Genomic DNA, 57,671 nt, shown 5'->3' on the forward strand with positions numbered 1-57,671 from the left:
CAATTTAAATCGACGAAATTACATTGATCTTCCACTCCCTAAAAATATAACCGCCGACCATGAACCGTCCTGACACTCAAGCACTAGGTGGTACTGTTAATACCCGCATCGGCAAGGTGTATATGCATTTATCTAAATCGCATAGAAAAACTGCTGATTATGTATTGTCCAATGTGTTTCGCTCGGCGACGATGTCGATTGATGAACTGGCCAACGCGGTTGGGATTTCGGTAGCAACAGCCAACCGTTTTGCACGTGCTTTAGGGTTTGATGGTTACCCGCAATTTCGCTCGGAACTGGTATACGGTTTTGAAGCCATGCTGGCACCGATTGATAATCTGCGTAACGAAGTGCAGCGCGCAGCCACCAGCACCGAAGTCATCGCCAGATCGCTAAATGAAGACATCAGTAATCTGGAAAACACGCGCCGCGCCTTGGTGCCTGAAATGTGTAATCAGGCAGTCAAAATGATTACCAATGCCGAGCGTATTTACATCGTCGGTTACGGCGCCAGCGCCTTCCTCGGCGGATTGATGGCACATGGACTGGAGCCATTTTGCAAAACGATCCAATGCACGATTGGCTCGGGCGGCCCATCCCATGTGGCACGACAACTATTTAAATATACTGAGCGCGATCTGGTGATCGGCATCACCTTCCCACGCTATGCAGAAGACGTCATTACGCTGCTACAACAAGTGCGCGAAAAAGGTGTTCCGATTTTAGGATTAACCGATGCACCGCGCTCGCCACTGGCATCTATCGCTAATCTGACATTGTTTGCGCAAACTACCCGACAACTATCACCCAACTCCGAAGGTGCCGCCCTCTGTCTGATCGAAGCAATTTGCAGCGCCGTTGCACACCAATCTAAATCCCCCGTGCATGCCGCATCGGAGATGACTAAATTTATGCTGCCGTGGATGTATCAAGAACCACAAGCATCAGTACGCAAGCCTAGTATTAGTGCGGACGAGCCAGCCAAAGATGCGACTAAACACCTGGCTTAGTTTAAGTAAATATATTGGGTTCTTGCATCAACTGAAGGATATGACTACCGGATGTTTCTGGCTCGTCGCTTTTTAATCCAGATCAATACGCCGGTGACGCTAAGCATCGCTACGACCAGCCCCATGATTGAGATAAAGATGCGTCCACTCAGGCCCAAGATGCGACCGGAATGTAATGGGAATTGCGCTTGCAGGAAGATGTCTCCTGCACTGCCGCTACCGGGGATTTTCGCTCCGGCTGAATGACCATCGCTGCCATCAAAATACAGCCATGCATTACCCAGGCCGCCATCGCCATGATCGTTTCCGGCTTCAAAAAATCCAACCCCATAAACGCCAAAAGCGGGCGAATAAAATACACCACCCGCTGGCAAAGTCCAGCCTCGCTGTTGCGCCTCGGTTTGGGCTAGTTGCATGACTTGTTCGCGGCTGAGCAAAGGCAACACGGGGCGATCTGGCGCTTGTGGTACACGCGTCGCAAAAACATCTGCACTCAGGGGTGAAAACAATTGTACAAGCGGGCGAACCACCTGGCTGTTGAGATTCATCGATACCGAGGTAATCGCGAGCACCAGTAACAGCAACCAGACCCAGACGCCGCCAGAACGGTGTAAATCAAAATTCAGTTTGTGTCCGCCTTGCCGCCAGCGAAACGCCAGTGATTTGCGCCAGCTGCGCCAGTTTGGAAAAGACAAGTACAGCGCAATAAAACAATCCAGCACCCACACCATGCCTATGATGCCCATCAGCCAGATACCTAACTCTATGCCTCCGACATTGGGAATATGCATGGTGTAGTGCAGTTTGTATAAAAATGGCAGGAGGTTTTCCCGGCTCAGCGAAATCTCTCCCCATTGACGCTTGCCTTGTATTTCGCCACTGACCGGATCAACCGCAATCTGATTAAAACCGAGTTCATACGGCTTGCCAGTGACAGGATTAATTTTGCCCTCTACCGACATCTGTACGGTATGTCCTGGCTCTGCCTCATTTAGTACATAGGTCACCCAGATTGCAGGATCGCTGGCCTCTACCCTATTTGCCAGCTCCAATCCCGACAACATCTTCGTACCGTCGTTTTTCTCCGCGCTACGGGCGTGAAATAACCGCGGATTGAGCAAGGCATCCAGCTCATGATCCCATGAGATAAAAGCACCCGTCAGGCCAGAAATAAATAAAAAAATTGCCACCGCCAGTCCAAACCAGCGGTGCAATAGTACAAACAAAGGGCGCATGAACATGGCTTATGTATGAATCAATATGAAGAATACGACTCAATATTTCCAGTTAATCGCCACACTGCCATTGCGCGGCGCTGCGTAATAGCCCTGACTCCAATACAAACTGGTCAGATATTGTTGATTGCCGATATTGTTCAAGTTGGCAGAAATACTCAGCTTAGGGTTCACGTCGTAACGTGCCATCAGATTGACGACGGCATAGCTAGCCTGACGAATCACAATGCCGGCACCTTCATCGCGGAAAGTATCTGCTTGCCAATTCATGCTGGCACCCACTTTTGCCTGCGTCAAGAAAGGTAGTTGGTAGGTGCTTGATATACGGAATAATTTTCTCGGCACATAGGTTTTGACATCCTGCCCATCGCTACCTTTGAGCGTCAACTGCGTATAGCCTGCACTGACTTGCCATCCCTTGGCAATCTCACCAGAAGCATCCAGCTCCAGCCCTTGTGACTCGGCATCAATCCCTTTGTAATAGGCTTTAGCACCGACATAGCCCGCCTGCTCCGCTGCATTGTTTTGCTGCGTCTTGAAGAGCGCGGCAGATAGATTGAGTTTGCGATCAAACAATTCGGTTTTAAATCCAAGCTCATCACTCTTGCCCTTGACTGGATCGAGGGTCTTACCATTGATATCAATTTCGCTTTGCGGATTAAAAATTTCTGTATGGCTGGCATAGATTGATGCGTTAGGCGCTATGTCGTACACCAAGCCCAAATAAGGCGTCGTGTTACGGGCAGATTTTTGACTGCTGACGCCATAAGCAAATCCCGTGCTGTCGGCTTTGGTGACATTGACACCGGCTATGAGCTTAAATTGATCCGCCAGATTGATGCGCGACGCAAGGAATACCGTTTGCTGCTTATCTTCATAAGCACTGCCCTCAATCGAGGCATTAAAAGCAGGTTCAGGATAATTGCCAGTCCAGTTGCTGATATCAGGTAAGGCCGTTCCAATCCCTACCCCATAATGCGATATATCATCCATCTTCGATTTAGACCAGTTGACACCAAAACTAAGGTCATGCTGACGTCCGGCAAAATTGAATTTGCCCGACGCTGCCACATCAAATAATGTCTGCGTATTGTCCGAGTTATACAAAGATGGGTAGCTATATAAACCCAATCCAGTGCTGCGATCCGGCGTGCCATAAACGTAAAACAGCTTAGAATCTGCGGTGGATTTATTACGGCTGAATGCCGCCTTAATTTGCCAGTCATTATTCAACTGATGACTGAGCTCCACAAAGCTGCGGTCGTCCTGTGTCACCCAACGCGACCAGTCTGCCGCGGTGCTGGTAGAAATCCGGTAATTCGTTGGGCTGCCATCGGTGTAATACAGAGGTAGTGCACCCCACATGCCGCCTTTTGCATCACTCTTTTGATGAGAATGCCCGATACTTAATACCGTCGCATCGCCCAGATTTGCCTCAACAATGCCGTAAAAAACGGTCTTCTCCGGCGAGTAACGATCCAGGTAAGAATCACCTGCCTGCTTTGCCACAACAAAGCGGCCAGCCACTGTACCAGCGGCATTCAACGCACCGGAAATATCTGCATCTACACGGCGTGTATTCCACGATCCCAGCGTTAAACCCGTCGATGCCTGGAACTGGTATGTCGGATGCTTACGAATAAAGTTGACCGTCGCAGATGGATTACCGGTTGCCGACATCAAACCATTTGCGCCACGCACTATATCGATACGATCATAGATCGCAGTATCGATATCCCCCGTCACATTGCCGGAAGTGAATGGCACGCCTATGCCGTCGTATTGAAAATTGGTGATATCAAAACCACGCGCCATGTAATAAGTGCGATCGGTTTCTACTTTTTCTACTGACACACCAGTCGTGTTGCCAAGCACATCGTTGATATTGACTTGCTTAAAGTCATCCATTTTAGCGCGTGTGACAACGGAGACGGATTGCGGAGTTTCGCGCAAAGATAAATCAAGTCTGGTCGCCGAATTACTTTTACGCGCTGTATACGCACCGGTTTTCTCTGTACTTTGCTCGTTGCCTGAGACACCTTTCACTACCACTTCTGGTAATTCAGTTGCCGGATTACCAGCATCTGCTATCTCACCGGAAAAGGCGATCGCCGGGTAAATCAGCGCTATCGCCGTCGATAGAGCAAGTGATAGTGGTTTCAAGCTAAATAAGTTTTGATGTGCAAAAGAAGACAAATAGCGAACTTTACGAGCTTTATCAAACATAAGAAATTCCCACAAAAGTAAAAAAATATGTTCCGCATTGTACGTAGATCAAATATTAATTGCAAACGATAATGAGAACGATTATTATTTAATAATGATATTAATATTACAAAACGACAAGGGAATAACATGCAACGTAGGGCATTCTTAAAAACCAGTGCAATCGTGAGTTCTTCACTCTGGTTAAGTGGTTGTGGTGGTGGCGGCAGCGGCGAAACCGTATCGGTCGCAAACTCCTATAAGCAAACTAATCTGGTTGCCAACTCGGCTAAATACGCGCCGCAAATTGTCGAGCCAGAGCTGGTTGACGCCTGGGGTCTGGCTATTCGCCCGGCGGGTGCGGGTGGCCATTTCTGGGTTACTGGCATGGGTAACTCCTTCGAATATCTAGGTGATGTAGGCGGCAAACCCCTAATGACGGATAGCTTAAAAAAAGTTGCCCTGCCCGCATCAGGCGAAAATGGTGGCGCAGGTAATGGCGTCGTCTTCAATGGTGGCAACAATTTTGTGATTACCCAAGATCATCCCAATGGCGCAATTACAGGCCCGGCCAAATTCATTTTTGTGTCCGACAACGGTGTCTTATCTGCCTGGACAGAGCGCAAATTAGCGGATGGCAGCTTTGATCGCTCAGGTGATGCACTGTCTATGGTTGACTATGGCGATCAAGGCAGTTCTTTTTTTGGTTTGGCGATCAATCCAGCAGAAGATCAATTGTTCGTCGTCGATTTTGGTGCCAATCCCACCCCGACAATCCGTATTTTCAACACCAGCTTCCAGGAAGAAGCATTGGGCGGTCGTTTTGCCAATCCGTTTATTGCAACAAGTGGTTTTAAGGTCGGCGATCTGGTGCCGTTTAATATTCAAACGGTGACATATGCAGGCAAGACCTCGGTATTCATCGCGTATGTCAACACCCAAGAAGATCACGATAATAAAGGTGCGTTATTGCCTGCTGTAGAGAGCTCGGGACGCGGACGTGGACGGCTGGTGGAGTACAGCGTCACAGGGCAACAAATTGCAGTCTGGGATGACCGCGGCGTGCTGAACGGCCCTTGGGCGGTGGTTGCAGCACCAGCAAATTTTGGTCCGTTCTCCAATCAACTCATCGTCGGTAATTTTTCCGACGGGACATTGGTTGGCTTTAATACGACGACTAAGCGCGCCACTGAATACATGCGAGATACCAAGGGCAATGTCATCAAAATACAAGGCTTGTGGAATATCTTGTTCGGTAACGGGCAAAGCTTGGGGGACAGTAATGCACTGTATTTCTCTGCGGGCCCCGCGGATGAAACCGACGGCCTATTCGGCTCCTTGCGCTTTGCTGGCTGATCCCACACTCCTTTTAAATTCCCATATGAAAAATCTCCAACATAATTTGCGATCCTCGTCATTCACACTGATGGCATTCCTCGCAGGCAGTTTTTTAGTCACTCCAGCCGTTCACGCTGGCGAAGCAATCTTCACTAATACTTATTTGGCCGAAACTTTGCCAGAGGGTGCAAAAGAAGTAGAACAATGGGTCACATTCCGCACTAAACGCTCCCAAGGTACTTACCAACTCTCCCAGACTCGTACTGAATTTGAATACGGCGTGACTGACCGCTGGACTGTGTCGTTATACGCCAATGCTTACTCAGTCAAAGCACAAAATAACAACTCGACAGCTTCACGCAATAACTATACGACAGTAGGCGATGGCGACGAGGTCTCCGGTGGTGGACCCGTAACTGCTGGCCCCTATGTACCTTTTGCCGAGATATTGCCGCTGCCCTCCTCCTTATACAAAAAATCTGATTTTGAAAGTATGTCTGTAGAGTCCATCTATCAATTTTTAAGTCCTTACAAAGACCGAATTGGATTGGCCGGCTATGTAGAAGCAACATTAGGCGAGAAGACGGAAGAGCTGGAATTAAAACTACTGCTACAAAAAAATCTGTTGGAAGACGATCTAATTCTTGCCGCCAACGTGGCCGTCGAATTAGAGCGCGAAAAATGGTCTGGGGTCAACGTAGATAAAGAAACTAAGCTCGAAATCAGTGGAGGAGCGTCGTATCGATTTGCACCTGGCTGGCGCGCGGGACTAGAGATCCGGAATGAAAGAGTATGGGAAGGTGACTATACATTCAGCAAAAGTAAACGTGATTATTCTGCCTGGTTTGCGGGCCCCAGCATTCACTACGCAGGAAAGAAATTCTTTGTCACGGCTGGCTACATGCAACAAATGCCTTGGGCAACAGCTTATTCCCTCGCCGCCAAGGACGAATTGGTTGATGGTCGCGTTTATAAATCTAGCGAACGTCATATAGTTCGCATTATGGCCGGGCTATCTTTTTAATTTTACTAATTTTTACTGACTTTTAAAGTTTACGGACTTTCAAAACGTATCTAAGCGTCAGCGTTTGTGAATCTTAGAACGCTGACGCGCGGATTAAACAATGAACACAATAGTGAAGCCAGTCCTGTCGCCCAAGCAATGGATACTGCTACCAACCCTAGTAATAACCTCGATTGCTCAACCTGCATATGCGGTGCAATATCACACTCAAGAGCAAGTACAGCATGTGTTATTTCCACTCGCCACTGAGTACAAAGAAAAAGGTTTTTTACTGACACAGGCGCAACGTAAAGCAATCGCAAACAATGCCAATGTGCGAGTGCGGGATTCACAAATACGTTTGTGGGAGGCGCATTCTGCACAAGGCTTACAAGGCTACATTCTGATTGATGAAGTCACCGGCAAGCATGATGCAATTACCTATGCAGTTGCCATTTCTACTCAAGGGAAATTACTCGGTGTCGAAATTATGGACTATCGCGAACTGTACGGCGAACACGTTCGTGATCAACGTTGGCGGGCCCAGTTTGTAGGAAAAAGCGTCGCAGACCCCATTAAATTAGACGAGGATATTAAAAATATCAGCGGGGCAACCCTATCATGCAGTCATGTGACAGATGGCGTGCGCCGCTTGGTGGCAACGTTTGAAGTGGCGATTAAAACAAATGATCACGCAGGATAGAGATGCGACAAAATTACTTTACACTCGTGTAACCATGGACTTACAGCGCAATCGACAAAATCAATTCATCCAGAACGGGACGCGCCCTGTCGGCTTTTTTATCGTTAATAATGGCAACGATAATCCACAGTTTGTCTTGTCTGTCTTTGACATAGCCAGCGATCGCTACCGCATCTTTTAAACTACCTGTTTTAATACGCGCCCTTCCGTCTAATGCGCTGTCTTTCAGACGTTTTCGCATGGTGCCGTCAACTGCGACGATGGGAAAACTGCTCGCAAATTCCGGGAACCAATTGCTGCGTGCCGCTACTTGCAATAAGCCAGCTAACTGTTTTGGACTTATTTTTTCTGCGCGGGATAAGCCAGAACCATTGTCAAGAATTAGACCCTCCGTACCAATACCCTGTCTTACAAACCACCGGCGTATATGTGCATCTGCCGCCTGCGCACTGGTTGCATAATTTTTAGCATCAGAAAACTCTACTCCCAAAGTCAGATATAGCAGACGTGCCATTAGATTATCTGATTGTTTGTTGACGATCTTGATGGTATCGGCGAGCGTTTCTGACTGCCGCTCGACCAACACATTCGCAGTAGCTGGCGTTATACCCTCTTTGGCGTGGCCAATCCAGGTGCCGTCCAGTTCTTGCCACAATTGCCGGATCAGATGTTCGATATAGCGATTGCGATCAAGCAGATTGGTGTATTTGGTCGCTTTGCAATTACGTGGAAAACTTCCAGAAAACGTGATGCTAGTCGTATAGTTACTATCGGTTTCTACCGTAGGCGGCATCCAGGTATTGTCCCAACTAGCGCATGGTTTGTTGTCCAGACGCAGCTGATTTTTAATCACTACTTGAGCCATCGGAGGTGAGCTTTGTAATTTGATGCTGTCTGTGCTGGACTCAATATCGAAGGTCGACAAATTACCGTTCACCAGCAACGCATCCGGTATCACGTTGTAATAGGTATCCGGTTTTTCATCAAATTGCACTGCATCGGTATCCATACGACTTGGCTGAAAATAATGGCGATCCAGCACAATATCACCGACGATATTGCGCACACCCTGCGACCGCAAACTACGCAACATGAATGCTAATTTATCCCAGGTAAAGTTGGGATCACCTCCGCCACGCAGATAAATATCTCCAAATAATCCGCCATTTAAATCGCCTGGCAATCCACCTTGTTTGATCGGCGTCTCACTGAGAATTTGTGTTTTCCAGCGAAACGTCGGCCCCAATTCTTCCAGTGCGACAAGTGTCGTCACCAATTTAATCGTAGAGGCCGGACTGACAGGCGTATCAGCAAATTGCGCCATTGTCGCAGGGCCGCCGCTGGCAGGCATTACGACAATACCCAGAGCAGTCGAAGGTATTCCTGCTTTTTTTAAAGCAAGCTCCACCGCCGTAGGCAAGGGACTTTGCGCCGCTGCAGAAATACAGAAAAAAGCGAGTGACGCTGCTACTAACTTGGAGATCGCATCAGGGCTAAATAATCGTGGCATCGAAAAACAAAAAGACTTTGGCATTGGCGGTAGTGGTGAACTGTGTTGGACTAACTTATTGGACTAACTTCACGGACTTGCTTATTGGACTCACCTACCGGATTAGCTTATTTTTCAAAAAAATAAAACAAACTGCATCGAGTGATTAAACTCAAACATCAACATACATGGTAAGGCAGATTTCTCCTGCGTTTAGCAGAAATGCCCAGAGACAGATTCTACCTATACAAAGCTGACGGCTCCGTCCAATCATGGGGATTTTTTGATTCTGCTTGTAACAAGGCTTGGCAACTGTCCAGATGAATTGGGATAACACGTATGTAGAACTCCTGTGCCAAATAAAAAGGCAGCCATATCGGCTGCCATTTTTATTTATAAAACCAACTAATTACTCAGCGGCAATCACCAAAGCAGCGGCATTAATGACGGCGGCAATACGGCCAACATCACGCAACTGTACGGCGGACATGCCTTCTTTTTTCAGCAATTCAAAATGTGATTTCACACAGAAATGACATTTGCCGACGATTGAGGCTGCCAGTGCGTACATTTCGAAACGGCGCTTATCTACGCCGCCATTGGTGGCGTAAGCGTTCATACGGAGTTGCGCCGGTTGCGTCTTCAAATCTGCATCATCGGCCATCTCCAGATAGGGATACCAGATGTTGTTCATGCCCATCAAGGCAGATGCAGTCAGCGCTGCATTGAGTTCTTCTGGCGTAATCGCGCCACTGCCTTTGATGGCATCGATGATGAACTTGCTTTTTGCAGCAAATGCAGCGGCCAGAGCGACACCGACTGCATCATTGCCTTCCAAACTGGAGCGGGCGATTGTGCCATCAATGTTCAGACGAATGTCTTTCGCATAATCGGGAATGGCATTTTTAATTAAATTAAGAAATTCCATAGTATTTTCCTATTATTCAATGATTTTAAAACCCGCCGCAGCGGGTTTTATTGATGACCGTGGACGCAGAGATGTCCTCGTTCAATTTACAGTGTAGAACCGCCAACTGTGCGATTGCATGGGCACAGCTCATCTGTTTGCAGACCATCCAGAATACGCAGGATTTCTGTCGGGTTACGGCCAACGTTCAGATTATTGACAGAAACGTGTTGAATGACATTGTCTGGATCAACGATGAAAGTAGCGCGCAAAGCAACGCCAGCGTTGACATCACGTACACCCAGCATGTCTACCAAAGAACCTGTGGAATCACCGAAAGAGTAGTGATTCAATTTGTCCAGATCTTTGTGCTCACGACGCCATGCCAATTTGCAGAATTCGTTATCAGTAGAACCGCCCAGCAAAATCGCATCACGATCAGCGAAGTCATTTGTCAGTTTGCCGAATTCAACGATTTCTGTCGGGCAGACAAATGTGAAATCTTTTGGGTAGAAGTAGATGATTTTCCATTTACCTGGGAAGGAAGCTTCAGTAATCGTTTCGAAAGCGGATACGCCGTTTTCTTCATGATGGTTAAAACCTGGCTTAGCTGCTGGTACGCTGAATGCGTCGAGTTTTTGACCTACAGTTTTCATAACTTTCTCCTGATTGGTAGTGTAAAAAATATCTAAACGAAATGATTTAGTCATCGTGCGCCGCAGTATATCACTATGAATTTTAAATATCCAATAGATTTTAACTAAACATCAATTAGCTAAAACGTATGTAATGTTAGGCACGCCACAAGACATGCGCGTGACAATCTCTTGGCATCAGAGGAATCATTTTCCAGGTGCTTAAAAACAAAAATCATACGGATGACGGTTTACGCGAAGCTGACTTTAGATTAAGTTGTGCTCACTTTATGCTCACTTACAACGCAGTCACCGCTATAATCCCCCATCTTATTTGCTATGGTTGATTTATCGTGCCTGATCGTCTCGCCGTCTTATTACAATATTTACTGCCGAAAAAGGCGATTACCGAGTTTGGTAGCCATGTTGCCAATGCCAAAGCGGGTCGCATCACCACAGGCATCATTCGCTGGTTTGTCGGTAAGTACAAAGTGAATATGAGCGAGGCTGTTAATCCGGATATCAGCAGCTACGCTAGCTTTAATGAATTCTTTACTCGCCCGCTGCGCGATGGCGTGCGCCCTATCGCCGACGCTGCCTGGGTTTGTCCGGTGGATGGCACAATTAGTCAGTTTGGGCCGGTTGCACAGGGGCAAATCTTTCAAGCGAAAGGTCATAGCTATTCTGCGACTGCGCTAGTCGGCGGCGATAGTCAATTAGCGGCAGCTTTCAACAAAGGGAGCTTCGCTACGATTTATCTTAGCCCGCGCGACTATCACCGGATTCATATGCCTTGCGACGGTCGCCTAACGCGCATGATTTACGTGCCGGGTGATTTATTCTCTGTTAATCCGGTGATGGCAGCGGGTGTGCCTGGCCTGTTTGCGCGGAACGAGCGGGTCGTCTGCGTATTTGAATCAGCTCATGGCACGTTTATCCTGACCTTAGTCGGTGCAGCGATCACAGGCAGCATGTCTACCGTCTGGCATGGTGTGGTGAATCCGCCGCGAACCAAACAAGTGCGTGAGTGGACTTATACAGATAAAAATATTCAATTCAAAAAAGGCGAAGAGATGGGGCGCTTCTTGCTCGGCTCTACTGTGGTCTTATTGTTCCCGGAAAATGCGATTGAATTTAATTCTGGCTGGCAATCTGCCGGCGCGGTGAATATGGGAGAAATGATGGGGAATAAGATCAGGGCATCAATCGATCCCTCATAGAACGGCAAGGACTACAAGCTGAGGGATGTAAATAAAAAACTCGTTCATGGGGTCAGCCAAGAACGAGTTTTTTATTTATAGTAGTTAAAATCGAGCAGTAAAACCATAAAAATCAATATACTCCCCTGCTATTTTCAATAAAATGCCTTATAGCCCAATGATTCTCTGGACGTTTAAATATACTCATTGAGAGTATATTTATCAACATGTAAAACTCCAGACCATCCTGCTAACGCTAAGCTACTCAAAAATCGTTAAGCGCATTAAACGCATTAAACCGTAATCACAAGACCTTAAAGTGCAGTCGCTTTGCCGGATGCCAGTGCATCCTGAAAAATGCTGAGCATGCCAGGTACGGCAGCGTTGGCGGCAGCTTCTTCCTGAGTATTTAAGTTCTCCATCTTTTTCCCAAAAGCATCCATTTGCTTACCCATGTCGTCCATCTGCTTGCCAATGGCATCCATCTTTTTGCCCGAGTCAGTCATAAACACAGAAGCTGCCATTTTGATGCCCAAAGCACCCATGCTTGCGCCTTGCGCGCCCATCTCCAGACCTAACTGCGTCATCTGGCCGCTATATAGATAAACGTCTCTAAGCGCATTATTAGCGGCGGTCAATATGGCGGGGTCTTGTACCAGATAAGTTTTGCCTGCTTGTTTAAACCAGAGGAAGTCAATTTTCTTCGATGACTTCAATTTTTCTACTCTTCTAACGTCGCTAGAATCGCAATAAAAGATCGAATCAACCCCAGCTGCGTTGCGCACCAAGGCAAAATTTAAATCGCTCTTTCTATGCTCGATATGGACATGCTTAGAAAGCAATTCTTTACTAATCGTGATGTTGACTGAAGGGCTACTAGAAGACTCGCTCGATGCAGCCCAAGTCGCCTGAGAGTAAGCACATAAGCTGAAAGTAAGTGCGGCAATACTAAGTAACTGGCGGCGCATGATGGCTCCTGAGAATGAAATTATTGTTGAAACTAAGGATGTGAATAAGACTAGCTAGTTGTTGAACACATAGTAACAAGCCATCAAAATTGATCGAAGCAGCATCCGACAAAATGTGGAATATGAGGCATAGAACGACAAAATATTGAGTTATTGACCAACATAGGACTTACGCCCCCTAAAGCATTACAGCGAATAGTCGTACCAAAGTACTGTCGTCATCGCTACGCCTTTGCCGGGACGATTTTGTGTAAGCCTTCAATAAATACAATGCTTGAGATAGGCAATCTCTTTAAAAAAGCTTGCAAATTCTCAATGGCTGGACAATAATCTAAACAAGAATTGTTCTCATTAATATTTGCGGAGGAAAAATGGCTGAATTCTCTTATGCTGACCAAGCTGAAAACAACAGACTTGCATCTAGCCCCGCCAGTGGCAACATCGGTAAAGATGGAAAACAAATCGTCCGTCTTAAAAGTCAGGAACTCATGCATCAGATGCGTGAAGTCGAAATTGATCATGAAGGCAGAATTTATCGCTTACGTGTAACCCAGTTGAACAAATTGATCTTGACGGCGTAATTTAGTTATTAGGCAGTAGTAGATAGCTAACTCAGCATTTCAAGAGTAATTCGATTTAAGCCAGCGATGCCGGACGACATGCAAAGCAAGCCAAGCAAACCTTACGAGGAGCGTTTGATGTTCAGCATAAATCCAGATTTTTTTGAGATTGCCAGCAAACCGGCCCAGCCAGAATTATTAGTCTCTGCCGTGTTGCACCTGATGTCGCATTACACGGTGAGTTCAGTACAAAATAAAGATGGCGGTGCGTGCCTGAAGTTGGCATCGGTAATAGAACGACATTTAAAAGCGCTGGCAGAATTACCTGATCTGGCACCGGTATTAAGAGCCACTTGCCAGCAATTGTCAGAACAATGGGCGGGCTTAGTTGAAAGAAGTTTGCCACCGCAAGGACGAATCAATTTGTTCACGCGTCTGGTGGCAGGTAGCAGGTAGCAGGTAGCGGATAAAAGAATTTTTTACTGACTTATTTGTAGAGAGTTAGTAGAACATTTTGAACTTAGTAGATTCATTTTTACCATTTTATTACCAGAGGTTTTCATGATCGTTTGTGTTTGTAATAACGTCTCTGAAAAGAAAGTGCGCAATGCAGTGGCAGCGGGCTTAACCACGATGTCTGAGCTGCGCACGCATTTAGATGTTGGCACTTGCTGCGGCAAATGCGCCAGTTGCGCGCGTAGTATTCTGCGTGAATGCCAATCATCTGGGGTAGTTTCTTCGATCAACAAAGCGCAACAGCCTCATCCAATACGCTTTCAGCCGCAGGCGCTGGCGGCTTAATATTTGTACGGTAATGCGTAATGCCCAATTAAACGAGATATGAATGTTTAGCAATACCTCAACAATGGTTTCCATGGACTATTCCAATCCAAGTCAACGACCGCTACATCGTATGTTGCCAATCCTTGGCATCGTACTGGCGCACCTCGGATTAATCTATGCGTTGAATGCAGGTTTGCTCAATAACGCGGTGCAGATTCTGCCAAAAGAGCTGATGGTAAGCCTAGTGGCGACGAATGAGCCAGCACCGGAGCAACCGAAACCTAAAATCAGCATGCCTAAACTCATGCCCTACCAAGCTGTTTTCGCGCCGACGCCTGAGGTGATGGTAGCGACGAGTACGGCACCATCAGTTCAGACTACCAACATCCCTCCAACACAAGAACATACCCAAATCGCGGTGGAGACCAGCGCACCAGTCGTTCCGACGACACCTGCATTACCTAAAGTAGTCACCGGGGTGGAATATATACAAGCGCCGCAAGCCGATTACCCGCCACTGTCCAGAAGAATGGGAGAAGAAGGCAAAGTCGTTTTACGTGTTTTAGTGAACGAAAAAGGGCGTGCAGAAAAAGTGGAGATTCAAAAATCCTCAGGCTCCAATCGCCTTGACGAAGCAGCACGCGTCGCTATCTCGCGCGCCTTGTTTAAACCCTATGTAGAAGACGGCAAACCATTAATGATGCTGGCAACGGCCGTGATTAGCTTCTCACTAAACAGTTAATTTGCGCCCTCGCCTCGCGTCGGATTTGCATCACAGCAAATCTGTTTAATGCCGATATTCATGCCGATATACGCCAGCGCAATCTCCTACATATCAATATACTCCCCGTTATTTTTTATAAAAACATCCTATCGTCCAAATAACATATGGACAATTAAAATATACTCACTATGAGTATAATAAAATTCAGATTTTCTATTAGACCGCTATCACTTCGTAGCAACGTAAATGACATGCATCGTTCAAAGCTATACTTATTACTGTCACAATGAAAAATCTGGGTTAAAAAATCAGAACTAGCGTACAAACGTTGTACATACGCTTATACTGCAAACTCCTGCAAACAAACTATTTCGAGGTCCCAATGAAAGGTGACGCCAAGGTTATTAAGCTGCTCAATGCGCAGCTAACCAATGAACTCAGCGCAATTAATCAATATTTTTTGCATGCGCGTATGTACAAGCATTGGGGTTTTGAAAAAATCGCCAAGAAGGAATATCAAGAATCGATTGGCGAAATGAAACATGCCGATAAATTGATAGACCGTATCCTGATGTTAGGTGGCCTGCCAAACTTACAAGCCTTGCACAAGCTGATGATAGGCGAGGACACGCCAGAGATGCTGCAATGTGATCTGAAGCTAGAAACTGCAGCACAAAAGACCGTTAAAGAAGGTATTGCAACGTGCGAATTAGTTGGCGATTATGTATCGCGCGACTTATTCCAAATGATACTCGACGATACCGAGGAACACATCGATTGGCTGGAGACTCAACAAGAGTTGATCGAAAAAATTGGCCTGCAAAACTATCTGCAAGCGCAAATGCTGGACGCGGAATAAGTTAGTTTTAATAATTTAGTTTTAGGATGTCTTATAGAAACTTGTCGACGGCAGACATTTTTAAACTATAAAAAAAGGAGGTAGAAGCTTAAACGCTTTTACCTCCTTTTTTATACGTGTTTTTTTAACGTAGCTTAGAAACTAGCTCACTGCGGCAGTGACTCTTTAAATGACGGACGCTCCAACAACTTATCAAATAATTTCGCTAAGTTGGGATAATCACCGCGCCAGTCAATCTCTGGGAAGCGGAAACTTAACCAACCCAAGGTGCATGCAACGCTGATATCTGCCAGGGTCAAATGCGTGCCCAGGCAAAAAGGTGCATCGCCCAAGCCCGTGGACATTGATTTTAAGCCTTCTGTCACTTTGCTCATCTGGCGTGCAATCCAATCGGCGCTTTGCAAGGCTTCTGGCCGCTGCGTTTTTTCCAGACGGATTAAAATCGCAGCATCGGCAATTCCATCCGCCACAGCCTCCCAGCATTTGACTTCAGCACGCTCACGTCCGTTGACCGGAATCAGCTTGCCGACAGGCGTCAGGGTATCGAGATATTCAACAATGACGCGCGAATCAAACATAGCGCCGCCATCTTCCATCAACAGGCAAGGTACTTTGCCCAGGGGATTAGATTGCTGGATTGTGGTGTCTGCTGCCCAGACATTTTCCAATACCAACGTGTAGTCGAGCTTTTTTTCCGCCATCACTACGCGGACTTTTCTTACATAGGGACTTCCGAGGGAACCAATCAGTTTCATAGGCACTTTGTGAATTTATTAGGCTAAATTATAGCATTGCCGTCTGTCTATACCCTCAAGGATGCAGATAGACAGTGACTGCAAGACCAGTGTAATGAGTGCGGGCTAGTGGTAAAATCGGGCATTCTGCGCAAAAAATAGCAAAAATCCTTAAGAAATCTGCTGTTTCGGCACCCGAATGACAAAATTGGATTATATCGCCCAGCGCGTCATTTTGTTGTTTTTTGCGCAATGCAATTATCTATTTTTGACGATTCAACCTCCTGTTCTTCGCTTTTTCACCTAATCCGTTACTTCAATCCCAAAATCATGTCTCTTTCCACACTCTCTGCCCTTTCCCCGCTTGATGGCCGTTATGCAAGCAAGGTTAATGCGCTGCGCGCCACTTTGTCCGAATCGGGTTTCATGCATCATCGCGTCAAAGTTGAGGTGTCCTGGTTACAAGCTTTGTCGCAAGCAGGCTTCGCTGAAATCAAACCATTTTCGACCGCGGCTAATGCTTTATTGGAAAAAATCGTCAGCGAATTCTCTGAAGAAGATGCAGCGCGCATCAAAGCGATTGAAGCAATTACCAATCATGACGTTAAAGCAGTGGAATACTGGCTGAAAGAGTCGGTAGGATTACCATTACCAGATAGCTACGGCCATCTGCCAGTACGCGCGCTGGCCATTGATACGGCAATCACACAAGAATTAAAAGCGGCAGCAGAATTTATCCATTTTGCCTGTACCTCAGAGGATATCAACAACACCTCGCACGGCATGATGCTCAAGAGTGCGCGTGACGGCGTCATGCTACCTGCCTTACAAAATCTGATCACACGATTAACAGAGTTAGCACTCACCAACGCCGACGTGCCGATGTTATCCCGCACCCACGGCCAATCTGCCAGCCCGACCACATTAGGCAAGGAAATGGCAAACGTCGTAGCTCGCTTGCAACGCGCTGCGCAACGTATCGCCCAGGTAGAAATCCTTGGCAAAATGAATGGCGCGGTCGGCAACTACAACGCACATTTATCAGCCTACCCCAAGCATGACTGGGAAAGTTTTTCAAAAAACGTAATTGAGCAACGCCTAGGTCTGGTCTATAACCCTTACACCATTCAGATCGAACCGCATGACTATATGGCAGAAATGTTTGATGCCTTTGCACGTGCAAATACGATTTTGCTGGATTTAAATCGTGATATCTGGGGCTACATTTCAGTTGGCTATTTCAAGCAAAAAACTAAGGCGGGCGAAATTGGCTCATCCACCATGCCGCACAAAGTCAATCCGATTGATTTTGAAAATTCCGAGGGTAACTTGGGGTTAGCGAATGCACTACTCAAACATTTGTCTGAAAAACTCCCAGTCTCGCGCTGGCAGCGTGACTTGACGGATTCCACCGTCCTGCGCAACATCGGCGTGGCGCTTGGTTACACCTTACTCGCTTACGATAGCTGCCTGCGTGGCTTAAACAAGCTAGAAACCAATCACGAGCGTTTAGCCAGCGATCTGGATGCAACATGGGAAGTTTTGGCAGAGCCAGTGCAAACGGTGATGCGTCGTTATGGCGTAGAAAATCCTTACGAGCAATTGAAGGAATTGACACGCGGCAAAGGGATTTCTAAAGAGGCTTTGCGAGCGTTTGTCGCCGGTCTGGCAATTCCACAAGAAGCCAAAGATTTGCTGTTAGAAATGACACCAGCAAATTACATCGGTATTGCTGCGAAATTGGCGAAAGCGATTTAGACAGATACGACAAACGGCAAAAAAATGGCGCATATGCAAAAATAATGCGCCATTTTTTATTTTGGCTTTAACCCAGATTTTCTATTCGATCGCTATCGCTTGGGAGAAATACAGGGGACATACATGACTCAAAATAAGTTAGTCCCGATTTCAACCCAGATTTTCCATTGGAACAGCGACAAGTGTGCCTTTGGCGAACTGACTGGCTAGACGCGACGACGACGCAAGCTGCATCTTGCTAGGAGGAGCAACAACGCCAAGCAGTTCGCCAAAGGCACACTTGTCGCTGTAGCGTTCCCACTCAAATCGCGGTCGTACTATCCCTCTGAAGACCGCACGCCCTCTGGATTTCTGCGAAGTGGTAGCGGTCTAATGGAAAATCTGGGTTCAAGTACAAATGCCAAAGCGACAATTTAAATTTAAAATTCATAGGAAAAAAGCGGTTTGCCGACTAATCTACTCAAGATAATTGAAGTGTTCTGCACGTTCCGGTTTTTTTTGATATATTGCCTCCAATTTAGTTCTAGTCCGAACTAATTTCCATTGCCATAATTGCTTTTTTTAACAGGGAACAGAAATGCAACGCTACAGCCGTCCTAGCATTCTCTTACACTGGCTAGTCGCCATTTTGATCATCGCGGCTTTTATTTTGGGCAATGTGATGGCAGACATGTCGTTTAGTCCGACCAAATTAAAATATTTCTCGTGGCATAAATGGTTGGGTGTCACCATCTTAGGTCTAGTTGCAACACGCTTATTGACGCGCCTCTTTAGCACTGTGCCAGCTTACCCAGACAGCATGCCAGGCTGGCAAAAAAAATCGGCCAGCGCTTTGCATGGTCTGCTATACATATTGATGTTTGCCATTCCGTTGTCGGGTTACTTCTACACATCCGCTGCGGGCTACCCTGTGGTGTATTTAGGTTTAATCCAACTCCCCACGATTATTGGCCCTAACGCTGAACTCAAACCGATTTTGAAAGATCTGCATGAGATTTTGACGAAGATTTTATTCGTCGTATTTTGCTTACACGTAGCTGCAGCGTTTAAACATTTGATCATCAACAAAGACGGTATTTTCCAGCGCATGCTGCCTGGCAAATAATATTTTATTTATCTAAAAATTTAGCAAATAAACATATAGAGGTAACACTGCTATGAGTATTTCTTTTTCTAAAAAGGCCAAAATCATTACCGCAAGTCTTTTGCTTGCCGCCAGCTTGCCCGCTTTGGCAGCGATTGCAAAACTCGACAATGCAAAGAGCAAAGTCACCATCGTATTTAAACAAATGAATGTCCCGGTGGATGCGCAATTTAAAAAATTCTCGGCGGCGATCGATTACAACACGGCAAAACCAGAAGCCTCTACCGCTACGGTCGATATTGATGTTGCCAGCTTTGATCTGGGTGATCCGCAGTACAACGCAGAAGTGCTTAAAAAAGAATGGTTTAACACCGCGCAATTCCCTAAAGCGGGTTTTGTCTCCACCAGTATGAAAGCTGGTGCCAATGGCGTGCTAAACGTCAGCGGCAAGCTCACTATTAAAGGCAAAACAACCGACATCAGCTTCCCTCTGTCAGTAAAAAAAGAAGGTGCTAATCAAGTGTTTGATGGCAGTCTGCCAATCAAACGCCTCACCTACAATATCGGTGAAGGCGAATGGAAAGATACCGGCATGGTTGCCGATGAAGTAGTCATTAAGTTTCACGTAGTAACGCAATAAAATTGCGAAATTCTTATTGTATTAATCGTTAATATTGACAATTAATATTAACCACTAAATTTGTCATTTCGCTTAGTATTTTTTAGAACAAGTTTTACGTTTTACGCAGTCTTATCACTCCCAAACCAGTATTTTTATTTAAGGACATCACCATGAAATTAAGCCAACTCGTCGCCGCAGCCTTAGTCGTTTGTGCAGCTCCTGCATTTGCAGATACCTACACGATCGATCCAAACCATACCTATCCAAGCTTTGAAGCGGACCATTTCGGCGGTTTGTCAGTATGGCGCGGAAAATTTGACAAATCCAGCGGCAAAGTCACTCTGGATAAAACAGCAAAAACAGGTTCAATGGATATCACGATCGATACGACATCCATCGATTTCGGTCACGATAAAATGAATGCTCATGCCAAATCTGCAGAGATGTTTAATGTAGAGAAATTCCCTACAGCGACATACAAAAGTACTGCAATCAAATTCAACGGCGATACACCAGTCTCCGTACAAGGTGAATTTACTTTGATGGGCGTGACGAAGCCACTGACTTTGACGATCAACAAGTTCAAATGCATCATGCATCCTATGCTGAAAAAAGAAGTTTGCGGTGCTGATGCGTCAGCAGAATTCAAGCGTACTGATTTCGGCCTGAACTATGGCATAGCTTATGGCTTCGCACCAGAAGTTAAATTGTCGATCCAGGTTGAAGCAGTCAAAGACTAATTAGGTCAAACAAATCAGTTCACGTTTGAAAAATGTGATCTGATGCTATTGCTTTAATGTGGTCAGGCTATGTTGTCTGACCACATCTCACCTCAAAAATTTGCCACCATGGGAAAACGTTATCTACGCAGCATACGATTACTCGCTGAGTGTATGCAGGCGTTTGAACAGATATCTGCCCAATATGTACGTCAATTCGGGCTAACGCATTCTCAGTTTGACATTATTGCCACCCTCGGCAATACCCCTGGCATGTGCTGCAAGAGTCTCGCTACCAAAACCCTGATTACCAAAGGCACGCTAACGGGCGTACTAGATCGCCTTGAGCAAAAGGGATTGGTCATACGTGAGCGTGGAGATCAGGACCGGCGTCAATTATTTGTCAAATTGAGCCCCGCGGGCGAAGCCGTATTTGAGGAAGTATTTCCCCAAATGGTAGAGAACGGAGCGCGGAGTTTTGCTACTTACAGCGACCAAGATTTCGTGACGCTAGAGGCGGAACTACGGAAATTTAAAGCCAGCTTGCATGCTGGTTTGAGTGACCTGCCCACCCCCCAAGTTTGCTCATTGAGCGATCAGGTCAAATAATATACTCCCCCAATAGTATAATTTATTGTCCATAGAATCATTGGACGATAAGGCATATTTCTTAAAAATGAAGGGGAGTATTTTCCTTCCACCCTATTTCCATCAAAAAAAACTGGTGACTACTATATATTTTTTTGTGTTGAATTGTGCTGAAAACCCACCCAAAAATCACCAATTTTTTCGACTCTACAACAACTCAGATATGATCACCAACAATCGGTCCAGTACCGCTAAACCGATCCAAGGCCAAATAAATCACAGGCGTGATAAATAAGGTAATCGCTTGCGAGAAAATCAAACCACCTACCACAGCCAAGCCCAGAGGTTGGCGTAATTCCGCACCGGCACCCAAGCCCAGCGCAATTGGCAATGCACCTACCAACGCGGCAAGGGTGGTCATCATAATCGGGCGGAAACGCTGTACGCAGGCTTCACGGATCGCTTCTGGCGGCGTCATACCCTGATGGCGTTGCGCGTCCAGCGCGAAGTCAATCATCATAATCGCGTTCTTTTTTACGATACCAATCAGCAGCAAAATACCGATCATCGCAATCAGCGTCAGATCTTGTCCAAACAACTGCAGCGTCAATAGCGCACCGACGGCAGCAGATGGCAACCCAGCGAGAATTGTCAGCGGATGGATATAGCTTTCGTACAACACGCCCAGCAAGACATAGATAACCAACAGCGCGGCGACGATCAATACGACCTGCCCTGATTGCGAATTTTTGAATACCGCAGCATCACCGCCGTAGGTGGCAATAATGGATGCGGGTAATTTGATTTCATCCCGGTATTGCTCAATTTTTTTCGTGGCAACACCCAAAGCGGCGCTAGGTGCAAGATTGAAAGAAATCGTCACCGCTTGCAACTGTCCGGCATGGTTAATTGAGGTCGGACCAACCGAACGCTTGATCGTTGCAAAACTCGATAAAGGAACCAGACCGCCGCCACTACTACGAATGTAGATGCCGTCTAAAGCACTCTCATCTTTTTTCTGATCCGGGGCAAACTCCATGATGACCTGATAGCTATCCACGCTGGTGTACATGGTCGATACCTGGCGCTCACCAAATGCGCTGTATAAACTGGAGCGGACGCTGTCCATATTGACACCCAGCGCGTTGGCACTGTCTCTGTCGATCTTGAGTTCTGCCTGCAAACCCTTGAGTTGCGAATCGGTTGTGACATCCTTAAAAACAGGATCGGCACGCAATTTGTCCTGCAACTTAATGGACCAGTCGCTTAACTCCCCGGCAGTAACGCTTTGCAAAATATATTGATACTGGCTCTTACTTTGACGCCCACCTAACTGCAAGTTTTGCGTGGGACGTAAGAAGGTGGAAATACCTGCGACTTCACTTAATTTACGGCGCAAACCCTCCACTACAAGTTTCATCGGTTTGCGCTGATCACGCGGCTTTAAGTTGACGAACATACGTCCGGTATTCTGCGAGCCGCTACCACCATTGAACGATGCCACCGTCAGCACATTGGGGTCATCTCGTATAATTTTGGCGGCTCTGTCCTGCAATATCACCATCGCGGGAAAAGACGTATCCTCCGCGGCTTCGGTCTGCACGCTGATCTGTCCGATATCTTCTTCCGGAAAAAAACCTTTAGGAATCGTCGCAAATAAATACGCGGTTCCGGCAAAGGTAATTAAGGCAACCACCAGCACCAGGCCGCGATGACGCAAAGCCACATCCAAAGCGCGCGAGTACGAGTTCAGAGAAGAGTTAAAGCCGTTTTCAAATACATGCAGCAAAGCGCCGATCAGTTTTGGCGGCTCTTTCATCTCATGTTCGCTTTTCAGAAAACGACTAGCCAGCATCGGCACCAGCGTTAAGGAAACAAACGCAGAGGCGACGATTGCCAGCGATACGATGACTGCAAACTCGTGGAACAACTGACCAATCACGCCCGGCATAAAAAAGATAGGAATGAAGACCGCAATCAGTGAAGTTGAAATCGAGATAATCGTAAAACCGACTTCCCGCGATCCCTTCAATGCGGCTTTAAAAGGTTCTTCACCCGCCTCCACATGGCGCATGATGTTTTCCAACATCACAATCGCATCATCCACTACCAGCCCAACAGCCAGGGTCAGCCCTAGCAGAGAAATATTGTCCAGCGTATAGCCAAAACCCCACAACAAACTGATTGCACCAACCAAAGAAACTGGCAAAGACAGGGTCGGAATAATCGTCGCGACTAAACGACGTAAGAACAAGAAAATCACGATCACGACCAAAAAAATCGTAAGTATTAAAGTCAGATTGACATCATGCAATGCGTCGCGGATAGAGACCGAACGATCATTCACCTGATTGATTTTGACTGAGGCTGGCAACTGCGCTTGAAAGCCCGGCAACGCGGCTTTAATTGAATCAACTACTTTGACGGTGTTGGCATCGGTCTGGCGCTGAATCGCTAAAGTGATGGAACTTTCACCATTAAAATTAGCCGATGATTTAAAGGTTTCGTAACTATCTTCGATCTTGGCAACATCATGCAAACGAACGACTTGCCCACCTTTATTGCTGACAATTAGATTAGAAAAATCTGCTGCGCTTTGTAACTGGCGGTTAGCTAACAAGGTTAAGGTTTGTTTATCGCCGTCCAAAGTGCCGACGGGCGTGTTGGCGTTTGCCGCCTTGATACTTGCGGATAACTCATCCAGCGAAATATTCCGTGCAGCCAGTGCATCAGGCATCACCCGGACCCGTACTGCGTAACGCTTGATACCAAAAATATTCACTTGCGCCACACCATCAAGAGTGGACAAGCTAGGAGAAATCAAATGCTCGGCATAATTGGTGAGCTCCGACAAACTTAACGAGGGCGAAGTTAATGCCAAAATCAAAATCGGCGCATCCGCAGGATTGACTTTGCGGTAAGAGGGTAGCGTCGTCATTTCTACCGGTAATGAGCGTTGGGCGCGCAACAAGGCGGCTTGCACGTCTACCGAGGCGGCGTCAATGTTCCGGTTTTGATCAAACTCTAAAGTCAGTGAGGTCGTGCCTAAAGTGTTGCTGGAACTGATGACAGACAAACCGGGGATCGTGGCAAATTGCTTTTCTAGTGGCAGCGCAACCGAGGTCGCCATGGTTTCTGGACTAGCACCGGGCAAGACTGCATTGACGCTGATCACTGGCGTGTCATAACTCGGCAAAGCGGCAATCGGAATAAACCGATATGCCAAAACACCCGCAACAACGATAGACAAGTTCAGCAATACCGTCATCACAGGACGGCGGATAAATAACTCCGACAAATTCATGATGCGCTCGCTGCTTGAGAAGCGGATTTTTCTGACTTGGTGTCTGACTTCGTATCCGTTTTAGGATTAGTCGTTTTACTATCCGCTGCACGCTCACGTATCAGATTGCCGGGACGCAGATTTTGTTTGCCATCCAAGACTACTTTAGCGCCAACTTCGATTCCAGTGACGACGGCATCCAAGGCTGCGGCGTACATCACTTTAACCGGGCGCAAGCTCACTTTATTATCAACATCAACCACGTAGACCGCGCTGCCTTGCGCATTATTGATTACGGCATCAATCGGTATCACGATAGCGTCTTTAATCGTACGTACACTCAATCCGATATCCGCATAAGCGCCTGGCCACAACTTTAAATCACGGTTGTCAAACACGGCTTTGGCCTTAATCGTGCCGGATAAAGCATCTACTGCGTTGTCAACAAACTGCAAACGACCACGGTATTTTTCCGGGTGATCTGGCAATTGGGCAGTGACTGCATTCGGATTTTTCTGGTCCTCTTTTTGATTCATCGCATCCAGTGCGTCCTGCAAATTTCTTTGTGGCAGCGGGAAGCTAATGGTGATCGGGTCCATCTGGGTAATCGTTACCAGCGCAGGCACAGTGGTGGTAGCCTGTACTAACGAACCTGGATAGACACTAATCACACCCGTGCGTCCTGCGGCTGGGGCAACAATACGATCATAGGTCAGCGCTACTTTGGCCGCATTCACCGCGGCACGATCAGAAGCAATTACCGCAGCTTGTGCGTCTACTTGAGTCTGACTGGTATCGACCACACTTTGCGACACGAATTTTTTATCGAGTAAATCTTTGCTACGCGTCAGTTGTCGCTGATTGTCAGCCTGAGTTGCAAGGTCTTTATCCAGTTGCGCCTGCGCCTTTGCCAGATTGACTTCATCGGCACGGCTATCCAGAGTAAATAGCAAGTCGCCTGCTTTGACAAACTGTCCTTCCTTGATATGCACTTTGGTAACGGTACTGGTAATTTGAGGACGAATATCGACGGTGCTTAGCGCCGTAACAACGCCGTTGGCAGAGAGCTGCACGGGGTAATCACGCTTGATCGCCAGGGTGGTCGAGACACTGATAGGACGATTATTATCGGCACCTGCTTTGCTGGCTTTGTCACCTGCATCGGTTTTAGCGGCACTCCATTTGTAGTAGCCACCGGCAGCCAAACCAGCAACAACTAACACGGCAACGATCGTCTTTAATTTACTCATACTCTTTTACCTGGTGGGTAGGACAAAGCCAATAAAATTTAGCAGCTTGTTGATTGATTAATTAATTAGTCTATGGGTCTAGTGGGTTCGTACATTCAGTACATTTAGTGCAAAATTGCTTTCATCAATTCATCAGCGTTTACTATTTTTATCACATGAAAAATTGAAACAATTTGACCAAATTTTAAAGATGGTAATGCTATCAAAGAAAAAGCCAGCTCAAGAGCTGGCTTTACTATTTAATACTTTTCGTTACAAGCAACGCGGTTCATCAGACTACTGCGCCGTCTGTGTCGTCTTTCTCTTTGATCGGCTTAATCAAGTCTTCACGTTTAACCCCCAGCCACATCGCAATCGCCGCTGCAACAAACACAGAAGAGTAAATACCGAAACAAATACCAATCGTTAATGCAATGGCAAAATAGTGCAACGTCGTGCCACCGATGAAGAGCATGGACAACACCATCATTTGCGTACAGCCGTGCGTAATAATGGTGCGGGAGATCGTGCTGGTGATCGCATTATCAATCACTTCTGTAACCGACATCTTACGTTGCTTACGGAAATTCTCACGAATACGATCAAAAATAACCACTGATTCATTCACCGAATAACCCAACACAGCCAATACCGCAGCCAAGACAGAGAGATTAAATTCCCATTGGAAGAAGGCGAAGAAGCCCAAAATAATCACCACGTCATGCAAGTTGGCGATAATCGCGGCGACCGCAAATTTCCATTCAAAACGAATCGCCAGATACGCGACTACGCCCAAAATAACAAATAGCAGGGCCATCAAACCATCATGCGCCAACTCATCACCAACTTGCGCGCCAACCAACTCAACTCGTTGCAACTTAACATCAGCATCATGCGCTTTTAAAGCACCAAATACCTTATCTGTTTGCTGAGCTAAAGTTTCATTCTTTGGCAAAGGCAAACGAACTACGATCGTTTGCGCCTGGCCGAAAGTCTGCACCGGGGCATCCAGATAACCAGTGCTGTCAACGGTCTTACGGACCTCATCGACATTGGCGGCCTTGGAATACATCACCTCCATAACGGTACCGCCAGTAAATTCAACTGAAAAATTCAAATTTTTATGCAGCAAGAAAAATACAGCTGCGACAAAAGTCAAAGCAGAAATGACATTAAATATCAGCGCATTGCGCATGAAAGGAATGTCTTTTTTAATACGGAATAATTCCATGATAAATCCCTAAATTCTTATTGTGTCGGCGGTATTGATTAGTCTGCAGGTTTCCAAATCTGTCCGATCGCAAGAGAAGTTAATTTCTTCTTACGTCCGTACCACAGATTGACCACACCACGCGAGACAAACACGGCTGAGAACATCGACGTTGCAATCCCCAGACAATGCACAATCGCAAACGCTTTAATCGGACCCGATCCAAAAATCAGCAGCGCCAAACCAACAATCAAAGTCGTCACGTTGGAATCTAGAATTGTCGCCCAGGCACGGTCAAAACCAATCGAGATCGCAGCTTGAGGTGTATTACCAGCACGCAGCTCTTCACGGATACGCTCGTTAATCAAGACGTTGGCGTCAATCGCCATACCCAGTGCCAGCGCAATCGCCGCCATACCAGGTAGAGTCAATGTGGCCTGTAACAAGGAGAGAATCGCTACCAGTAATAATAAGTTGACGGACAGGGCCATCACACTGAATACACCAAACAGCATGTAGTAAGCGATCATGAAAACGGCAATTGCGATAAAGCCATACAGCGTAGAGTTAAATCCCTTTTGGATATTATCTGCACCTAATTGCGGACCTATCGTGCTTTCCTCAATAAAGTCCATTGGAGCAGCCAGCGAACCAGCACGCAACAACAACGCCAAGTCACTTGAAGCGGCGGTAGAACCCATGCCAGTAATATTGAAGCGGGAACCCAACTCATCCTGAATAGTGGCTACTGTCAGCAACTCGCCCTTACCTTTTTCAAACAAGACGATCGCCATTTTTTTGCCGATCTTACCGCGCGTACCTTCACGCATTTTGCGACCACCATCGCCATTCAAATCGATACTGACAGACGGTTGTTGATGCTGATCAAAACTGGCAGAAGCACCAGAAATATAATCACCAGTAATCACAGGGTCCTTATACAAAATTGCAGGTGCACCACGACCAACTTTAAATAATTCAGAACCAAATGGAACTGCAGTATTTTCATCCACCAGACCAATTACACTTTCATCTACCAGACGCACTTCTAATGTAGCCTGGCGTCCAATAATATCTTTCGCGCGGTTGACATCCTGCACGCCTGGTAATTCCACCACGATGCGATCAGCGCCTTGCTGCTGAATAATCGGCTCCGCAACGCCAAGTTCATTCACCCGTTTAGACAAAGCAATAATGTTTTGTTTAACGCCTTCTGTCACCGCTGCCTTCAAGGCCTCTGGCTTCAAAGTGATCAGCAAGCTCAGCTCGGTGTTATCTGCGTTTTTGACATCAGTCATCTGCACATCGTTGATCTGACTAGACAAAACATTTTTCGCCTTACCTAAGGTATCGGCATCACGGAACTTCACGGTAATTTGCTGACCGTCACGAGAAATACCCGAGTGGCGAACTTCTTTATCCCGCAGTACGCTGCGCACTGTAGATTGCAGACCTTGTAAGCGGGTATTTAATAATGCTTTGGTATCGACTTGCATCAAGAAATGGACACCGCCTTGCAAATCCAGCCCCAGCGACATCGGCAAAGCATGCAAACTTTGCAGCCATTTTGGCGTGTCATTCAGCAGATTGAAGCTAATGCTATACAAAGGATCGGCAGGATCAGTATTCAAGGCTTTTTCTAATGCGGCCTTCGCTTTGAACTGGATATCGGCATCCTTAAAACGAGCACGGACAGAGCCTTGAGTGCCGTTATTCTCGTAAGACAAACTAGTTGCGGTAAGGTCCTGCGCTTTCAGCGCTTGCTCAACGCGACCCAACATATCGCTCTCAACTTTGACAGTTGCGCGAGCGCTATTGATTTGAATTGCCGGGGACTTGCCAAAAAAATTGGGGACTGTGTACAGCGCGCCAAATACTAGCGCGACGATGATCAGAAGATATTTCCAGAGGGGATAGCGATTCATATCGGTTCAGATTAAATTAAATACTGGGCTGAATGTGCAACGCAGCCATAAAATCCAGGGCTGCGTTGAATCACAGTATCAGATCGCTTTGATCGTGCCTTTAGGCAACAACATAGTGATAGCCACTTTTTGCACAACAACTTCAGTGCCGTTAGCGATTTCTATCGTGACATAAGCCTCAGTGACTTTAACCACTTTGCCTAACACGCCGCCAGCTGTGACCACTTCATCATTTTTCGCCAAAGCGTCCATCATCGATTTTTGTTCTTTTTGACGCTTCATTTGCGGACGTATCATCAAAAAATACAGCACCACAAACATCAAAATGATGGGCAGGAAACTCATCAAATCACCGCCACCACTAAAAATGGAAGATTGCGCATAAGCATTGGAAATAAACACGTTAAGACTCCAGTAAGATTTTAATAATTATCTGCAAGACAATAAAATTGGAAATGAATCAGCATAAGCGTCTCAAATGGTGCCAAAACCACCAAATAAAAGAGCACACCTAAAGAGCTCGCCATCAATCACAAAGCGCCACATTCTAGCATTGGAGCAGCGGCTTACCGTGATTTAGTCGCTTGATGTTGGGGATTAAAGTCAGGGTTAAGCTTAAATAGCAGCAAATAAATCTAGGCACTGATAAACGTCATGCTCAATCAGCGGCGAATAATTCAGATACAGGCAATTATTCTTGAACTTACGCTACAAAATAATAAATATACTCCTATCGTGTATATTTAAGATGTCCATATAATCATTGGACAATAAGGCATATTTCTAAAAATAAATGGGGAGTATATTCATCGATTAACGAAATCAGAGCGAACCATTACGCATTGAACTGACTGAATTATTGCACCCGGCGTATCTGCAAACCCCGTTGTTGCAATAAATCCAAAATGCTGTTCTTGCCCACCATATGACCAGCGCCGACGACGATCAGTACCGGCTTATTGCCGTTGACAAGCTTAATCACTTTGTCGCTCATGCCGATATTGCGATCATCCAGCAACCGCTTCATGAGCTTAGCGGTGCTGGCGTCTTTATCTGCGGATGACTGCATGATTTTCTCTAAGGCAGGCAAGTCACCACTTTTCCAGGCGGCCACCATTGCTTCGGAATCCCTCATCGCGTCGCCATCCTTCATACTCGCAATCGTATAGGACAACATTTCATCGCTCTCAGCATCGCTGAAGTCAGTCAATACTTTCATTTGAAAAGCCAGTGTCTCCAGTTGGTAGACAGACTTACCGTCCGCTTTGGCTCGCTTTAAAAAATGCAAATCAATCCCTGCATCTGGGGTGTAGCCAGTGCTTGTCATCATGCCGATCATTAAGCCAGTTGCAACGACGCCCGGCTTAAGTTGTTGCATCTGTTCTGCCGCCGGACCAAAGCTAGTAGATAACTGTGCCCAGGTCTGCGCAGACAAATGTTTTTCCAGCTTGTCTGGAGCGACATACATGGTTAAAGGCATGACTTTTTTGAGCGCAGCCATGTCGGTGACATCAGTTTCCACTGCAAGTATTTTTGCATTTTTATACGCCGTCTCGACTGCTGGCGACATCGGATAGAAATCGGGCTTGGCCAGATGGATGGAACCAAATAAATATCCGGTCTTGGTACCGGACTTTATCTCCCATAGAAAGCCCTTAGTTTTCTCTGCACCCTCAGCAACGCTGCTATTGGTGTCGGCATAGGCGCTATTCGAAAAGACCAGACAAGCCAGGCTAAGAGCAATCCATTGTTTGAACGTCATACGTCTGTTTTTAAAAAATGAAGAGATAAGTTATCGGAACACACTAATCCTAAATTGATAGAATTGACTCAAACCCCGCGCGCACGATCTGCATGGAACTGCGCAACAAACTCTGGAAAACGTTCGTCATCTAATGACTGACGTATGCCCTTCATCAGTTCCAGGTAGTAATGCAAATTGTGGATAGTATTGAGACGGGCACCCAGGATTTCGCCTGTGCGGTGCAGGTGATGCAAATAAGCGCGGGAGAAGTTTTTGCAGGCATAGCAAGAACAGGTGTCGTCCAGCGGTGCTTTCTCTTCTTTGTAGCGGGCGTTCTTGATTTTGATGTCGCCATAGCGGGTAAAAATCCAGCCATTACGTGCATTGCGGGTTGGCATGACGCAGTCGAACATATCGATACCGTTTGCCACACCGGCGACCAGATCTTCTGGTGTGCCGACGCCCATCAGATAATGCGGTTTGTTCTCTGGCAAGCGCGGGCCAACATGTGCCAGGACGCGCAACATGTCTTCTTTTGGCTCGCCAACGGATAAGCCACCGATGGCAATACCATCAAAATTAAATTCATTTAGGGCCGCCAACGATTCGTCTCGCAGATGTTCAAACATACCGCCCTGCACGATGCCGAAGAGAGCATTGGGATTTCCACCCTGATCAAACTCATTTTTTGACCGCTGTGCCCAGCGCAAGGACATGCGCATGGACTTGGCGGCTTCTTCTACTGTCGCCGGGCGGCCATCGATCTCATACGGTGTGCATTCATCAAACTGCATCACGATATCGGAATTGAGTGCGCGCTGAATTTGCATGGAGATTTCCGGCGATAAAAATAAGCGCTCGCCACTGATTGGTGACGCAAACTTTACACCCTCTTCCGTGATCTTACGCATCGCCCCAAGCGAGAACACCTGAAAGCCGCCGGAGTCGGTCAAAATCGGTTTATCCCAGCCCATAAAGTCATGCAGACCGCCAAACTTATTGATAACACTCAAACCAGGACGCAGCCATAGATGGAAAGTATTACCCAGAATGATATGAGCATCGATTTCTTTCAGTTCCAACGGCGACATCGCCTTGACCGAACCGTAAGTACCGACCGGCATAAATATCGGTGTTTCGATCACTCCGTGGTTGACAGTCACACGACCGCGACGGGCGGCGGTGGTTTTGTCTTTTTTAATTAATTGAAATTCGAGCATAAGGATTTACCGACCTGTATATAAAACATTTGTAAGGTGCGCCGTGCGCACCGGAGACCTGGGTGTAATTTAGATGCCGCTATGTGTAAACTATCTTATTACTGATCAGAGGTATTAGTCAGCAACATCGCATCACCATAACTAAAAAACCGATACTCGTTGGCAATCGCATGAGCGTAGGTGGCACGAATACGATCATAGCCTGCAAACGCAGATACCAGCATCAGCAAGGTTGATTTTGGCAAATGGAAATTCGTGATAAGCCTGTCTACTGTTTTGAACACATAACCTGGCGTGATAAACAAATTAGTGTCATCGCTACCGGCCTGCAAAGTGCCCGTTTGCGACGCGGACTCCAATGCACGCATGCTGGTGGTACCCACTGCGACGACAGCTTTACCCGCCGCTTTAGTAGCGCATATTGCATCAACCGTCGCTTGCGGCACGGTGTACCACTCACTATGCATTGCGTGGTTGGCTAGCACCTCGGTACGTACTGGCTGAAAAGTCCCGGCGCCGACGTGCAAAGTCACATACGCAAAGTTAATACCTTTGGCGCTGCACGCATCTAGTAAGGCCTGATCAAAATGCAAGCCGGCGGTAGGCGCGGCCACTGCGCCAGGCACACGTGAATACACCGTTTGGTAACGGTGCTCATCAAAATCGTCAGCTTCATGATTGATGTAGGGCGGCAACGGCAAACGACCGTATTGCTCAATCAGCTCAAACACATCACCCGGGAAATGCAGAGTAAAAAATTCTCCCGCACGCTCACCGACGACGACATCAAACGCATCTGCCAAGCGGATTTTGGCGCCAGCATGCGGTGATTTGGAGGCACGCAGTTGCACATGAACGATATGCTCGTCGGCCGTATTGCTGACCACACGCTCCACCAGCATCTCAACCTTACCGCCGGTTTCTTTTACCCCGTGGAAGCGTGCTTTTAGTACGCGGGTATCATTAAATACCAGCAAATCACCCGCAGATAATTGATCGACGATGTCAGCAAAATGGCGATCCACCAATACATCACCATCAACATGCAACAAGCGCGAGGCAGAACGATCCGGCAAGGCCGTCTGCGCGATCAGGTTTTCTGGCAAATCAAAATCAAAATCACTTAAAGAGTACATGGAGAAATGGTGCTTCTAAAAAATTAATAATAAAATGAAACCAGGATGTCCAATGATTCTGCGGCTTCTGGCATGATATTGGCCTGCGAGGCTCAGAATCATTGGACATCCAAATTGGCAAGAATGGCATGCATAGACTTGATCTTTAATTGAAAAAGAGATTAAGAGACTCTCTTTTGGGCATTAAAGACAATCTAGACAATCTAGTTAAACGATACCAACAGCAATACAAGCCACTTAGTAGACCACTTAATTAGCGAAATAGTGCGCTTGCAAAAAAAGCTGCTAGACACTGTATAAAAAAACAGTAGAATGGCGCCAGACAACTTGTGATCTCAGCCCAACCGCCAACTGCAAAACCGAGCATTTTACCCTATGCCCCCTGCCCCAATAATAAAAGCAGCGAAAGTAACCAAGCCTCCCAAACAAGCAGCGCCAGCAAAAACGCCTGCCAATAAGTTGGAGGATAAGTTTGCCAAGCTAGGTTTGCGGTCTGAGATGGATTTTGTGCTGCATTTGCCCATGCGCTATGAGGATGAAACCGAAGTCACCGCCATGCGCGATGCGGGTTTCCGGGGTGGCAGTATGGTGCAGGTGGAAGGTTTAGTAACCGCCTGTGATGTGCAATACCGGCCAAGACGGCAACTGGTTGTGACTATCGCCGATGACACATCGCAAGTGGTGCTGCGCTTTTTAAATTTTTACGGTAGCCAGATCTCACAAATGGCGGTCGGCATGCGGGTTCGGGCACGTGGCGAATTGCGCCATGGATTTTTTGGTGCTGAGATGGTACATCCCGCCTACAAAATGGTAAATGAAGGTGCCCCCTTACCAACGGCGTTGACACCGGTGTATCCGGCAGGTGAAGGCGTGTCGCAAACTATGCTGCGCAAACGGATAGCGACGGCTCTATCCAAGGTGGAGTGGCAAGATACTCTGGCACCCGCACTGTTAAGGGAATTGTATTTAGAGAGCTTTGAGAGCTCGGTACGTCTGCTACACAATCCACCGCCCGATGTCGACCAGCACAGCCTGATCGAGCGCGAGCATCCTGCCTGGCAGCGTATGAAGTTTGATGAACTGTTGGCGCAACAACTTTCGCTGAAACGCGCCCAGCTGGCACGTCGCTCTAAAGGTGCGACGGTATTACCTACGGTCGGTGAATTATGCAATGCGTTCGTGATGACGCTGCCGTTCACATTGACCGGTGCGCAAGAGCGCGTGCTCGCAGAAATTCGCTCCGACTTAAAACAAGCTTATCCGATGCAGCGTTTGTTGCAAGGCGATGTAGGCAGTGGGAAAACCATCGTCGCCGCACTCGCAGCAGCGCAAGCGATTGACAGCGGTTATCAAGCTGCTTTGATGGCACCGACGGAGATATTGGCAGACCAACATTTCAGAAAAATCGCCGCCTGGCTAGAACCGCTAGGCGTCAAAACTGCCTGGCTCACCGGTAGTCTGAAAAAGAAAGATAAAGAAAAAGCACAAGCCCTGATCGCTTCCGGCGAGGCACAATTAGTGATCGGCACGCATGCGCTGATTCAGGATGCGGTACAGTTTTCCAAACTTGGATTGGTGATTGTCGATGAGCAGCACCGCTTTGGCGTGGCACAGCGGTTAACGTTACGCAATAAAGGCGAGGCAGGCAAAGTCCCGCACCAATTGATGATGTCGGCCACGCCGATCCCGCGTACCTTGGCGATGACTTACTATGCTGATTTAGAAGTATCGGTGATTGATGAATTACCGCCAGGTCGCACTCCTATCGTCACCCGCGTCGTGGACCAAAACCGTCGTGACGAAGTGATAGAAAGAGTGCATGCTGCGGCACAAGACGGCAAACAGGTTTACTGGGTTTGTCCGCTGATTGAAGAATCAGAAACCTTGCAACTACAAACTGCAACCGACACCCACGCCATGCTCAGCGCAGCACTGCCTGACTTGCGCGTAGGTCTGGTGCATGGACGTCTTAAGCAATTAGAAAAGCAATCCGTGATGGATGCCTTCACCCGCAACGAGGTGCAAGTACTGGTTGCGACGACGGTGATTGAAGTCGGTGTCGATGTCCCCAATGCCAGCCTGATGGTGATAGAACATGCAGAACGTTTTGGCCTATCGCAATTACACCAGTTGCGCGGTCGGGTTGGGCGCGGCGCTGCCGCCAGTGTTTGCCTGCTACTGTATCTGGGCCCGCTGGGTGGCACAGCCAAACAACGACTGATGACCATGCGCGAAAGTACCGATGGCTTTGAAATCGCGCGTAAAGATTTAGAATTACGTGGTCCCGGCGAATTTCTCGGTGCCAGACAGTCGGGCGAGGCGATGCTGCGTTTTGCCAACCTGGAGACGGATCAATGGCTGGTCGATAAGGCGCGTGAATTGGCAGTTCAATTGCTTGCCACCGATGTACCTACCGTAGAAGCGCATTTGCAGCGCTGGCTGGGATACAAGGAAGAATTTTTACGGGTATAACGCTGACCTGTTCCGCGTCGGGCATTCTCAGTCACACTCCAAAGACGCAAGTCCTCAACAACATCATTCAATCATCATCAAAAAGACAACGACTATGCTCACAATTATTAATGCCGATCTGAATAATCCACAGCACGCTGGTGACCTCGTCATGTTACTCAACAGCTATGCCCTGGATCCCATGGGCGGCGGCGAACCTCTATCTGTATATACTCAGAATAACCTCATCCAAGAATTACAAAAACGGAGCACGATCCGAGCGATTCTGGCCTATGTTGATGATCAACCAGCAGGCTTTAGTATCTGCATTGAGGGTTTCTCCACCTTCGCCTGCAAGCCACTGCTCAATATTCATGACATCGCTGTGCTGCCGGATTATCGAGGTATGGGGATTGCTAAAAAAATCCTCGCTCATATTGAAAACATCGCCAAAGAACTGCACTGCTGCAAAATCACACTCGAAGTATTAGAAGGCAACCATCTGGCTAAGGGTATTTATCAGGATATCGGTTTCGCTGGGTATGAACTTGACCCTGCTATGGGCGGTGCGATTATGATGCAGAAAAAATTAGCCAAGTGAACTCGAGGATGGGCAATCATCCGCTGTTGTTCTCTTTTGCATCAGTCTTATGTATTAAGCCTGCGAATTAAAATAGAATAGTCGTACTTTTTTCAAGTTCTGTATTTTTATTCCCTTATTCTTAAAGGCAAAACAATGACGATCGATTTTAAAGGCCGTGTGGCTATCGTAACTGGTGCAGGTGGTGGACTCGGACGTGAGCATGCGTTGGCGCTGGCCAAACGTGGCGCCAAAGTCGTCGTCAACGATTTAGGCGGCGCGCGTGATGGCTCTGGCGGATCGTCTGCTGCGGCTTTAGCCGTGGTGGAAGAAATCACTAAAGCCGGTGGCGAGGCGATTGCCAATGGCGCGTCCGTCACGGACTTTGTCGCCGTACAAGCGATGGTCAAACAGGCGATGGATACCTGGGGTCGGGTCGACATCCTGATCAATAACGCAGGGATCTTGCGCGATAAGAGTTTTGCCAAAATGGAGCTGGACGATTTTAAACTGGTGATGGATGTGCATCTGATGGGAGCAGTCAACTGCTGCAAAGCGGTTTGGCCGATCATGACTGAACAGAAATATGGTCGTATCGTGATGACCACATCCTCCTCGGGTTTGTACGGCAATTTTGGACAATCCAATTACAGCGCCGCCAAACTGGCACTGGTTGGCTTGATGCAAACCCTGTCGCTGGAAGGTGCGAAAAACGACATCCGAGTAAATAGTCTGGCACCAACTGCAGCAACCCGCATGACAGAAAGCCTGTTCCCTGAAGCCATGCTGCAAGCACTGCAACCGTCTGATGTTGTGCCGGCGATGCTGGTATTGGCAGCAGACAGCGCACCAACGCGCACGATTTTATGTGCCGGTGCTGGCAGCTTTGAAGCAGCTCATATCACCATGACACAAGGTGCCTGGATCGGTCGCGGCGACGACGCACCAGAGCGTCTGGCGGCACAACTGGCCGATATCAAAAATCGTGATGGCGAGATCGTGCCGGAAAGTGGTACCGCGCAAGGACATCATGAACTGACGCGTGCCATGAGTAAAATGGCATAGCAGATCTATAAATGTCCAACGATGGAAAAGTGCTGCGTGAATGATGCAAGACTCGAGGCAACATTTTTCTGTCGATACCGCCGTATCACTTGCAAATACACACCAAAACCACAGATTTTTTTGCCTTTTACACAAGTAGAAAAAATTTATACTCCCCATCTGTATGGCAGAATAATGCCTAATTGTCCAATAAAAATATAGACAATTAAAAATACTCCCCTCATTTCCATCTTTTCATCGACAACAAAGATAAGCACTTGCTGACGCTGGCAAAAGTCTGTGCCACACTGGGGTCTAATAGCAACTAAATTGGGAGATGCGTTCAGCCCAAAGCGCAGGATGGCAAGGCGCATGTCGCTGCTGAGGCTGGAGCCTCAGCAAGAGATGCAACGCGGTTCATCGTGCGCTTTGGACTGAACCCTTCGGGAATGGCCTAACCGGGTACATGGCGTTGTTGCAAATCGCTTATAGTGCTTGCACTATTGCTCTCTTTGCGCCTAGCCCTGTACCCGTTTAGACTCATTCGCGCTCCCGACTTAGTTGCTAATAGATTGCTAATAGACCCCGCGCCATGACACTCACAGAATTAAAATACATCGTCGCAGTCGCCCGCCAAAAGCACTTTGGTCACGCGGCTGAAGCCTGTTTTGTCGCGCAGCCGACCTTGTCAGTTGCCATCAAAAAACTCGAAGAAGAACTGGGTGTTACCATTTTTGAGCGTGGTGGCACCGAAGTTTCTACCACGCCGCTTGGTGCACAAATCGTGGCACAAGCTGAACGGGTGTTAGAACAAACCGCCGCTATTAAAGAAATCGCGAAACAAAACAAAGATCCGTTAGCAGGTCCTTTCCGCCTTGGTGTGATTTACACAGTAGGCCCTTACTTGTTACCAACGCTGGTCAAAACGATGATCAAGCAAGTACCGCAAATGCCCTTGGTGCTGCAAGAAAATTTCACTGTTAAATTGATGGAGCTATTGCGTCAGGGTGAACTGGATGCCGCCATCATGGCATTGCCCTTGCCCGATCAACGCATGATGGTGCAAGCCCTGTATGACGAGCCATTTGTAGTCGCAACACCGCGTGATCATATCTGGGCGGATCGCACTGAAGTCTCCACTGCAGAACTTAAATCCGAAACCATGCTGTTGCTAGGCAACGGTCATTGCTTCCGCGATCAAGTGCTGGAAGTCTGTCCTGAAATGTCGCGATTCTCTACTGCTGGCGACGGAATTGCCCGCAGTTTTGAAGGCTCGTCGCTAGAAACCATACGTCATATGGTCGCCTCTGGCATTGGCATCACTGTCTTGCCGATGGCCTCGGTACCTGATCTGGAAACCAAAGATGGCATGCTGCGCTATCTGCCATTTAGTGATCCGGTTCCCGAGCGACGCGTTGTCATTGCATGGCGCAAAAGCTTTACCCGTCAAGCGGCAATTGAAGCGATTCGCCAAGCGGTATTGGCCTGCGACTTGCCAGGTGTCAGGATGCTGGACGAAGCGGCGAGCGCGCAATAATACCTAGCCTAGCTTTCTGATATTCCGCCGGGCATACGCTCGCTTTCCGTTCTTTTTTATCATTGGCTTGCGGTTCGCTGCGACCTTGCAATGTCGCCACCAGCGCTGCAATATCATTAAAACTCCAATCAACTCTTCATACTAACTATGGCTTGGTTCATTTTATTTATTGCGGGTTTGCTCGAAGTCGTCTGGGCTATCGGCCTCAAATATACCGATAACTTCTCGCGCCTTTGGCCCTCGGTCGGCACAGTGACTGCGATGGCTGCGAGCGTCTGGCTGCTTTCTCTGGCGATGAAAACGCTGCCAGTCGGCACTGCTTATGCGGTCTGGACTGGCATAGGCGCAGTCGGTACCGTAATCATGGGCATTATTTTATTTGGCGATGCAGCCACAGTCACTCGACTGATGTGCATGGGGCTGATCATCGCAGGCATTGCCGGACTCAAGTTTTTATAAGCCTTAGTTTGAAGACGACCGATGACCATGCTGACCACTCAAATCACGACGTCCCGCTTGCAATTACGCGTACTGAATCCCGAGGACGCGCCGCTATTACAAGCCTATCTAATCAAAAACCGATTGCATTTGGCTGTATGGGAGCCCGTGCGTGACGACAGTTTTTTTACATTGGAACAGTGCCGGCAACGTTTGATTAGCAGTTGTTTAAATATAGAGGCAGGCCAGTCACTGGCGCTGGCCGTTTTTCTACAAAATTCGCCGCAACTCATTGGCACCTGTAACTTTAGCAATATCGTGCGTGGCGTCTTTCAGGCATGTCACTTGGGCTATGCGATCGACGCTGAGGCAGAGGGAAAGGGCTATATGCTGGAGGCGGTGCAAGCGGGCATACAGCACATGTTTCAGCAGCAAGGATTGCACCGAATCATGGCAAACCATGTTCCCGAAAACATCCGTAGCGCCGCGCTGTTACAACGGCTCGATTTTGCGCGAGAAGGTCTCGCCAAATCCTATCTTAAAATCAACGGCGTCTGGCGCGATCACGTCCTCAACTCGTTGGTCAATGTCGATGATACAGGCGGTTAAATCTGACGATACCGCCATGATTCAGAAGCCGGGATCATCGATGTATAAATATTTGTAACCGGGATGTTTTTCGGCAGAAGAATCGGGCAAGATGTCATCTGAATTATCTGGTGATCTTTTGTCACCAGAGCTCATCTGAGATTGTCCACGACCATACTAGCCCTCCTGATCTGATATTTTATGCTGACGAAATCACGCCATCTATTTGCTCTCACTCTTGTTGTGTCTTCCGTGTTATCTGCCTGTGGTGGCGGTGGCGGCGGTTCCGCGACGACGACCCCGCCAGCGCCCGTAACGGGCTCGACCACACTGGTTGCCTCAAGTACCGTTCAGAACCTATGCCAATCACCTCGCACTGGCTTGGATCCTTTGAATGGCAACACGCCCTACCCCGACAAACAAGGAACGCTCGCCAACGAAAAAACCTGGCTGCGCTCCTGGATTGATGAAACTTATCTTTGGTATAAAGAAGTACCAACGACGCTCAATCCAGACAATTACAGTTCAGCGATTACTTATTTTAATGACCTTAAAACTAATGCAATTACCGCTTCCGGCAAACCTAAAGATCAGTTCCATTTTACTTATACGTCCGCAGAATGGGATACGTTAATTCAGCAAAGCGTAGAACTGGGTTATGGCATCAATTGGGCAACCAGTCCTAGCGGTACTAAGCCACGCAAATGGGTTATTACTTATGTAGAGTCAGGCTCACCATCGGCCAATGCGGGCTTGCGTCGTGGCGATCAATTATTCTCCGTCGACAATGTCGACTTTTTGAACAGCTCAGACAGTGCCAGCGTGGCCGCATTAAATGCTGGCTTATTCCCGGCAACCGCGGGTGAAACACATCAATTCGTGGTCACGCGTGCCGGTAGTAATATCGGCGTCAGTCTTGCTGCCAGCAATGTCACGACCACGCCCGTGCAGAACGTTAAAACCATCGCCACCGCGACTGGCAATGTTGGCTATCTGACCTTCAACAGCCATAATGCCGTATCAGAATTGCAGTTGATCAATGCAATCAATCAACTTAAGTCTGCGGGCATCACCGACCTGGTACTGGACTTGCGCTATAACGGCGGCGGCTACTTAAACATCGCCAGCGAACTGGCTTATATGATTGCAGGCCCGACCGCCACCGCAGGTAAAACCTTTGAGCAAACTCAATTTAACGATAAATACTTACCAGGGACACCGACGCCGTTTTATTCCACTACGCAGGGATTTTCGGCCACATCGGGACAAGCTTTACCGTATCTTGGTCTGAAAAAAGTCAGCGTATTGACCACAGCCGGGACTTGCTCCGCCAGCGAATCGGTAATCAACAGTCTGCAAGGGATTGATATTGAAGTAGATGTCATCGGCGCACAAACTTGCGGTAAGCCTTACGGTTTTAATCCGGCACCGAATTGCGGCACAACTTATTTTGCGATTCAATTTAAAGGGGTAAATAACAAAGGCTTTGGTGACTATGCTGACGGCATCCCGCCGACTTGCAGCGTTGCCGATGATTTCACCCATGCCATCGGCGATCCAGCAGAAGGGCAACTAGCAGCCGCCTTAAGCTACCGCAACAACCGTGTCTGCCCTGCCGCCAGCAGCGGCGTTCAATTGCCGGGACAAGCTCTATCTAGTCCAATGCTATTAGTCCGTCCGATATCAAAAGAAATCGCGATCTACACCGCAGGCAAAAAATGAAAAGCAGCCGCCACAATTTCCGTTTGTTAAACAAATCCAGTTGTGGCTTGCTGGCAGGCGTATCGCTGGTGGCGTGCCAGGCCATCAACGCCTCTGCCGAGGTACCGGCTCATCTAACATCAGCGGCTGCAGCACAAACTAGCGTGCAGCAGCAGTTGCGACAAATGGTAGCAAGCTCCTTAAACGTGGATATCTCTGTAGTCAATTTAGCAGACGATACATTGATCAACAGCAGCCAGTTTGTTTTCGCGCGCACTCCGCGTTATGACTCGTCAGGCCAACTGATGCAAGGCCGCGTAGTCGAACCCGTCAATGTATTTAAGCTGGTATTGCGTGACCAGCAATGCTGGCTGGACTATCAGGGAACGGTACAACATCCAGCAAAAAAAATACGCCTGGCCGAAGCGCAATGCAAACCAGAGTAAAGGCAACGATAAGCGATAAAATAGAGGAGCCTATCATATACTCCCCACTATTTTTCAGTTTTTAGCCTTATTGTCCAATGATTCTCTGGACGATTAAATATACTGACCATGAGTATATTATTTTGATTATGTTCAGATTGGGTTTTGATGGCGTTGTATTGGTGGGGTATTGCATTTGCATGTCATTCCGGCGTGGGTTTAGCCTGACTGACGCCCCATCTCGTTTGAACATCAACATTCAATCTGAACAAAGACATTTTCTCTAGTCCCTAAGTCATCCATTTTCTAATTCCCAAGCTGACTAAAATCCAATGAACTGCGTTTGCTTCTAGCGAAACTGACACCAGATCGCCGCCAGTTCTTCGTTTTAGCTTAGGTCTGACGCTATACTCCCAGCATTCTTGCGCTAGGTTATTTGCTAAAGGTAAAACTGATGATGTCACCCTCCCGTGTAGTCGCTACTTTCATCCATCGTTCCTCGACAACTGTGCTTTGGCTGTGCACTGCTTTTGCTCTGGCATCCGGCTCGCATGCAGTCTTGGCACAAACCACTGCGGCGTCTGCAACTACGAACACGACCGCAACTACAAATTTATCCCTCAGCATTCCCGCCATACCTGCACGTCCCAAAGTTGCCTTGGTTTTATCCGGTGGCGGCGCGCGTGGCTTTGCGCATATTGGCGTGTTGCGCGCATTGCGGGCGCAACGGGTACCGGTGGATATTGTGGTTGGTACCAGCATGGGTGCGGTAGTCGGTGGTGCCTATGCGGCGGGACGATCGGTCAGCGAGCTGGAACAATTAGTGCGTGAAACCGCCTGGGACCGCGTACTGGCAGACCGGCCAGCGCGCTACGATCTGGATTTCCGGCGCAAAGAAGAAGATCAGTTACTGCCATCCCGTATCGAGCTTGCCATCACTAAAGCTGGCGTATCTTTACCGCCAGCCGCCGCAGGCAATGCTGCGCTGGAACAAGCGTTGACCCGCTTGTTACCGCAAGGTATGCGCGACCGTCCGATCAACCAGTTGGGTTTACCGTTTCGCACGGTTGCCTCCGATTTATTGACGGGGGATTTAGTCGAGCTTAGCGATACGCCGTTATTTTTAAGCATGCGGGCATCGCTGGCGTTACCTGGTGTTTTCGCTCCGGTGCGGCTGAATCAAAGGCTGGTCGTCGACGGCGGTCTGGTGCGTAATCTGCCGGTCGAACTGGCTCGCGCTATGGGGGCGGATATTGTGATTGCAGTCAATGTCGGGACTCCACTGGCAAAAGAGAGCGAACTCAGTAGTGCCTTCGGCGTGGCGCAGCAGATGCTGCAAATTCTGACCGAGCAAAACGTGCAACGCTCGATTAAAGAATTGGGCAGCAAGGATGTATTGATCGCACCGGATTTATCGGGGATTAGTTTTTTAGATTTCGCTCAGTTCGAAAAAACCATCAAAGCGGGAGAAGATGCTGCCAATAAAATGGCACCGCGTCTGCAACATCTGAGCGTGAGTGCCGAACAATATTCCCTGCTTGATCAGCAACGTCTGGCTGCCACCGCCACGCCGGACGATGTCACCCAAGCCCTACCTATCGCTAAAATTGAGGTAGAAAGTCACGGCTATATCAACCCCAAAGCTCTGGTCACGCAATCCGGTCTGCGCGAGGGACAATCGCTTACTCCGGATCAGATTCGTCAGGCAACATCGCGCTTATATGGTCGCGGCGACCTCGACAATGTGGAGACCGAAATCACCGACGATAACGGTCAGCGTAGCGTAGTGATCAAACCGACTGAATCCAATTCTAGCCGCAACCGTCTGCGCGTCGGACTGGAACTATCGAGTGATTTTTCTGATGATAATCAATTTGCGCTGAGCTTTATGCATATTGCCTCCTCACTCAATAGCTACGGTGCTGAACTGCGTACCGTGGCAAAAATCGGTAGCCAGCGACAGTTTGGCACACAGTTATGGCAACCGCTGGCATCCGGCTCCCCCTGGTATGTGGCGCCGTCGCTGGAGTTTGGCGCATCTGGTATCGATTTATTCCAGCAAGGTCGCAAAATTTATCGTGTAAGCGCACGTACTACCAGCAGTAGTCTGGTGCTGGGGCGCGAATTAGATAATTGGGGTGATATTCAAATTGGACTGAGTCGCCGCTTTGGCAAATATAATGTAATTTTGCCGGAAGATGTGAATGCGCCTGGTGCACGTAGTTACGACACTACCCAATTTGTTCAGCTACGGATTGATACGCTAGACTCGCTGGCGTTTCCGACACAGGGGAATTTATTAACAGCACTGTGGGAGCGCTCGCCAAGCAAGGATACAGGCGAATCTTCTTTGGCGCGATCATCACTGACAGGCCTGACGGCGTTCCAAACCGGTGATTGGGCGGGACATCTGTATGGTGAATGGTCGCATGCGCAACGCGGCTTTGCCTCTAGTTCATTGGGGGGATTTTTACGCTTGTCTGGTACCACGGCTGATTCGCTGGACGGCAATACGATTTTACTAGGGCGCGCCGTCATCGCACGCCGCATAGGCAATATGCCAACGACGTTGGGTGGTGCAATACGACTGGGCTTCTCGGCAGAATTAGGCGGCGGTTTTGGGGCAGAACAACCACTACGTTTTGGTAATTTAAAACGAGCAGGTAGCGCTTTTATCGCAATGGACACCCGCTTTGGCCCCTTGTATTTTGGTGCGGGTGCAACTCATGGTGACAGCTCTAGTTTGTATCTTTTCCTCGGGCCGGTTTGGTGATATTGGGTACATGCTCGGTAGTTTCCTGACGTCGCAGCATTGTCAATGCTGAAAATTCCCATGAGCGGAATCCCAACAGCAACGTAAAACCATCACGTGCCGCTGCTGGCAAACGACGATCATCTTGATGTGATTGCGCCATTTCTGCCACCAACTGATGAATTTTTTGTACTACTTCTTGCGCGCTGGCGACAGACAATCTGGCAGGTACGCAGAGCACTGTTTCACCATGTCCATCAAAGCGACCATTAAAAAAATCGCTGACAATATGTTCCCGAAAATATTGCTGTACCGGGCCATCAGGCCGCCAATGAAAAGCGCTAGAGACATTTAAGCGATAGCGGTTATGCGGTCGTAGTTCTATCAATTCCAGACGATCCAGAGCCACCAGTTGCAAGATGCATTCCGATTCAGAAAGATTGTAGGTTTCTACAATCTGCTCCAGCGTCCAATGTCCTAGACAACAGATCGCTACCAGTAATAATTTGGGATCGGACATCAAGGATTTCTCTTGCGCCAAGGTCAAATTATCAGAATGCGGCGTCACATCAGCGGCCTGACGCAACACATCTTCTAGCGCAATCCCCGCCGCTTTACAGATCGCAGCAAGACGCGACAAGGCCATATCTTTTTGCGCAAACATCCGCTTCATACTGGATTCGCTCATGCCTATACGCTCAGCCAATACTTTGTAGGTGACGCCAGCTGCACGCAGCTCATGGCGTAAGACCTGCAACACCAATTCGGGAGAACTCATAAATGTCTTCTTTAAAGTAGGACTCACACAAAACCGACCCGGCTGCGTTGCGACGCCGTGTCGGGACAATTTTTCGTCAGTCTTATAAAGTTCAAAACAGAACAAAAATACTAGAAAAGTACCGCAGAACAGTACCTAAGATATCGTACTTCGCATCTTCGCACAATTAGCTAGTACGTCAGGAAAATGTTTGCAACACTGCGCTCCGAGGTCAAGCATCACTGTTTTAAGAGAGTTTTAAGACAAACATCGCGAGACCTGCTTGGAGTAAGACCGACTGAGATGCGATAGCGAATATACCGATAGCAACTCAAGAGGAAACTTCTAAAAACTCATTTATCGAGGCAATCATGTTCAAAGCAAAATCCATTTTTTTCGCCAGCATCGCCAGCTTACTGTTAGGTACAGCCGCCACCAGCGCAATGGCCGCTGATGCAACCACAACAGAAGCAGGCGCTTATGCAGGTCTCAACATTGCAGCTCAAGCCAAATACGACCACGACTGCTTAGGCTCAGTTAGTTGCGATAACAAAGCAAGCTCCAGCGGTAAGATTTACGCTGGTTATATGGGAGCGCCATCTTTGTTTGAGGGCGTGAATGTGTCTCAAGGTGTTGAGCTGATGTATTACAAAGTAGGTAGCGCTACTGAAACCTTTTCTAGTCTGAGAAGATCAACCAGCACTAAGGGACTGGGAGCGTCTTATGTGTTGCAAGCCAACTTCAATGATTTTTCTGTAAATGGCCGTTTAGGTGTCGCTTATACCGACGACAAATCTAGTTCTACGAATTACCTCCTGCCTGTAGGTGCCGTGGAGTCCGACCAACATCGCTTTGCCCCATTGGTTGGTGTAGGTGCGCGTTACTCGCTCACTAAAAATATCAGCTTAAATGCCGACTACGATCGCCTCCAAAGTGACCACACAGGCGCGGTCAATATGTTCTCACTCGGCGTAGGTTACAAGTTCTAAATCTGCAGTCTTCATGAGTCATTAAAGATGTCATAGATGAGAGGTGGGCGACATCGCCAACCTCTCATCTGACGAGTAAAAATGGAGGAATCCTCAGATGAATACCGTGCCCAAATATTCTCTCGCTACCAGCGCTGTTGCCACTGTTGTTGCCATCGGTGTGTTGATCACAATCGCTTTTTTTTCTGGGATGGTAATAGGAGCGAAGCGACAAACTAGCCAGACCGGAATCCATCAAATACCCGGTGTGGACGCTGCCGCTGCTGCGATCATCAAAGACAAAAATATCGATGAAAAGCCGAAGCGTAAATTCGTAGTTTTGACTTAAGTTCTCAAACAAGTACCACATACTGAAGCTATCAATTTACGCTTAAATGATTAAGACTCACCGAATAAGTTTAATCAGTGATGCCAACTCAGTTAAGCCTAATAAGTTAAGCCTAATAAGTTAAGACTAACTCAGGCGCTGATTCGTTACTGGATCAAACCAATGCAGTACATCGGCGGTAAAACCTGCCGTCGTGCGCTGCCCCGCCTCTACCGGCGTCCCCGTCGGTGTACGAATCACCACCGCTTGTCCGGCACAATTGCCATGTACCAGCAAATCCGCGCCTAAGGATTCCACCAGTTCTACTTCTAGCGGCAAACCGGGCATGCCTATCAATAAATGCTCTGGACGTACACCCATGATCAGATCGTGATTGACGATCTGATCAGCAATTGACTTCAAGACTGGCAAATTGACACTGGCTTGACCGAATTGTATTTGCCGCCCATCCGCACTAACTTTGCCGCGCAATAAATTCATCGGTGGCGAGCCGATAAAACTAGCGACAAAGGTCGTTGCCGGTTTACTATAAACCTCGGCTGGCGTGCCGATCTGCTCTGCCTTGCCAGCATTCATCACTATCATGCGCTGCCCCAAAGTCATTGCTTCGACCTGATCATGCGTGACATATAAACTGGTTGTGCCTAAGGTACGATGGAGTTTTTGGATTTCTAAGCGCATCTGTACCCTTAGCTTGGCATCCAGATTGGATAAGGGTTCATCGAATAAAAAAACAGCTGGCTCACGCACAATTGCACGTCCCATAGCGACGCGCTGACGCTGGCCACCAGAGAGCTGGCGCGGCGTGCGTTGCAATAGCTCACCCAGCTCCAAAATCTTTGCTGCCTTTTGTACCCGCAACTCAATATCGTCTTTAGAAAACCGACGTATCTTCAAGCCATACGCCATGTTTTGGTACACCGTCATATGCGGATACAGGGCATAGTTTTGGAACACCATCGCGATATCTCTATCTTTGGGTTCAAGCTGATTAACGACGCGATCCCCAATCACTACCTCGCCAGAAGTAATCTCTTCTAAGCCGGCGACCATGCGCAATAAAGTCGATTTACCGCAGCCTGATGGGCCGACAATGACAATGAATTCGCCATCAGCAATATCCATCGACACACCATGAATCACATCAACGGCCTTATCAGCCTTGCCATAGGTTTTTTTGACAATCTTTAAATGGACTTGAGCCATGATGATTCTTTTATCCCGTTTTGAGAGAGTGTGGTGAATAGCAATCTTTGCTTTGCGTACAGACAGTCGGTGGCGCAGTCTTTAGCGGAGTTGCAGCTAAGTTGTAGCTGAATTGCGCTTACTTCTCAGAATCAACCAAGCCTTTGACAAACCATTTTTGCATGATCACGATCAGCAATCCCGGTGGCAACATCGCCAGCAATAAAGTCGCCATGACCAGATTCCATTCCACCGCAGCGTCGCCACCAGCGATCATCTGTTTAATACCAATACCGATCGGATACATACCTTGTTCGGTAGAGATTAACAAAGGCCATAAATATTGGTTCCAGCCATAAATAAACATGATGACAAAAAGTGCAATCACATTGGTGCGCGATAAGGGCCAGAGTACATCTTTAAAGAAACGTAATGGTCCGGCGCCGTCGATGCGCGCCGCCTCTGCCAACTCTTCAGGTACCGTCAGAAAGAATTGCCTGAACAAAAAAGTCGCCGTAGCAGAAGCGATTAAAGGGATCGTCAAACCAGCGTAAGAATTGAGCATGGATAAATCGGAGACGACTTTATAGGTAGGAGAAATCCTTACTTCTACCGGCAACATCAAGGTTACAAAAATCATCCAAAAAAACCAGGTTCTCCCAGGAAAACGAAAATACACCAGCGCAAATGCCGACAACATAGAGATAGCTATTTTTCCGATGGCAATCATCAGTGCAGATACCAGGCTCACCCACAACATTCTGGCCACCGGACTGGTAGAAACATTGCCGGACGCGCCGCTACTTAATACCGTAGAAAAATTCTGGACGAACTGATTACCGGGCAACAAAGACATCGGTGCCAGCGCGCTTTGTTCTGCGGTCTGGGTACTGGCAACTACGGCAATATAGATGGGAAAAGCCACAATCAGCACACCGATGATTAAAACCAGGTGACTGATGAAATCCAATATTGGACGACGCTCTATCATGGACTGACTTTCACTTAAGGGACTGCAATCAGATCGCGCTACATAGTTGACGCAAATCAGATTTACTTCAGTTGTAATTAAGGTTCACTTCAAGCATTGCAGAGGAATTTTTCATATACTCCCCCACTATTTCATGAAATATGGTTGATTGTCCAATGATTATATGGACAACTAAATATACTCACTGACAGTATGCTATTTATCCTGGCAAGTACAAAGCTTATGAATACTGTACTTTTTTCTCTACATATTTAAACTGGACGATCGTCAACACAATCACGATTGTCATCAAAATCACCGATTGTGCTGCCGCACTGCCGAGATCGCCGCCCTTAAAACCATCGTTAAAAACGCGGTAGACCAAGATTTCTGTCTCCTTACTCGGGCCGCCCTGGGTAGTCGCTTCGACAATCGCAAAGGTATCAAAAAACGCGTAGACAATATTCACGACCAGCAGAAAAAATGAGGTCGGTGATAGTAAAGGAAAGACAATCGTGGTGAAACGTTTTACCGGTCCTGCACCGTCAATTGCCGCTGCTTCAATCAAAGATTTGGGGATCGATTGCAGCCCCGCCAGAAAAAATAAAAAGTTATAACTAATCTGCTTCCAGACTGCGGCTAACACAATCAAAATCATCGCGTGTTGCCCGTTCAGCAAACTATTCCACTCAATACCAACATGCCGCAAAGCATGGGCAACAATACCTAAAGTCGGGTTCAGTAAAAACATCCATAACACGCCGACGACTACAGGTGACACAGCATACGGCCAGATCAAAAAAGTTTTGTAAATCGCAGCACCTTTGACAACCCGGTCTGCGAATACCGCGAAGACTAAGGAGATACTTAAACCGGAAACGGCGACCAGAACCGAGAACAGTGCGGTAGTTTTGAAAGACTCTAAATAACTAGGATCAGCAAACAGCGTCTTAAAATTATCCAGCCAGACAAATTGAGTGGACATGCCGAATGCATCTTGCAGCAATACCGATTGATATAAAGCTTGTACCGCAGGCCAGAAAAAAAACAGTAACGTCACAATAATTTGTGGCGCTACCAATGCGTAAGGCAGCCATGCAGAGCGGAATCGGGCGCGTTTTTCCAAGATCAGCCTATAAGTAAAATCAATTTCTAGAATGCATCAAATTGCTAGTGATCTACGATCTAAGATCTGTGACCATCGATCACTCATTTATTTATTGGCCTTCTCAAACCGCTCTAACAACTCATTGCCGCGTGCGACGGCATTATCTAAGGCTTCTTTTGCCGTCTTTTTCCCACTCCAGACGGATTCCAATTCCTCATCCATGATGGTGCGTATCTGCACAAAGTTACCTAATCGAATTCCACGTGACTTGTCTGTGGTTTTTACTATCATCTGTTGCACGGCGATATTCGGGCCGGGATTTTTATCGTAGAAACCAGACTTCTTCGTCAGCTCATAAGCGGCGTTGGTGATGGGCAGGTAACCCGTTTCCTGATGCCATTTCGCTTGCACTTCTGGCTGCGATAAAAATTTATAGAACTTAGCAACTGCTTTGTATTCATCAATTTTTTTACCGCTCATCGTCCATAAAGACGCGCCACCAATAATGGTATTTTGCGGCGCACCCGCAGCATCTGAATAGTAAGGGAGTGGCGCTACCGCAAATTTGAATTTCGCATTTTTTACCACGTTGCCATATGCCGAACTGGATGAGGTCAGCATGCCACACTCACCTGAATAGAACTTCGCTTCCGGTTCGTTCTTACGACCAGCGTAAGTAAAGTAGCCTTGCTTGGCCCAGTTCGCCATATTCTCAATATGCTTGACCTGTAACGGACCATTAAATTTTAGCCTGGCATCCAGTCCACCGAAACCATTACCTTTGGAAGCAAACTCAACGTTATGCCAGGCAGAAAAACTTTCCAGATGTACCCAAGTTTGCCAGCCCGTGGTGAAACCACATTTTTCGCCATTTGCTTTTAAACGGGCGGCAGCGGCAACTACCTCTTGCCAGGTCGCAGGGGCTTTATTGGGATCCATCCCTGCTTTGGCGAACATGTCTTTGTTGTAGTAAAAAACTGTCGTCGAACTATTGAAAGGGAAAGACACCATCTCACCTTTTGGTGTGGTGTAGTAACCGGCAACCGCTGGTATATACACAGAAGAGTCAAATTGCTCCCCAGCTAATTTCATGACCTCAGTCACCGGCTTGATCGCACCTTTGGAATACATCATGGTAGCGGTGCCGACTTCAAATACTTGCAAAATATTCGGTGCGTTGCCCGCGCGATATGCAGCAATCGCAGCGGCCATCGCCTCATCGTAGCTACCTTTGTAGACTGGCACGACTTTATAATCGGACTGGCTTTTATTGAATTGCTCCGAAAGCGCATTAACCCGATCACCCAGAGCGCCGGTCATCGAATGCCACCAGCTAATTTCAGTCAGCGCGTGAGCAGAATTGGATATTGTCCCCATAGCGAGCATGGCGAGAACAATGGATGTGAATTTAATTTTCATCATTGTCTTTCTTTTTAATTTTTTTAAAAATCTGGAGCCAGCTTTGTAAGCAAGTGAACTCCGGATTTGTCTCAGATTGTCTCAAATCTTTTCTTTAGTCAGTTGCCTTCATTCTATGACCGGAATGTGACAGCCGTACTACGATAGCATTATCATCCATCGCGTGCGCAGATAGCACTTATAATTCTGCCATCAAACGAAATAAATCATCTATCCATCAAATGCCAATTTTTTTGTTGGTTACCCCAAATCCAATTTTATGCGCCTGCTTTCAAATCGAGTTTTACTGTACATCCAATTAGTTCGCCTGGATAAACCTATCGGTATTTTGCTATTGCTTTGGCCAACCTTAATCGCCTTGTGGATCGCCTCCAATGGCAAACCCCATTGGCAACTGGTATTGATATTTAGTCTAGGTACCACTCTGATGCGCTCTGCTGGCTGCGCGATCAATGACTTTGCGGACAGGGATTTTGATAAGCATGTCAAACGTACTGCCGAACGACCAATCACTAGCGGGAAAATTGCCTCATGGGAGGCGATAGTGATTGCCGTGACACTCGCATTACTCTCGTTTTTATTGATATTGCCGTTAAACACGCTGACTAAACAATTGTCTGTAGTAGCGGTATTAATCGCTGGCAGTTATCCTTATTTCAAGCGCTTCTTTGCCATTCCTCAAGCGTATTTAGGAATCGCCTTTGGGTTTGGAATACCAATGGCATTTGCAGCGATACAAAATACCGTACCTGTGACTGCCTGGATTTTATTATTGGCGAATATTTTTTGGGCTGTCGCTTACGATACAGAATATGCGATGGTCGATAGAGATGATGATCTGAGAATAGGCATCCGCACTTCTGCCATTACCTTTGGCCGGTTTGACGTGCTGGCGGTGATGCTGTGCTATTGCCTGAGTTTTTTACTCATATTATGGGTAGGCTGGCAGCAAGGTTTGGGTGCTTGGTTTGTCGCGGGTATGGCGCTGGCAGTGGCATGTGCCCTTCACCATTACACTCTGATACGCCGACGAGAAAGACTGGCTTGTTTTAAGGCGTTTCGTCACAATAACTGGTTAGGCGCTGCTATTTTTGCTGGTGTCGCACTCGACTATGCACTACAGTGAAAGCTGTATTAGTTAGTTTATGCAGGCTTTACTTGTTTTTCAATTTCACTACTTTTGAGAGGAAATATCATGAGCTCGGCTGAACAGCACAAAGAAAAATTGATGCATGACCTGACCCAGGTTATTAAAGACGCGGAGGAATTATTGAAAAATTCTGAGCAGCAAGGAAGCGCTGGTTTCCAGTCTGCTAAAGCCAAAATTGAACATACAATCAAAAACGCGAAAGCAGAAATTGAGCGTATCGAAGATCTGGTCGTCACCAAAGCAAAAGACGCGGCATACGCGACAGACGTCTATGTCAAAGATAATCCGTGGCAGTCAGCAGGTATTGCTGCCGGCGTTGGTTTGTTAATTGGTCTATTGATCTCGCGTAAGTAAGGCTATGGCGATCACTGATTCCATCGCGCGGCTATCAGCCAATGTCATCGGCATTCTATACACACGGCTAGAATTGATTTCAGTAGAAGTGGAAGAAGAGCTAACGCGCTTTTCTTCCTATTTGCTGTGGTCACTGGTTGCATTATTTTGTGCAGGGATCGCTGTTTTATTGCTGATTTTATTGCTGATTGCGTCGTTCTGGGACAGCTATCGCCTAACCGTTTTACTATCTTTATTGGGCATATTTTCAGGCACGGCGATTGGACTTGGCTGGTGGTTAAAAACCACACTGAGTAATAGACCCCGCTTGCTGGCAGATACCTTAGCCGAGCTGCGTAAGGATGTGTCTGCGCTGCAAGGACACCAGGCGGACAATAGGGATGCAAACAAGGCAGGTGATCAATAATTATGGCATCCGCAGCCAACCTTTTAACTCAACGACGATTAGCTTTGCTGGCTAAAACTCAAGTCCAGCGCGAGCTTTTGATTGCGGACAGTCGCCAATTTAAACAATCGCTGCAATTTCTTGAGTTGGTATTTCAGGCTGGTCAAACAATCAAGCGACATCCATTGATAAGTTTAGGTTTAACTGCTGCGACGTTATTGATTAAGCCTAAGCGCATCTGGTCGCTATTAAAAACCGGGCTTATGGCTTGGGAAATCTGGCAAGGCATTGCACCGACGGTGATTTCAAAATTTAAGCCAAACTCTGCGTCAAAAACCGCTGACGGGCAATAAACTATCAGCTCGTTTGTATTGAATTGATGAATGCTTGAATTTGTTTACTGATGGAAAATTCACTCCCATTCAATGCGGTTCACTGCAGTTCACTCCGCCCCCAGCTCATCTCCTAACTCTTTACCACGCGCTGCGGCTGCTTTTACGGCATCTATAATTGCCGCCTTCACACCACTGTTTTCCATGCTGGATAAAGCAGCGTACGTTGTACCGCCTTTGGAGGTCACGCGTTCGCGCAATACCGAGACTGGCTCATCGGAATTAAGCGCTAATAGTGCCGCCCCCTCAAAGGTGGAGATTGCCAATTGCGTTGCTTGCACACTAGTCAGTCCTAGATCGACCCCCGCTTGTTGCATCGCCTCAATAAAATAAAACACATAAGCAGGGCCACTACCAGACATCGCAGTGACGGCATCAATTAAGGGTTCCTGATCCAGCCAAATAGTAGAGCCGACTGCACTCATAATGTCTTCTGCCGCCTGCTTTTGCTCGTCAGACACGCCAGCAGTTGCAAATAACCCGGTAATTCCTTTGCCGATCAGTGCAGGGGTATTGGGCATACTACGCACGATTTTTGGATAATCGTTAAGCCAGCGTGCCAAATCGCTAGAACGGATTCCAGCCGCGATTGACAAGACTAATTGTCCCGACAGATGCGGCGCGAGAGCAGCTGCGACCTCACGTAATTGTTGTGGCTTAACCGACAAAATGATGACATCCGTTTGCTCAATCAGCTCACTGGCATCACCAATGGCACCAATAGCACGGCCAGCCTCAAGAGATAATCCTGTCGTTACACCGAACCTCGCTGACAATTTGTCTAAGGACGCCTGATGAGTATCAATCACATGCACATTTGCGGGAGTAGTCAAATCAGGTAACAAGCCGCCAATTAAAGCGGTTGCCATATTGCCGCCGCCAATAAAGATCATTTTTAATTTATTTTGCATAATTTCTATTCCCAAAAATAGCTGATCCTATCCGCACCATGGTGCTACCTTCGGCGATTGCGGCATGCATATCTGCACTCATCCCGATGGAGAGGGTATCTAACATCAGACCATATGTGTTCAGTTGGTCTTGCAGCATGCGCAATTGCAAAAAAGGCTGTCTTTGCTGTTCTACAGTGGTCGCCGGCTCTGGGACTGCCATCAGGCCACGCAACCGTAGTCTAGGCAATTGAGCGATATGTAAAGCCAGCGCCAGAGCCTGTTCTGGCAACACGCCACTTTTACTCGCCTCCCCGCTGATATTCACTTGCAGACAGATATTTAAATCCGGCATGCTTACGGGACGTTGCTCGGACAGTCGTGTAGCAATTTTTTCTCTGTCCACAGAATGAACCCAAGCAAACGACTCTGCGATCTGACGGGTTTTATTACTTTGGATTGGCCCAATAAAATGCCATTCAAGCAATAAATCTGGAGCAAGTTTGCGTACCGTTTCAATTTTATCTATCGCTTCTTGTACGTAATTCTCACCAAATGCATGCTGATCAGCATGCGCCGCTTCAATCACTGCGTCGGCAGCAAAAGTTTTAGATACCGCTAATAGTGTGATCTGTTGTGGATCGCGACCAGCGGAAGTTGCCACCGCCGCCAAATCAGCACGCACGGCTTGCAAGTTATCAGATATTAAGGACATAATCGGGATACATGATTTTGCAACGAAAATAGCACTTTTCTGATTGTTCAGTGCTATCGTTATTGCGATTGTTTAGATGATTAGGATTAAGCTTAGTTAATGCATAAAACCATCAGCATAATCGAGATAGTCGCACTACATTTCCACTTACAGCATCAATCCAGTCACACCGCAGTCTCACTGCACATTTCATTATCGGAATTATAAATGGACATTTCAGAACTGCTGGCATTCTCGGTTAAGAATAACGCATCCGATTTGCATCTATCCTCAGGCTTACCGCCAATGATACGTGTGCATGGCGATGTCAGGCGTATTAATTTGCCGCCACTAGATCATAAAGATGTTCACGGTTTGATCTATGACATCATGAATGACTCACAGCGCAAGATGTATGAAGAAACATTGGAATGTGATTTTTCTTTTTCTATCCCAGGTCTGGCGCGCTTCCGGGTTAATGCATTTAATCAAGAACGTGGCGCAGCGGCAGTGATGCGTACTATTCCATCCAAAATTCTAAGTCTGGAACAGTTAAATACACCACGTATTTTTACAGAGTTATCTCTAAAGCCACGTGGTTTAGTCTTGGTCACAGGCCCAACCGGGTCCGGCAAATCAACGACGCTGGCGGCAATGGTGAATCATGTCAACGAAAATGAGTACGGTCATATTCTGACAGTAGAAGATCCTATTGAATTTGTGCATGAATCAAAAAAATGTCTGATTAATCAACGTGAGGTCGGACCGCATACAAAATCATTTACCAACGCCTTGCGCTCTGCTTTGCGTGAAGATCCTGACGTGATTCTGGTCGGTGAGTTGCGCGATCTGGAAACTATCCGTTTGGCGCTGACTGCTGCTGAAACCGGTCACTTAGTATTTGGAACCCTGCATACATCCTCCGCGGCCAAAACGATTGATCGTATTGTTGACGTTTTTCCGGCGGAAGAAAAAGAGATGGTACGTTCTATGTTGTCGGAATCGCTGCAAGCCGTGATCTCGCAAACTTTGCTGAAAACCAAAGATGGTTCTGGTCGCGTAGCAGCACATGAGATTATGCTAGGAACACCTGCCATTCGTAATTTAATACGCGAAGCAAAAATTGCACAAATGTATTCTGCTATACAAACTGGTAGCAATATGGGTATGCAAACATTGGATCAGAATCTGACCGATCTGGTAAAGCGTAATGTTATCTCCATAGCGACCGCACGCTCAGCAGCTAAAATACCGGATAATTTCCCAGGTTAATCTTGGCAAAGTCAGACAAACCCAAAACCGTCACCAGATTAAACCCGTATTCTTAAGGATGTACTCAAGATGGAACGCGACCAGGCCACCAAATTCATGCATGACTTGTTAAGGCTAATGCTAAGCAAGAATGGCTCGGATTTATTTATCACAGCAGAATTTCCACCCGCCTTTAAAATCGATGGCAAAGTAACGCCGGTTTCAAATCAGCCGCTGACCTCAGCCCACACGGTTGATTTAGCACGCTCGATCATGAACGATAAGCAAGCTGCCGAATTTGAATCCACCAAAGAATGTAATTTTGCGATTAATCCGGCAGGCATGGGTCGTTTTCGCGTTTCTGCTTTTATGCAACAAGGTCGTGTTGGCTTGGTTTTACGTACGATCACGACAGCAATTCCGAAGTTAGAAGACTTAGGTTTGCCGGAACATCTTAAAGATGTGGCGATGACCAAACGTGGTTTGGTCATCATGGTTGGTGCGACTGGCTCAGGTAAATCAACTTCGCTGGCGGCCATGCTGGGGCACCGCAATGCGAACAGCTTCGGCCACATCATCACCATTGAAGACCCGATTGAATATGTGCACCCGCATGGCAATTGTATTGTGACGCAGCGGGAGATTGGTATCGATACAGAGGACTGGGGTGCAGCTCTGAAGAATTCATTACGTCAAGCGCCAGACGTGATACAGATCGGTGAGATCCGTGACCGCGAGACCATGGATTTTGCAATCGCTTTTGCAGAAACAGGACATCTTTGTCTTGCCACTCTGCATGCCAATAGCTCTAATCAAGCACTAGACCGTATCATCAACTTCTTCCCCGAAGAACGTCGTGCGCAGTTGCTAATGGATTTGTCCTTAAACTTAAAAGCAGTAATCTCACAGCGCCTTATCCCATTGCGAGGAAAAAAAGGCCGTGTTGCCGCAATCGAAATCATGCTGAACTCACCGCTGGTTTCTGATCTGATCTTCAAAGGCAATGTCCACGAAATTAAAGAAATCATGAAAAAATCTCGTGAACTTGGCATGCAAACCTTTGATCAATCTCTGTTTGATTTACATGAGGCAGATTTGATTACGTATGAAGATGCTTTGCGCAATGCTGATTCAGTCAACGAACTGCGTCTCGCTATTATGTTGAGAGGTAAAGAATCGAAAGACCGTGATTTAAGTGCAGGAACCTCACATTTAGGAATCGTATGAACGTACTCGACTTTAATGCAGATAATCTGCAAGGCCAACCCGTTGATTTAAAACAGTATGCAGGAAAAGTTTTGCTTATTGTGAATACTGCCAGCAATTGCGGCTTTACTCCGCAGTACAAAGGCTTGGAAGCGGTATACCAGCAATTTAGAGATAAAGGCGTAGAAGTCTTAGGTTTTCCATGTA

At 47.3% G+C, this 57,671-nt stretch carries 56 protein-coding genes (1 of these 56 cut by a window edge); 33 read left to right on the forward strand and 23 right to left on the reverse strand.

Translation table 11 applies throughout. The features are described 5' to 3' along the window. Nucleotides 1–59 precede the first annotated feature (59 nt). Nucleotides 60–1,010 carry a MurR/RpiR family transcriptional regulator gene (locus RGU72_RS11185; RefSeq protein ID WP_322119794.1) on the forward strand — a complete coding sequence of 317 codons (951 nt, stop codon included), beginning with the start codon at nt 60–62 and terminating at the stop codon, nt 1,008–1,010. A gap of 44 nt (nt 1,011–1,054) precedes the next feature. On the opposite strand, the gene RGU72_RS11190 is transcribed toward RGU72_RS11185, so the two are convergent. After that, nucleotides 1,055–2,245: a PepSY-associated TM helix domain-containing protein gene (locus RGU72_RS11190; RefSeq protein WP_322119795.1), complete on the reverse strand. Its 1,191-nt coding sequence runs from the start codon at nt 2,243–2,245 to the stop codon at nt 1,055–1,057. A 39-nt stretch (nt 2,246–2,284) separates the two neighbouring features. After that, a complete protein-coding gene (locus RGU72_RS11195) occupies nt 2,285–4,471 on the reverse strand; it encodes a TonB-dependent siderophore receptor (RefSeq protein WP_322119796.1) in 2,187 nt (728 codons plus the stop codon). Between the two features lie 129 nt (nt 4,472–4,600). Here RGU72_RS11195 and RGU72_RS11200 point away from each other — a divergent pair, with 129 nt between their 5' ends. From RGU72_RS11200 to RGU72_RS11210, 3 genes are all read left to right on the forward strand, one after another. Continuing rightward, nucleotides 4,601–5,806 (forward strand): TIGR03118 family protein, encoded by a 1,206-nt coding sequence (locus RGU72_RS11200; RefSeq protein ID WP_322119797.1) that lies wholly within the window; start codon nt 4,601–4,603, stop codon nt 5,804–5,806. Between the two features lie 25 nt (nt 5,807–5,831). Next, a complete protein-coding gene (locus tag RGU72_RS11205) occupies nt 5,832–6,812 on the forward strand; it encodes a DUF6662 family protein (protein ID WP_322119798.1) in 981 nt (326 codons plus the stop codon). A 100-nt stretch (nt 6,813–6,912) separates the two neighbouring features. Next, nucleotides 6,913–7,494: an FMN-binding protein gene (locus RGU72_RS11210; RefSeq protein WP_322119799.1), complete on the forward strand. Its 582-nt coding sequence runs from the start codon at nt 6,913–6,915 to the stop codon at nt 7,492–7,494. A 40-nt stretch (nt 7,495–7,534) separates the two neighbouring features. On the opposite strand, the gene dacB is transcribed toward RGU72_RS11210, so the two are convergent. The 3 genes from dacB to RGU72_RS11225 form a co-directional block, all read right to left on the reverse strand. Further along, complete coding sequence (gene dacB, locus RGU72_RS11215) at nt 7,535–9,004, reverse strand: D-alanyl-D-alanine carboxypeptidase/D-alanyl-D-alanine-endopeptidase (protein WP_322119800.1); 1,470 nt, start codon at nt 9,002–9,004, stop codon at nt 7,535–7,537. Nucleotides 9,005–9,392: 388 nt separating this feature from the next. Further along, on the reverse strand, nt 9,393–9,911 hold the full coding sequence (locus RGU72_RS11220) for a carboxymuconolactone decarboxylase family protein (protein ID WP_322119801.1): 519 nt from the start codon (nt 9,909–9,911) through the stop codon (nt 9,393–9,395). An 86-nt stretch (nt 9,912–9,997) separates the two neighbouring features. Beyond that, the gene (locus RGU72_RS11225; RefSeq protein WP_322119802.1) at nt 9,998–10,546 is read right to left on the reverse strand and encodes a peroxiredoxin; all 549 of its coding nucleotides are present in this window, start codon (nt 10,544–10,546) and stop codon (nt 9,998–10,000) included. A gap of 332 nt (nt 10,547–10,878) precedes the next feature. Between RGU72_RS11225 and asd the strand changes: the two genes are divergently transcribed. Further along, nucleotides 10,879–11,745 carry an archaetidylserine decarboxylase gene (asd, locus tag RGU72_RS11230; protein ID WP_322119803.1) on the forward strand — a complete coding sequence of 289 codons (867 nt, stop codon included), beginning with the start codon at nt 10,879–10,881 and terminating at the stop codon, nt 11,743–11,745. Between the two features lie 293 nt (nt 11,746–12,038). Here asd and RGU72_RS11235 read toward each other — a convergent pair whose 3' ends face one another. Then, complete coding sequence (locus RGU72_RS11235) at nt 12,039–12,692, reverse strand: hypothetical protein (RefSeq protein WP_322119805.1); 654 nt, start codon at nt 12,690–12,692, stop codon at nt 12,039–12,041. Nucleotides 12,693–13,063: 371 nt separating this feature from the next. Here RGU72_RS11235 and hemP point away from each other — a divergent pair, with 371 nt between their 5' ends. From hemP to bfr, 5 genes are all read left to right on the forward strand, one after another. Then, nucleotides 13,064–13,273: a hemin uptake protein HemP gene (gene hemP, locus RGU72_RS11240; protein WP_322119806.1), complete on the forward strand. Its 210-nt coding sequence runs from the start codon at nt 13,064–13,066 to the stop codon at nt 13,271–13,273. A gap of 117 nt (nt 13,274–13,390) precedes the next feature. Further along, complete coding sequence (locus RGU72_RS11245; RefSeq protein WP_322119807.1) at nt 13,391–13,708, forward strand: hypothetical protein; 318 nt, start codon at nt 13,391–13,393, stop codon at nt 13,706–13,708. Between the two features lie 105 nt (nt 13,709–13,813). After that, the gene (locus RGU72_RS11250) at nt 13,814–14,053 is read left to right on the forward strand and encodes a (2Fe-2S)-binding protein (protein ID WP_322119809.1); all 240 of its coding nucleotides are present in this window, start codon (nt 13,814–13,816) and stop codon (nt 14,051–14,053) included. Nucleotides 14,054–14,096: 43 nt separating this feature from the next. Further along, the gene (locus RGU72_RS11255) at nt 14,097–14,777 is read left to right on the forward strand and encodes a TonB family protein (protein WP_322119810.1); all 681 of its coding nucleotides are present in this window, start codon (nt 14,097–14,099) and stop codon (nt 14,775–14,777) included. Between the two features lie 364 nt (nt 14,778–15,141). Further along, on the forward strand, nt 15,142–15,618 hold the full coding sequence (gene bfr / locus RGU72_RS11260; RefSeq protein WP_322119811.1) for a bacterioferritin: 477 nt from the start codon (nt 15,142–15,144) through the stop codon (nt 15,616–15,618). Between the two features lie 146 nt (nt 15,619–15,764). Here bfr and RGU72_RS11265 read toward each other — a convergent pair whose 3' ends face one another. Beyond that, nucleotides 15,765–16,373: a glutathione S-transferase C-terminal domain-containing protein gene (locus RGU72_RS11265; RefSeq protein WP_322121625.1), complete on the reverse strand. Its 609-nt coding sequence runs from the start codon at nt 16,371–16,373 to the stop codon at nt 15,765–15,767. A gap of 309 nt (nt 16,374–16,682) precedes the next feature. Between RGU72_RS11265 and purB the strand changes: the two genes are divergently transcribed. The 5 genes from purB (at nt 16,683) to RGU72_RS11290 (ending at nt 21,144) form a co-directional block, all read left to right on the forward strand. Next, nucleotides 16,683–18,110, forward strand: coding sequence for an adenylosuccinate lyase (gene purB, locus RGU72_RS11270; RefSeq protein WP_322119813.1), 1,428 nt, complete (start codon nt 16,683–16,685; stop codon nt 18,108–18,110). A 577-nt stretch (nt 18,111–18,687) separates the two neighbouring features. Continuing rightward, nucleotides 18,688–19,215: a cytochrome b gene (locus tag RGU72_RS11275; protein WP_322119815.1), complete on the forward strand. Its 528-nt coding sequence runs from the start codon at nt 18,688–18,690 to the stop codon at nt 19,213–19,215. Between the two features lie 52 nt (nt 19,216–19,267). Further along, complete coding sequence (locus RGU72_RS11280) at nt 19,268–19,834, forward strand: YceI family protein (RefSeq protein ID WP_322119816.1); 567 nt, start codon at nt 19,268–19,270, stop codon at nt 19,832–19,834. A gap of 152 nt (nt 19,835–19,986) precedes the next feature. Next, the gene (locus tag RGU72_RS11285; protein ID WP_322119817.1) at nt 19,987–20,556 is read left to right on the forward strand and encodes a YceI family protein; all 570 of its coding nucleotides are present in this window, start codon (nt 19,987–19,989) and stop codon (nt 20,554–20,556) included. Nucleotides 20,557–20,664: 108 nt separating this feature from the next. After that, nucleotides 20,665–21,144 (forward strand): MarR family transcriptional regulator, encoded by a 480-nt coding sequence (locus RGU72_RS11290; RefSeq protein ID WP_322119818.1) that lies wholly within the window; start codon nt 20,665–20,667, stop codon nt 21,142–21,144. Nucleotides 21,145–21,340: 196 nt separating this feature from the next. Here the strand turns inward: RGU72_RS11290 and RGU72_RS11295 are convergent, their stop codons facing one another. From RGU72_RS11295 to queA, 8 genes are all read right to left on the reverse strand, one after another. Beyond that, nucleotides 21,341–24,427, reverse strand: a complete 3,087-nt coding sequence (locus tag RGU72_RS11295) for an efflux RND transporter permease subunit (RefSeq protein WP_322119819.1) — start codon at nt 24,425–24,427, stop codon at nt 21,341–21,343. Beyond that, nucleotides 24,424–25,656, reverse strand: a complete 1,233-nt coding sequence (locus RGU72_RS11300) for an efflux RND transporter periplasmic adaptor subunit (RefSeq protein WP_322119820.1) — start codon at nt 25,654–25,656, stop codon at nt 24,424–24,426. Before RGU72_RS11300 ends, RGU72_RS11295 begins: the two co-directional genes overlap by 4 nt. Before the next feature lie 271 nt (nt 25,657–25,927). Next, nucleotides 25,928–26,866 (reverse strand): protein translocase subunit SecF, encoded by a 939-nt coding sequence (gene secF, locus RGU72_RS11305; RefSeq protein ID WP_322119821.1) that lies wholly within the window; start codon nt 26,864–26,866, stop codon nt 25,928–25,930. A 38-nt stretch (nt 26,867–26,904) separates the two neighbouring features. Further along, a complete protein-coding gene (gene secD / locus RGU72_RS11310) occupies nt 26,905–28,770 on the reverse strand; it encodes a protein translocase subunit SecD (RefSeq protein ID WP_322119822.1) in 1,866 nt (621 codons plus the stop codon). 78 nt (nt 28,771–28,848) lie between these two features. Next, complete coding sequence (gene yajC / locus RGU72_RS11315; RefSeq protein ID WP_322119823.1) at nt 28,849–29,172, reverse strand: preprotein translocase subunit YajC; 324 nt, start codon at nt 29,170–29,172, stop codon at nt 28,849–28,851. A 454-nt stretch (nt 29,173–29,626) separates the two neighbouring features. Beyond that, nucleotides 29,627–30,532: a TraB/GumN family protein gene (locus RGU72_RS11320; protein WP_322119824.1), complete on the reverse strand. Its 906-nt coding sequence runs from the start codon at nt 30,530–30,532 to the stop codon at nt 29,627–29,629. Nucleotides 30,533–30,600: 68 nt separating this feature from the next. After that, entirely contained in the window at nt 30,601–31,734 is a 1,134-nt protein-coding gene (gene tgt / locus RGU72_RS11325; protein WP_322119825.1) for a tRNA guanosine(34) transglycosylase Tgt, read from the reverse strand. A gap of 98 nt (nt 31,735–31,832) precedes the next feature. Continuing rightward, nucleotides 31,833–32,870 carry a tRNA preQ1(34) S-adenosylmethionine ribosyltransferase-isomerase QueA gene (queA, locus tag RGU72_RS11330; protein ID WP_322119826.1) on the reverse strand — a complete coding sequence of 346 codons (1,038 nt, stop codon included), beginning with the start codon at nt 32,868–32,870 and terminating at the stop codon, nt 31,833–31,835. Between the two features lie 375 nt (nt 32,871–33,245). Here queA and recG point away from each other — a divergent pair, with 375 nt between their 5' ends. From recG to RGU72_RS11345, 3 genes are all read left to right on the forward strand, one after another. Next, nucleotides 33,246–35,342, forward strand: a complete 2,097-nt coding sequence (gene recG, locus RGU72_RS11335; protein ID WP_322119827.1) for an ATP-dependent DNA helicase RecG — start codon at nt 33,246–33,248, stop codon at nt 35,340–35,342. A 94-nt stretch (nt 35,343–35,436) separates the two neighbouring features. Further along, nucleotides 35,437–35,922, forward strand: a complete 486-nt coding sequence (locus tag RGU72_RS11340) for a GNAT family N-acetyltransferase (RefSeq protein WP_322119828.1) — start codon at nt 35,437–35,439, stop codon at nt 35,920–35,922. A 135-nt stretch (nt 35,923–36,057) separates the two neighbouring features. Continuing rightward, entirely contained in the window at nt 36,058–36,966 is a 909-nt protein-coding gene (locus tag RGU72_RS11345; RefSeq protein WP_322119829.1) for an SDR family oxidoreductase, read from the forward strand. A gap of 146 nt (nt 36,967–37,112) precedes the next feature. Here the strand turns inward: RGU72_RS11345 and RGU72_RS11350 are convergent, their stop codons facing one another. Continuing rightward, the gene (locus tag RGU72_RS11350; RefSeq protein WP_322119830.1) at nt 37,113–37,319 is read right to left on the reverse strand and encodes a hypothetical protein; all 207 of its coding nucleotides are present in this window, start codon (nt 37,317–37,319) and stop codon (nt 37,113–37,115) included. Between the two features lie 218 nt (nt 37,320–37,537). On the opposite strand from RGU72_RS11350, the gene RGU72_RS11355 reads away from it, so the two are divergent. From RGU72_RS11355 to RGU72_RS11380, 6 genes are all read left to right on the forward strand, one after another. Next, nucleotides 37,538–38,482: a LysR substrate-binding domain-containing protein gene (locus tag RGU72_RS11355; RefSeq protein WP_322119831.1), complete on the forward strand. Its 945-nt coding sequence runs from the start codon at nt 37,538–37,540 to the stop codon at nt 38,480–38,482. A gap of 147 nt (nt 38,483–38,629) precedes the next feature. Further along, a complete protein-coding gene (gene sugE / locus RGU72_RS11360) occupies nt 38,630–38,941 on the forward strand; it encodes a quaternary ammonium compound efflux SMR transporter SugE (RefSeq protein WP_322119832.1) in 312 nt (103 codons plus the stop codon). A 21-nt stretch (nt 38,942–38,962) separates the two neighbouring features. Beyond that, nucleotides 38,963–39,529 (forward strand): GNAT family N-acetyltransferase, encoded by a 567-nt coding sequence (locus tag RGU72_RS11365; protein ID WP_322119833.1) that lies wholly within the window; start codon nt 38,963–38,965, stop codon nt 39,527–39,529. 180 nt (nt 39,530–39,709) lie between these two features. Next, complete coding sequence (locus RGU72_RS11370; RefSeq protein WP_322119834.1) at nt 39,710–41,230, forward strand: S41 family peptidase; 1,521 nt, start codon at nt 39,710–39,712, stop codon at nt 41,228–41,230. After that, nucleotides 41,227–41,655, forward strand: a complete 429-nt coding sequence (locus RGU72_RS11375; protein WP_322119835.1) for a hypothetical protein — start codon at nt 41,227–41,229, stop codon at nt 41,653–41,655. Before RGU72_RS11370 ends, RGU72_RS11375 begins: the two co-directional genes overlap by 4 nt. A 436-nt stretch (nt 41,656–42,091) precedes the next feature. Next, the gene (locus RGU72_RS11380; protein WP_322119836.1) at nt 42,092–44,407 is read left to right on the forward strand and encodes a patatin-like phospholipase family protein; all 2,316 of its coding nucleotides are present in this window, start codon (nt 42,092–42,094) and stop codon (nt 44,405–44,407) included. Here the strand turns inward: RGU72_RS11380 and RGU72_RS11385 are convergent. Further along, entirely contained in the window at nt 44,373–45,164 is a 792-nt protein-coding gene (locus tag RGU72_RS11385) for a helix-turn-helix transcriptional regulator (protein ID WP_322119837.1), read from the reverse strand. The genes RGU72_RS11380 and RGU72_RS11385 overlap by 35 nt on opposite strands. A 350-nt stretch (nt 45,165–45,514) precedes the next feature. Here RGU72_RS11385 and RGU72_RS11390 point away from each other — a divergent pair, with 350 nt between their 5' ends. Further along, nucleotides 45,515–46,132, forward strand: coding sequence for an outer membrane protein (locus RGU72_RS11390; RefSeq protein ID WP_322119838.1), 618 nt, complete (start codon nt 45,515–45,517; stop codon nt 46,130–46,132). Between the two features lie 97 nt (nt 46,133–46,229). Next, nucleotides 46,230–46,460, forward strand: coding sequence for a hypothetical protein (locus RGU72_RS11395; protein ID WP_322119839.1), 231 nt, complete (start codon nt 46,230–46,232; stop codon nt 46,458–46,460). A gap of 126 nt (nt 46,461–46,586) precedes the next feature. Here RGU72_RS11395 and RGU72_RS11400 read toward each other — a convergent pair whose 3' ends face one another. From RGU72_RS11400 to ugpB, 4 genes are all read right to left on the reverse strand, one after another. After that, nucleotides 46,587–47,666 carry a sn-glycerol-3-phosphate import ATP-binding protein UgpC gene (locus RGU72_RS11400; protein ID WP_322119840.1) on the reverse strand — a complete coding sequence of 360 codons (1,080 nt, stop codon included), beginning with the start codon at nt 47,664–47,666 and terminating at the stop codon, nt 46,587–46,589. Between the two features lie 118 nt (nt 47,667–47,784). Beyond that, complete coding sequence (gene ugpE / locus RGU72_RS11405; RefSeq protein WP_322119841.1) at nt 47,785–48,636, reverse strand: sn-glycerol-3-phosphate ABC transporter permease UgpE; 852 nt, start codon at nt 48,634–48,636, stop codon at nt 47,785–47,787. A 220-nt stretch (nt 48,637–48,856) separates the two neighbouring features. Next, a complete protein-coding gene (ugpA, locus tag RGU72_RS11410) occupies nt 48,857–49,741 on the reverse strand; it encodes a sn-glycerol-3-phosphate ABC transporter permease UgpA (RefSeq protein WP_322119842.1) in 885 nt (294 codons plus the stop codon). 87 nt (nt 49,742–49,828) lie between these two features. Further along, a complete protein-coding gene (gene ugpB, locus RGU72_RS11415; RefSeq protein ID WP_322119843.1) occupies nt 49,829–51,142 on the reverse strand; it encodes a sn-glycerol-3-phosphate ABC transporter substrate-binding protein UgpB in 1,314 nt (437 codons plus the stop codon). Nucleotides 51,143–51,401: 259 nt separating this feature from the next. On the opposite strand from ugpB, the gene ubiA reads away from it, so the two are divergent. The 4 genes from ubiA to RGU72_RS11435 all read left to right on the forward strand — a co-directional run bounded on the left by ubiA (nt 51,402) and on the right by RGU72_RS11435 (nt 53,384). Beyond that, on the forward strand, nt 51,402–52,268 hold the full coding sequence (gene ubiA / locus RGU72_RS11420; RefSeq protein ID WP_322119844.1) for a 4-hydroxybenzoate octaprenyltransferase: 867 nt from the start codon (nt 51,402–51,404) through the stop codon (nt 52,266–52,268). A 69-nt stretch (nt 52,269–52,337) separates the two neighbouring features. After that, nucleotides 52,338–52,646 (forward strand): DUF883 family protein, encoded by a 309-nt coding sequence (locus RGU72_RS11425; RefSeq protein WP_322119845.1) that lies wholly within the window; start codon nt 52,338–52,340, stop codon nt 52,644–52,646. 4 nt (nt 52,647–52,650) lie between these two features. Beyond that, nucleotides 52,651–53,052 carry a phage holin family protein gene (locus RGU72_RS11430; protein ID WP_322119846.1) on the forward strand — a complete coding sequence of 134 codons (402 nt, stop codon included), beginning with the start codon at nt 52,651–52,653 and terminating at the stop codon, nt 53,050–53,052. A 2-nt stretch (nt 53,053–53,054) separates the two neighbouring features. Next, nucleotides 53,055–53,384, forward strand: a complete 330-nt coding sequence (locus RGU72_RS11435; protein ID WP_322119847.1) for a YqjK family protein — start codon at nt 53,055–53,057, stop codon at nt 53,382–53,384. 89 nt (nt 53,385–53,473) lie between these two features. Here the strand turns inward: RGU72_RS11435 and proC are convergent, their stop codons facing one another. Together proC and RGU72_RS11445 are read right to left on the reverse strand one after the other, a co-directional pair. Beyond that, entirely contained in the window at nt 53,474–54,334 is an 861-nt protein-coding gene (gene proC, locus RGU72_RS11440; protein WP_322119848.1) for a pyrroline-5-carboxylate reductase, read from the reverse strand. Continuing rightward, on the reverse strand, nt 54,324–55,028 hold the full coding sequence (locus tag RGU72_RS11445; protein ID WP_322119849.1) for a YggS family pyridoxal phosphate-dependent enzyme: 705 nt from the start codon (nt 55,026–55,028) through the stop codon (nt 54,324–54,326). The genes proC and RGU72_RS11445 overlap by 11 nt, the downstream gene beginning before the upstream one ends. 207 nt (nt 55,029–55,235) lie before the next feature. Here RGU72_RS11445 and RGU72_RS11450 point away from each other — a divergent pair, with 207 nt between their 5' ends. The 3 genes from RGU72_RS11450 to RGU72_RS11460 all read left to right on the forward strand — a co-directional run. Beyond that, nucleotides 55,236–56,279: a type IV pilus twitching motility protein PilT gene (locus tag RGU72_RS11450; protein WP_322119850.1), complete on the forward strand. Its 1,044-nt coding sequence runs from the start codon at nt 55,236–55,238 to the stop codon at nt 56,277–56,279. A gap of 69 nt (nt 56,280–56,348) precedes the next feature. Then, nucleotides 56,349–57,485: a PilT/PilU family type 4a pilus ATPase gene (locus tag RGU72_RS11455; RefSeq protein WP_322119851.1), complete on the forward strand. Its 1,137-nt coding sequence runs from the start codon at nt 56,349–56,351 to the stop codon at nt 57,483–57,485. Next, a protein-coding gene (locus RGU72_RS11460; RefSeq protein WP_322119852.1) for a glutathione peroxidase crosses the window boundary here: on the forward strand, nt 57,482–57,671 show its 5' end (the start). It continues 293 nt past the right edge of the window; only the first 190 of its 483 coding nucleotides appear in the window; the start codon lies at nt 57,482–57,484; its stop codon lies beyond the right edge, outside the window. Before RGU72_RS11455 ends, RGU72_RS11460 begins: the two co-directional genes overlap by 4 nt.

This window comes from Undibacterium sp. 5I1 (genome assembly GCF_034314085.1).
In the GTDB taxonomy this organism is placed as follows: Bacteria; Pseudomonadota; Gammaproteobacteria; order Burkholderiales; family Burkholderiaceae_D; genus Undibacterium.

Excerpts from the sequence above, each read along its gene's own strand:
- RGU72_RS11185 (WP_322119794.1), top strand. The coding sequence starts at position 60 with ATGAACCGTCCTGACACTCAAGCACTAGGTGGTACTGTTAATACCCGC.
- RGU72_RS11190 (WP_322119795.1), bottom strand. The coding sequence starts at position 2,245 with ATGCGCCCTTTGTTTGTACTATTGCACCGCTGGTTTGGACTGGCGGTG.
- RGU72_RS11195 (WP_322119796.1), bottom strand. The coding sequence starts at position 4,471 with ATGTTTGATAAAGCTCGTAAAGTTCGCTATTTGTCTTCTTTTGCACAT.
- RGU72_RS11200 (WP_322119797.1), top strand. The coding sequence starts at position 4,601 with ATGCAACGTAGGGCATTCTTAAAAACCAGTGCAATCGTGAGTTCTTCA.
- RGU72_RS11205 (WP_322119798.1), top strand. The coding sequence starts at position 5,832 with ATGAAAAATCTCCAACATAATTTGCGATCCTCGTCATTCACACTGATG.
- RGU72_RS11210 (WP_322119799.1), top strand. The coding sequence starts at position 6,913 with ATGAACACAATAGTGAAGCCAGTCCTGTCGCCCAAGCAATGGATACTG.
- dacB (WP_322119800.1), bottom strand. The coding sequence starts at position 9,004 with ATGCCACGATTATTTAGCCCTGATGCGATCTCCAAGTTAGTAGCAGCG.
- RGU72_RS11220 (WP_322119801.1), bottom strand. The coding sequence starts at position 9,911 with ATGGAATTTCTTAATTTAATTAAAAATGCCATTCCCGATTATGCGAAA.
- RGU72_RS11225 (WP_322119802.1), bottom strand. The coding sequence starts at position 10,546 with ATGAAAACTGTAGGTCAAAAACTCGACGCATTCAGCGTACCAGCAGCT.
- RGU72_RS11235 (WP_322119805.1), bottom strand. The coding sequence starts at position 12,692 with ATGCGCCGCCAGTTACTTAGTATTGCCGCACTTACTTTCAGCTTATGT.
- hemP (WP_322119806.1), top strand. The coding sequence starts at position 13,064 with ATGGCTGAATTCTCTTATGCTGACCAAGCTGAAAACAACAGACTTGCA.
- RGU72_RS11245 (WP_322119807.1), top strand. The coding sequence starts at position 13,391 with ATGTTCAGCATAAATCCAGATTTTTTTGAGATTGCCAGCAAACCGGCC.
- RGU72_RS11250 (WP_322119809.1), top strand. The coding sequence starts at position 13,814 with ATGATCGTTTGTGTTTGTAATAACGTCTCTGAAAAGAAAGTGCGCAAT.
- RGU72_RS11255 (WP_322119810.1), top strand. The coding sequence starts at position 14,097 with ATGTTTAGCAATACCTCAACAATGGTTTCCATGGACTATTCCAATCCA.
- bfr (WP_322119811.1), top strand. The coding sequence starts at position 15,142 with ATGAAAGGTGACGCCAAGGTTATTAAGCTGCTCAATGCGCAGCTAACC.
- RGU72_RS11265 (WP_322121625.1), bottom strand. The coding sequence starts at position 16,373 with ATGAAACTGATTGGTTCCCTCGGAAGTCCCTATGTAAGAAAAGTCCGC.
- purB (WP_322119813.1), top strand. The coding sequence starts at position 16,683 with ATGTCTCTTTCCACACTCTCTGCCCTTTCCCCGCTTGATGGCCGTTAT.
- RGU72_RS11275 (WP_322119815.1), top strand. The coding sequence starts at position 18,688 with ATGCAACGCTACAGCCGTCCTAGCATTCTCTTACACTGGCTAGTCGCC.
- RGU72_RS11280 (WP_322119816.1), top strand. The coding sequence starts at position 19,268 with ATGAGTATTTCTTTTTCTAAAAAGGCCAAAATCATTACCGCAAGTCTT.
- RGU72_RS11285 (WP_322119817.1), top strand. The coding sequence starts at position 19,987 with ATGAAATTAAGCCAACTCGTCGCCGCAGCCTTAGTCGTTTGTGCAGCT.
- RGU72_RS11290 (WP_322119818.1), top strand. The coding sequence starts at position 20,665 with ATGGGAAAACGTTATCTACGCAGCATACGATTACTCGCTGAGTGTATG.
- RGU72_RS11295 (WP_322119819.1), bottom strand. The coding sequence starts at position 24,427 with ATGAATTTGTCGGAGTTATTTATCCGCCGTCCTGTGATGACGGTATTG.
- RGU72_RS11300 (WP_322119820.1), bottom strand. The coding sequence starts at position 25,656 with ATGAGTAAATTAAAGACGATCGTTGCCGTGTTAGTTGTTGCTGGTTTG.
- secF (WP_322119821.1), bottom strand. The coding sequence starts at position 26,866 with ATGGAATTATTCCGTATTAAAAAAGACATTCCTTTCATGCGCAATGCG.
- secD (WP_322119822.1), bottom strand. The coding sequence starts at position 28,770 with ATGAATCGCTATCCCCTCTGGAAATATCTTCTGATCATCGTCGCGCTA.
- RGU72_RS11320 (WP_322119824.1), bottom strand. The coding sequence starts at position 30,532 with ATGACGTTCAAACAATGGATTGCTCTTAGCCTGGCTTGTCTGGTCTTT.
- tgt (WP_322119825.1), bottom strand. The coding sequence starts at position 31,734 with ATGCTCGAATTTCAATTAATTAAAAAAGACAAAACCACCGCCGCCCGT.
- queA (WP_322119826.1), bottom strand. The coding sequence starts at position 32,870 with ATGTACTCTTTAAGTGATTTTGATTTTGATTTGCCAGAAAACCTGATC.
- recG (WP_322119827.1), top strand. The coding sequence starts at position 33,246 with ATGCCCCCTGCCCCAATAATAAAAGCAGCGAAAGTAACCAAGCCTCCC.
- RGU72_RS11340 (WP_322119828.1), top strand. The coding sequence starts at position 35,437 with ATGCTCACAATTATTAATGCCGATCTGAATAATCCACAGCACGCTGGT.
- RGU72_RS11345 (WP_322119829.1), top strand. The coding sequence starts at position 36,058 with ATGACGATCGATTTTAAAGGCCGTGTGGCTATCGTAACTGGTGCAGGT.
- RGU72_RS11350 (WP_322119830.1), bottom strand. The coding sequence starts at position 37,319 with ATGCGCCTTGCCATCCTGCGCTTTGGGCTGAACGCATCTCCCAATTTA.
- RGU72_RS11355 (WP_322119831.1), top strand. The coding sequence starts at position 37,538 with ATGACACTCACAGAATTAAAATACATCGTCGCAGTCGCCCGCCAAAAG.
- sugE (WP_322119832.1), top strand. The coding sequence starts at position 38,630 with ATGGCTTGGTTCATTTTATTTATTGCGGGTTTGCTCGAAGTCGTCTGG.
- RGU72_RS11365 (WP_322119833.1), top strand. The coding sequence starts at position 38,963 with ATGACCATGCTGACCACTCAAATCACGACGTCCCGCTTGCAATTACGC.
- RGU72_RS11370 (WP_322119834.1), top strand. The coding sequence starts at position 39,710 with ATGCTGACGAAATCACGCCATCTATTTGCTCTCACTCTTGTTGTGTCT.
- RGU72_RS11375 (WP_322119835.1), top strand. The coding sequence starts at position 41,227 with ATGAAAAGCAGCCGCCACAATTTCCGTTTGTTAAACAAATCCAGTTGT.
- RGU72_RS11380 (WP_322119836.1), top strand. The coding sequence starts at position 42,092 with ATGTCACCCTCCCGTGTAGTCGCTACTTTCATCCATCGTTCCTCGACA.
- RGU72_RS11385 (WP_322119837.1), bottom strand. The coding sequence starts at position 45,164 with ATGAGTTCTCCCGAATTGGTGTTGCAGGTCTTACGCCATGAGCTGCGT.
- RGU72_RS11390 (WP_322119838.1), top strand. The coding sequence starts at position 45,515 with ATGTTCAAAGCAAAATCCATTTTTTTCGCCAGCATCGCCAGCTTACTG.
- RGU72_RS11395 (WP_322119839.1), top strand. The coding sequence starts at position 46,230 with ATGAATACCGTGCCCAAATATTCTCTCGCTACCAGCGCTGTTGCCACT.
- RGU72_RS11400 (WP_322119840.1), bottom strand. The coding sequence starts at position 47,666 with ATGGCTCAAGTCCATTTAAAGATTGTCAAAAAAACCTATGGCAAGGCT.
- ugpE (WP_322119841.1), bottom strand. The coding sequence starts at position 48,636 with ATGATAGAGCGTCGTCCAATATTGGATTTCATCAGTCACCTGGTTTTA.
- ugpB (WP_322119843.1), bottom strand. The coding sequence starts at position 51,142 with ATGAAAATTAAATTCACATCCATTGTTCTCGCCATGCTCGCTATGGGG.
- ubiA (WP_322119844.1), top strand. The coding sequence starts at position 51,402 with ATGCGCCTGCTTTCAAATCGAGTTTTACTGTACATCCAATTAGTTCGC.
- RGU72_RS11425 (WP_322119845.1), top strand. The coding sequence starts at position 52,338 with ATGAGCTCGGCTGAACAGCACAAAGAAAAATTGATGCATGACCTGACC.
- RGU72_RS11430 (WP_322119846.1), top strand. The coding sequence starts at position 52,651 with ATGGCGATCACTGATTCCATCGCGCGGCTATCAGCCAATGTCATCGGC.
- RGU72_RS11435 (WP_322119847.1), top strand. The coding sequence starts at position 53,055 with ATGGCATCCGCAGCCAACCTTTTAACTCAACGACGATTAGCTTTGCTG.
- proC (WP_322119848.1), bottom strand. The coding sequence starts at position 54,334 with ATGCAAAATAAATTAAAAATGATCTTTATTGGCGGCGGCAATATGGCA.
- RGU72_RS11445 (WP_322119849.1), bottom strand. The coding sequence starts at position 55,028 with ATGTCCTTAATATCTGATAACTTGCAAGCCGTGCGTGCTGATTTGGCG.
- RGU72_RS11450 (WP_322119850.1), top strand. The coding sequence starts at position 55,236 with ATGGACATTTCAGAACTGCTGGCATTCTCGGTTAAGAATAACGCATCC.
- RGU72_RS11455 (WP_322119851.1), top strand. The coding sequence starts at position 56,349 with ATGGAACGCGACCAGGCCACCAAATTCATGCATGACTTGTTAAGGCTA.